Source organism: Acidobacteriota bacterium, assembly GCA_016195325.1.
Lineage (GTDB): Bacteria > Acidobacteriota > Polarisedimenticolia > JACPZX01 > JACPZX01 > JACPZX01.
This window is the reverse complement of record JACPZX010000080.1, coordinates 1-47,143: the sequence shown is the minus strand read 5'-3', so window position 1 is coordinate 47,143 and position 47,143 is coordinate 1. Positions and strand designations below refer to the sequence as shown.

The window sequence follows — 47,143 nt, the reverse complement described above, 5'->3', positions numbered from 1 at the left end:
GGTGCGGATCACGAGGGTGTCGCCGGCGATCTGCGCGTTGAAGAGGGCCTTCTCGTCCCTGGCGATGGGGAGGATCTTTCCGTCGGGGAGCTCCTGCGCGTACACGTCGCTCGTCGCCCATCCCTGTTGCACGCCGATGAGAAGATGCTTCCCGTCGTCCGAGACGCCGGCGCCGATCCAGTCGCCGGGTCCGTGCCCTTCGCCGAAGATCTCCCGGTCCGACTCGACGGGGGTGCCGAGCTTGTGGAACCGCACCCGCGCGCCGGTCGCGCGGCTGCGCCACGTGTAGTAGAAGCCCCCGCCATCGGGGGTCAGGGAGGCCTGGTCGTAGAGGGCGCGCGGGAAGACGTCCTTGAGATCGGTCCTCGTGTCCACGTCGAGGACGTGCAGCTCGACCTCGTCCTCGCCCCCTTTTCGCAGGCCATAGACGATCTTCCTCCCGTCGAGGGCGACGTCCATCAGGGTGACGTTCGTCGTGTGATCGTGGCTCAGCGCGTGCGGGTCGATCAGGACTTCGTCCTTCCCGTCGAGCCCTTCGCGCACGTAGAGGATGCTCAGGTCGTCCGCCGACCTCTTCTTCCAGACGAAATAGCGATTCCCCCCGTGCGTCGGCGAGAAGACGTGATCGACGCGCATCAGCTCGTCGAAGCGCTTCGCGATCGCCTGACGGGCGGGGCGGCCTTCGAGGAGCGATCGCGTGTAGGCGTTCTGCGCGTCGACCCAGGCGCGCGTCTCCGGGCTCTTCTGATCCTCGAGCCAGCGGTACGCGTCAGGAACCTCCACGCCGTGGAAGGTCTCCTTCAGGTCGACGCGGCGGGCGTCGGGGGGCTTCGGGGCGGACGGCTCGAGTACGGGCGAGGCGGGGGTGGCTGAGGCGAGCGCAACGAGGGCGGCGAGCGCGAGTTTTCGCATTTTGGAATCTCCCTGGAGGGGTAAGAGGTTAGCATGTGGGAGGGAGGTGGCGATGCCGGACGGATCCAGAGAATCCATCAAGAGGGCCGCTGTCACCCGACGCGACGGGCGCCTTCCCGACGCGCAGCGCGACTTCGCGGAGGCCGTCGCGCTTTGCCGCGTCGAGGGAAGCCCCCTCCGTCTCGCGCACACGATCCGTCACCTCGGCGACGTCCACCGAGAGGCCGGCCGCGCCGATCTCGCCGAGCCGTGCTACCGGGAGGCGCTCGAGATCTACCGGCGTCACCCCGAGGCGCCTCCCCTCGACCTCGCCAACGCGCTGAGACCCTTCGCCCTCCTCGAGGAGGCGCGTGGAGGAAACGATCCGGCCCGCGCGATGTGGGAGGAGGCGAGGGGGCTCTACGCGGCGGTCGGCGTCGCGGCCGGCGTGAAAGAGTGCGAGGAGCACCTCGCGAAGCTGGGAGGAAACCCGTGAGAGGAAGCATGAGCGTGCTCGTGGCTCTGGTGCTCGCGGGAGCCGCCCCCTTGCCCGCGGTCGACCTCCCACCTCCCCTGGCGCGCGTCCTCACCGACTACGAGCGCGCGTGGCAGGGGCACGACCCGGCCGCGCTCGCGGATCTATTCGCGGAGGACGGGCTCGTCCTCTCGAACGCGAGTCCGCCGGTGCGAGGCCGCGCGGAGATCCGGAAGCACTACGCCGCGGCCGGGGGTCCTCTCTCCCTTCGCGCGCTCGCGTTCGCAACGGACGGCTCTACCGGCTACATCATCGGAGGGTTTGCGGCGCACGCGGGCGAGCCCGACACCGGCAAGTTCACGCTCACGCTGCGGCAGGAAGCGGGCGGCCGCTGGGTCATCGTCTCCGACATGGACAACGGAAACAGCCGGCCGGAGCCGGTCGTCCTCGGGCAGGTCGAGAAGCTGCACTCCACGGTTCTCAACGAGGACCGGAAGTACCGCATCGCGCTTCCCGCGAACTACGCGGCGGCGATAGACCGGCGCTATCCAGTGCTCTACCTCCTCGACGGCGCCGAGGACTTCGTCCACACCGCGAGCTCCGCGGCCTTCCTCGCCGCCCACGGCGAGATACCGGAGATGATCGTCGTGGGCGTCGACAGCACGGTCCGCATCCGTGACTTCACTCAGACCGACTGGTCGAGCCATTGGATCGGCGGCGGCGGGGCGGCGAACTTCAAGCGGTTCCTCTCGGCCGAGCTGATGCCGGCGATCGAGGGTGCGTACCGCACCGACGGGTTCCGGATCCTCTCCGGGCACTCCGCAGGCGGGCAGTTCGTCCTCTACGGCCTCGCCTCGGACCCTTCGCTCTTCCGGGCCTACATCGCGCTCTCCCCGAGCCTCGACTGGGACGACCATCTGCCGCAGCGATCGCTTCAGCAGTCGTTCAAGTCCGCCCGCGAGCTGAAGGCCTTCCTGTACTTCGCGCGCTCCGACGACTCGGGGGCGGCGCTGGCCGACGACGAGAAGCTCGTGGACACGCTCCGGAACTTTGCCCCGCAGGGGTTCAGGTGGCACAGCGAGGCCTTCCCCCAGGAGACGCACGGCGGCATGCCCCTCCTCGCGCAAATCGACGCGCTCCGTCAGGTGTACCCGGGGTACCTCTTCCACAACGACATGCTGGAGAAGGGAATCGATTTCGCCGACGCGCACTTCCGGGAGGTCTCGAAGACGATCGGGTGGCCGCTGCCTGTACCGGAGCTGGTGATCAACGACCTCGGGTACGCGGCGCTGTCGAACGGAAAGACCGAGGAGGCCATCGCTCTGTTCAAGCGAAACGTCTCGGCCAATCCGAACTCGGCGAACGCGTGCGACAGCCTGGCGGACGGGTACGCGAAGGCGGAGCGGTGGAAGGAGGCGGCGGAGGCGGAGGAGAAGGCGGCGGCGCTGGCGGTGGAGTTCAAGCTGCCGAACCAGGCGTACTTCGCAGACCAGGCGAAGAAGTGGAGAGAGCGGCTCAGGCAAGCCTCGGCACCGACAACCCCTTGACCCACCCGTAGTACTCTGACCCCATGCGCATCCATCGCCGCCGCTTCCTGACCTGGTCCGCCGCCGCCGGGGCCGCCGGCGTCGCCGCCGCTTCGACCGCCCGATCGATCGCCGCCCCGGGGGCCGACAAGCCAGACCTCCCCCCCGTCCCAGCCGCCATCAAGTCCCTCAAGCCGATGAAGGACGGCATCGTCCCCATCACCGACGCCGAGCGAGCCGCCCGCCGCGAGAAGGCGAAGCGCCTCATGGCCGAGCACTATCTCTCCGCCGTGATCTTCGAGCCCGGCACCAGCCTCTACTACTACACCGGATTCAAAGGATGGTGGCCGAGCGAGCGCCCCTTCGTCGCCGTCCTCCCGGCGACGGGCGAGCTCGCGTACGTCTGCCCGGCGTTCGAGGAGGCGAGAGCAAGAGAACTCCTCGCCCCCGGAAGCGAAGTCCGCGTCTGGCAGGAGGACGAGAGCCCGTACAAAGTCGTCGCCGGCATCCTGAAGGATCGCGGCGTCACGACCGGCGCCGTCGGCGTCGAGGAGCGCTGCCGCTTCTTCGTGATGAATGGAATCCGCAAGGAGACGCCGAGCCTCGAGTACACCGACGCCACCGACGTCACCGCGGGCTGCCGCATGATCAAGTCGCCGGCCGAGATCGCGCTGATGCAGCGCGCGAACGACATCACCATCGCCGCCTACAAGGCGGCCCTGAGGACGCTGAGAGAGGGAATGACGCACGACGAGCTGGGGAGAAACATCAATGCGGCGTACGAGGCGCTCGGGTTCCAGGGGGATGCCTCGGTGAGCTTCGGCGTCTTCACCGCCTTCCCGCACGGGAGCATCCAGCCGCAGAGGCTGAAGGAAGGGGACGTCGTCCAGATCGACGACGGGTGCGCCGTCGAAGGGTACAGGTCCGACATCACGCGCACGACCGTCTTCGGCAAGGCGAGCCAGAGACAGAAAGACGTCTTTGACCTCGAGAAGGAGGCGCAGGCGGCCGCCTTCCGCACGGCGAAGCCGGGGATGCCGGCCGAAGCCGTGGACGCCGCGGCGCGGAAGGTCATCACCGACGCCGGCTTCGGGCCGGACTACAAGGTGCCCGGGCTCCCCCACCGCACGGGGCACGGCATCGGCCTCGACGGCCACGAGTGGACGAACTTCGTCCGCGGAAACAAGACGCCTCTCGCGCCGGGGATGTGCTTCAGCGACGAGCCGATGATCGCGATCTACGGCGAGTTCGGGATGCGCCTCGAGGACTGCCTTCACATCACCGAGAATGGCGCGAAGTTTTTCACCGAGCCGAGCCCGGCGATCGATCGGCCGTTCGCCTGAGGCCGGCGGCCGCGGGCGGCGGCGATCACGCGCCGTGCTTGAGCGACTTCACCATCGACTCGAAGGCGGCGCGCTGCGCCTGCACCGTGGCTTCGGGGCCCGTGAACTTGAAGTACCAGTTCGCATCGGGTCCCGGGGCGATGGCGCCGAGGAGGTGATATCCCGGCTTCGGCTGGCTCGGCGCCGCCCCCATCGTCATGCCGCCGTTGTACGTGCCGGCAACCTCGACGAGGGTGACCTTGAAACCGGCGACCTCGATCTCCGAGGTCTTCATGTTCTTTTCCGCGGGGCTTCCGTCCGGCATCGTGAACTGCGACGCCCATCGCTGGGCGTTCGCCATCGGGTCTCCCCCCTGTCCGGGGCCGAAGTAGAAGACGGCGCACTCGCCGTCGCCCCCCTTCCCCGGGACCTTGTACTGCGCGCGGCGCATCGAGGAGGCGGGAGGCTCTGCGATCCAGTCCGCGGGGGCGGTCCATGCGAGCGCCCTCTCGCCTTCGCCGGCTCCGGCGGGAATGGGAGGAAGACCCGGCGCCGAGGACGAGCCGGCCTGCCCGACGGCCGGATGCCCCGGGGGAAGAGGCGCGTTGGAATCGACGAGCGGCGGGGCCGCACGGTGCGCCGTCTGCGCCTGCAGCGGCGGGCTCGCGGAGGGGCTCTCGTAGGCGCTCTTCGAGGCCTCATGAGTGGAGCACGCCACGACGGCGATCGCGGTGGCGACAAGGACGACGGTCCGGCGAGTCCTGATCATCGGGATTCTCTCCTCAGTCTTGCGGCAACCCGCAGGATAGCGCGCCCGAGGGAGCCGTGCCTTTGCCGACAATCCAGAGCGCCGATTGACCGGGCGCGGCAGCGGACGATACTCTCCTTCTCGTGTTCGACCAGGAGGAATCTCTTTGAGACGCAGGCTCATCGGCATTGCCGCACTCATCTTTGCCCTGGGCGCCGCGCGTCTGGCGTCGGCGGGCGCCGCAAAGGCGGGCCCGGAATTCCTCGTCAACACCTACACGACGAGCTCCCAGTTCGAACCGTCGCTCGGCTTCGACGCCACGGGCCGTTTCGTCGTCGTCTGGGGAAGCTACTACCAGGACGGCTCGTACAGCGGCGTCTTCGCCCAGCGATTCGACAGCGCCGGCGCCAGGCTCGGAGTCGAATTCCAGGTCAATACCTACACGACGAACGGACAGAGGAGCGGCGCGGTCGGAGTCGACGCGGCGGGGAATTTCGTCGTGGTCTGGCAGAGCTATCCCCAGGACGGCTCGGGCACGGGTGTCTTCGCGCGGCGCTTCAACAGCTCCGGCGCCTCCCTCGGAGGGGAGTTCCAGGTCAACACCTACACGACCAACTTCCAGTTCTACCCGTCCGTCGCGATGAACGCCTCGGGCGCCTTCGTCGTCGTCTGGACGAGCAGCTACCAGGACGGCGACGGCGGTGGCGTCTTCGGACAGCGGTTCGACAGCTCGGGAGTCGCGGCCGGAGGGGAGTTCCAGGTCAACACCTACACGACCGGGTACCAGAGTCGCGCCTTGGTCGCCGTCGCCCCGGCTGGGAACTTCGTCGTGGCGTGGGACAGTTACCGACAGGACGGCTCGGGCCTGGGGATCTTCGCCCGCCGGTTCGACAGCGCGGGAACTCCGGGCGGAGGCGAGTTCCAGGTGAACACGTACACCACGTCCAGCCAGCTCTTCGCCACAGTGGCGATCGACGCCAACAGCCGCTTCGCGGTGGCCTGGACGGACTATGGCCACGAGGACGGCTCGTCGAGCGGCGTCTTCGCCCGCCGGTTCGACAGCGCGGGCTCGCCGCTCAGCGCCGAGTTCCAGGTGAACACGTTCACGACGAGCTACCAGTCGCGCCCGACGATCGGCATGAACGCGGCCGGCGCCTTCGTCGTCACCTGGCAGAGCTATCCTCAAGACGGCTCGGGGACCGCGGTCTTCGGCCAGCGGTACGACCCGACCGGGGCCGCGGCGGGCGCCGAGTTCCAGGTGAACACCTACACCACGAACAACCAGTACATGCCCGCCGTCGCCCTCCGAAGCTCCGGAGACTTCGTCATCGCGTGGACGAGCTACTTCCAGGACGGCGCGAACGCCGGCATCTTCGCGCAGCGCTTCGCCCCCACTTTCACGTTGACCTCGCCGAAGGCGAGCGCGACCTTGAGCTGCCATCCCCCCATTCTGGTGGGCCCGACCTTCGCGTGGGATGCCGCGGGGTACGACGTCTTCCGGGTGCTGATGTCCCCCGTCCCGGGTTTCCTCAAGGGGGCCGTCGTCACGAGCGGCACGAAGCTCCTCAAGAGCTCGACCTATCTGGTGCCGACCACCAAGTGGCAGAGTGCCTGCTCGAAGGCGCTGACCGCCGACCCGAACAACCCCATCCTCTTCATCGAGGTCTTCGGGGTCGACAAGAGCCTCCCGAAGAGCGACGTCAACAGGAAGAAGTTCACGCCGGCGATCCAGGTGACCGTCACGCCCTGATCATGGAAGGGTTCCCTTGAGACAGAAGCTCCTCGCGATCTCGATTCTCGCCGTCGCCCTCCTCGGCCCGCGATCCGCGTGGGCCGGCGCGGCGAAGTCCGGCCCGGAGTTCCAGGTCAACACGTACACGACGAGCTTCCAGTTCTCGCCGGCCGTCGGCGTCGATTCTTCCGGCCGGTTCGTCGTCGTCTGGATCAGCTACTACCAGGACGGATCGGGCGGGGGGATCTTCGCGCAGCGTTTCGACAGCGCGGGGGCGAAGCTCGGCAGCGAGTTCCAGGTCAACACGTACACGACGTTCGCACAGCGCAGCCACGCCGTCGCGGTTGACGGCGCGGGGAACTTCGTCGTGGTGTGGCAGAGCTACGGCCCGGACGCATCGGGCTCGGGGGTCATCGGGCGCCGATTCAGCAGCTCGGGCGCCGCGCTTGGCGGCGAGTTCGTCGTCAACACGTACACGACGAGCTACCAGTTCTACCCGAGCGTCTCGATGAACGCGTCGGGGGCCTTCGTCGTCGCCTGGTCGAGCTATCCTCAGGATGGATCTTCGTCCGGCATCTTCGGCCAGCGCTTCGACAGCGCGGGGGCCCCGGCGGGCGGCGAGTTCCAGGTCAACACCTACACCACCGGCTACCAGACGCGCGCCTCGGTCGCGCTCGCCCCAACGGGGAATTTCGTCGTGGTCTGGGACAGCTACGGGCAGGACGGCTCGTTCTCCGGGATGTTCGGCCAGCGGTTCGACAGCGCGGGGGTTGCGGCGGGAACGGAGTTTCAGGTCAACACCTTCACCACGTACAGCCAGTTCTCCGGCAAGGTCGCGATCGACGCCAACAGCCGCTTCACGGTCGCATGGACCGGCTACGGCCAGCAGGACGGCTCGGGAGGCGGCATCTTCGCCCGGCGGTTCGACAGCGCCGGAACCCCGTTCGGGTCGGACTTCCAGGTCAACACCTACACCGAGAACTACCAGAGCCGTGCGTCCATCAGCATGAGCCCGGCCGGCGCCTTCGTCGTGGCCTGGCAGAGTTACATGCAGGACGGCTCCAGCAACGGCGTCTTCGCCCAGCGCTTCGATGCGTCAGGCGTCCCCGCCGGGAGCGAGTTCCAGGTCAACACCTACACGACGAACTATCAGAGCTTCCCCGCGGTGGCGCTCCGTTCCACGGGGGATTTCGTGGTGACGTGGGGGAGCTACTTTCAGGACGGCGACTCGGGCGGCATCTTCGCCCAGCGCTTCGCCCCGACGTTCACCATCAGCTCTCCCCGGGCGAGCGCGACGATGAGCTGCCATCCCCCCATCCTGCAGGGACCGACGATCGCCTGGGACGCCGCAGGCTACGACGTCTTCCGCGTGCTGCTCTCGCCGGTTCCGGGGTTCCTCAAGGGCGCCGTCGTCACGAGCGGGACGAAGCTCCTCAAGTCGCCGTCGTACACATTGACGCCGACCAAGTGGTCGAGCGCCTGCTCGAAGGCGCTGACCGCCGACCCGAACAACCCGATCCTCTTCATCGAGGTCTTCGGCGTCGACAAGAACCTTCCCAAGAGCGACGTGAACCGGAAGAAGTTCTCCCCGGCGATCCAGGTGACCGTCTCGCCCTGACGGAGCCGCGCCCGCGGCCGCCTATCGGAAGTCGCGGATCAGGACGACGTCCTCGATCGCCTCGCCGTACGTGAAGAAGAGGTCCTTCGCGTCGGGTCCCCACGCGGCGTAGAAGATGACGCCGGTCTTGAAGTCGGTGACCTGGACCGGTTCACCACCTCCCGCCGGCGACGCCCAGAGGTTCCTGATTCCCTCCAGCTCCCTGAGGATCGCGAGCCTGGACGTGCGCCCGATGCCGGTGCCAGCGATGCGACCCTCCTTGAAATGCGTGATTGGCACGGGGTCGCCTCCCGCGATCGGCTGGCGGTAGACGTCTTCGGCAGCGCCAACCCCCCTGACGAAGGTCAGAGCCTTGCTGTCCGGCGCCCAGTCGACTTTGTTGGCCCCGGGAAGAAGATCGAGCCTCGCAACCGGTTGCCCCCCCGCCGCGGGGAGGATCACGCTGACGGCGCGATACAGGCCGCCGATCTTCCTCGACGCCCCATACCACACGAGCTTGCCGTCGGGTGAGTAGCTCACGGCGCCGTCGAGGTCCTCGGCCATCCGGATCGGCTCACCTCCCTCCGCCGGCATCGACCAGAGTTGGCCGGGCTGGCCGAACCGGCTGAACAGAATCGTCCGCCCGTCGGGCGAGACGCTCTTGAGATCTTCGCCGGCGCCGTCCGTGAGGCGCTTCGAGCGCTCGTCGCCCGATCCGGCTCGCCAGATGTGGGGGACACGATCGTCTCCGAATTGCATGTAGAAGACCGCGTCCGTCAGGAAGCGCGGCGCGAAGACGGCCCCCGACCCCGCGGAGAGCAACTGCCGGTTTCCCCCGTCGGCGCCAACCCTGAAGAGAGCCGGGGAATCGCCCCCCCTGGCGACGAAGACGATCGTGCCGTCCCGCCAGATGTCGAACAGGCCGATGGCGCCGTTGGCGCCTGCGTCCCGGGTGATCTGGCGAAGCTTTCCCGCTCCCGTGGCCGGAACCACCCAGACGTTCGCCGTGCTCGACCGCCGGATCGCGGCAAGGCTCTTCGCGTCCTTCGAGACGCTGAGGTTTGCGTACTCGCTCTGGTCGTTGGTGAGCCGCCGAACGCGTCCCTCCGGGTACGAGATCAACCAGAGCTGCGCGGCGGCGCCGAGCTGATTTCCGGGGAAGACGAGGCCGCTGCCGTCGGGAAGCCACGAGATCTCGGAGACGAACGGCACCCGGTCGTCGCCGAGGCGCTCCTGCTTTCCGCTGTCCGGGTCGAAGAGAAAGATGCCGGGCGTCGGATTCGGTTGAAGATTCACGGCGCCCACGGCGATGCGTCGGCCGTCCGGTGACCAGGAGGGCCGCCCCGAGAACTCGCCCGCCGCCTTCTGCGTCGCGAGGATCTTCTCCGCCCCCGACTCGAGATCGAGGACGACGAGATGATCCTCATGCTACTGCGGGGCGCCCCGACGGAAGCAGACTCTCCTGCCGTCCGGAGCGAACGACACGGCGGTGTCGACATCGAAGCCGCGCTTCTTCGATGGCCCGCCCAGGGAGGGAACCTGGAAGAGGGTGTGGTAGAGCGGATGCTCCGGATCACGGCCCTGGTAGTAGAGGTAGTCTCCGTCGAGGGAGAAAGTCAGCCCCTCGATGTCCGCGTCCTGAGGCTTCAGGATCTCGACGTCCCCACCGGTCGCTACTTGCCGGACCCTGAGGCTCCACCGCCCCTCGCGACCCACAGGCCGACAGCGCGTCGTATTCCTCGACGATCTCCCGCAGCTCGATCGCCAGATCCTTCATCGACTGAAGGCGCTGGTCGGCGCTCTTCGCGAGGCAGCGGCGGATGAGCCGCCTCACCTCCGCGGGCGCCGCCGGGTTCAGATCCTCCACCGGTGCCGGCTTCTCGTTCAGGATCTTGTGCATCGTCTCGACGTTCGACTCGGCGATGAACGGCCGCCGCCGCGTCGCGGCTTCGTACAGGACACAGCCGAACGAGAAGATGTCGGAGCGGTGATCGACCGCCTTCCCTCTCACCTGCTCCGGGGACATGTACCCCACGGTGCCGAGGACGACGCCGGCGCTCGTGCCGTCCTTCACCTCGGTCGGCGCCGAGCTCAGCTCCGGGTCCGCCTCGCGCTTCTCCGTGAGCTTCGCCAGGCCGAAGTCGAGGACCTTCGCGTAGCCGTCCCTGGTGACCATGATGTTGCCGGGCTTGAGATCCCGGTGGACGATGCCCGCCGCGTGCGCCTTCGCGAGCCCCTCGGCGGCCTGCGCGAGCCAGCCGAGGAGCGTGCGCAGGTCGGTCTTCTCCTGATGGATTTTCGCCGTCAGCGTGTCGCCGCTGACCAGCTCCATCGAGATGAAGTGGACCGCAGGCGAGCGATCGCCCGACTCTCCCTCCCCCTTCGGGCGCACCCGATCCTGGCCGATCTCGTAGATGGTGACGATGTGCGGATGGCTGAGGGACGAGGCCGACTTCGCCTCGAGGACGAAGCGCCTCAGGCGCTCCTCGTCCTTCACGAGCGAGGGCGGGAGGATCTTCAGCGCGACGTTTCGCTCGAGGGTCAGATCCTGCGCGAGGTAAACCTCACCCATCCCGCCGGCGCCGAGGGGCCCGATGATCTTGTAATGGGAGATGACGTCTTCCGGCTGGAGGGTTCGGCTCATGGCGTCATGTTACTCGAACTCCTCCAGCATCCAGACGTCGCCCCCGCGGGGGAGGAAGCGGTCGAAGGAGACGAGGGTTCCGTCCGGCGACCAGACCGGGTAATCGATCCGCACCTCGTGGTCGTCGAACTCGAAGACCGCCTCGGGCTTCGCGCCTCCGATCGGCGAGACGTGGAGCGTCTTGTGCCCTACGACGTCGAGGATCCTGGACGCATCCGGCGAGAGCGACATGTGCGCTCCCCCCGCGATCTCACCCATCGCCTCGGGCTCGCCCCCTTCCACCGGCACGCGCAGCGTCGCCGGGCGCGCGCCGGGACGGCGGAAGATCACGAAGCGCCCGTCGCGCGTGAAGCGAAGGAAGTGCCCCGTGACGCCGACGCTCGTGAGACACCTCGGCTCGCTCCCGTCCGCGCGCATCACCCAGACCTCGAACCGTCCCTCGCGATCCGACTGGTACGCGATGAGGCGGCCGTCGGGCGAGAAGAAGGGGTTGATCTCGATGCACGCCGGCGGGGAGAGCGATGTCAGCGCGCCGCTCGCGAGATCGACCGTCCAGATCCCCGGCGTCCTCGCGCGCGACGAGAAGAAAGCGAGCGCCCGGCCGTCGGGAGACCAGCTCGCCTGGTAATCCCCGCCCGGTCCCTCGGTGACCTGCCTCGAGGCGCCCGCCGCGAGATCGTGGACCCAGATGTTCATCGCGCCCGCCCGATCCGAATTGAACGCGATGCGGCGGCCGTCGGGGGACCAGGCGGCGCGGCTGTCCTCGCGCGACGTGGCGATGATCTTGCGCGGCGCCCCCGCCGGGCGCCCCGAAGCCGGTTCGACCGGCAGCGCCCAGATCGACGCGTTCTGCTTCAGAATGGAGAGGGCGAGCCGCGAGCCATCCGGTGACGGCGCGACCTCGAGATCCTGTCCCGCGCCCGTCGTCACCTGCTCGGGGGCCGAGGCGGCCGACCCGTCGTCGCCGACGCCGACCCGCCACACGTTCAGCCCGCCGCTGCGGTAGGACGAGAAGTAGACGTGGCGGCGGCGCGCCGACCAGCATGGGTTCAAGTCGTTCCACGGGGAATCGGTGACCGCGACCGAGCGCCGGCTCGCGAGATCCACCGCGCCGACGCTGAGGCGTGTTCGCTCGATCTTCTGGTAGACGAGTCGCCGGCCGTCGGGGGACCAGCGCGGCCTCACGTGCGCCACCGCCTCGGAGGCGTCCTCGCTGATCTGCGCCGGGTTGTGCCCTCGCCTGTCGATCACCCACAGGCGCCTCGGCCCGGCCCATGACGCGTCGACGGCGACGCGATCGCCGTGGGGGGACCACGCGGGGTTGAAGGCCCCCTCGAGCCAGCGCGACTCGCGCCCCGCGGCGACGTCGAGCGACCAGATGTCGCCGTCGTCGTAGGCGCCGAAGAGGTCGGCGGGCTCGAGGCGGCGCCCGGCCGGCCGGGCGCGGACGAAGAGGAGCGTTCCGCCGTCCGGAGACCACGACGGCTGGATGTCGTCGTGCGGGCCGGCCGTCGCCTGCAGGGCATCGGCGCCGATCCGCTGCCGGAAGATCTTCCGGACGCCCTCGGTCTCGCGCGTGAAGGCGATCTCGTCTCCCCGCGGCGACCAGGCGGGCATCCCCTCCAGCTCGTCGGCGAAGGTGATCTGCGTGAGGCGAGGATGGCGGACCGCGCGTCCTCCCGATTTCCCGGCGTCGAGCACCGCGGTGATCTCGCGGCGCGCGTCGGCCGCGGTGATGGTCCGCGGCGCCGCGTCCTTCTCGAGGCACCGATCCAGGACCGCGCGAACCGCGGGAGGGACATCGGCCGGGAGCGCGGCCCAGTCGGGAGATCCCCGCAGCGTCGCCGCGAGGGCATCGGCGGCCGTGGGCCCCGGGAAGGCGCGCCGTCCCGCAAGCATCTCGAAGAGAAGGCAGCCGAAGGCCCAGAGGTCCGCCGCCTCGCCCACGCGCAGCCCTCGAGCCTGCTCGGGGCTCATGTACCCGGGGGTCCCGAGAAGACGGCCGGCCGCGGTCATGCCGGCGGCGCGCGTCTCGGCCGTCTCGGCGTCCACCCCGGTCGTGTCGGGGCCGAGGGCCCGCGCGATCCCGAAGTCGAGGACCTTCACACGTCCCGCGGGGGTGACCTTGACGTTCGACGGCTTCAGGTCGCGGTGGATCACGCGCGCGGCGTGCGCCGCCTCGAGAGCCTCGGCGATCTGGATCGCGATCCCGAGCGCCGCGTCCAGGCTCGGGGACGTCTTCTCCACCCAGTCCCCGAGCGTGTCCCCGTCGACCAGCTCGAGGATGGCGAAGCGGATCCCCCCCGATTGCTCGAAGCCGTGGATGGTCGCGATGTGGGGGTGATTGAGGGAGGCGAGGAGGCGGGCCTCGCGCTCGAACCGGAGCGCCGCCTCCGGACCGGCGAGCCGGGGGTGGATGACCTTCAGCGCGACCTCGCGCCCGAGCTTCGTGTCGCGCGCGCGGTAGACCGCGCCCATGCCCCCCGCGCCGAGGAGGGAGACGATCTCGAAGTCTCCCAGCCTCGACCCGGGCTTCAGATCCGTTCCGGAGTCATGGGCCACGATCGCCCCGCCCCCGCGCGCCCGTCACTTCCCGCGCGCCAGCTCCTCGTCGATGATGGCCGTGAAGGACTCGAGCGGGGCGGCGCCGTTGAGGAATCGCCCGTTGATGAAGAAGGCGGGGGTGCCCGACACGCCGAGACCGCTTCCCTCGGCGACCGACTTCGCGACCGCCGCCTTCGACGCCCCCGTCTCGAGGCACGAGCCGAACTTCTCGGCGTCGAGCCCGACCTCCTTCGCGAAGTCCTTCAGCTTGTCCTTGACGAGATTCGTCTGGTTGGCGAAGAGCTTGTCGTGGTACTCCCAGAACTTCCCCTGCACGCGCGCGCACTCGGCCGCCTCGGCCGCGTTCTGCGCGTTGTTGTGGATGGTGAGGGGGAAGTTGCGGTACGCGAAGCGAATCTTGCCCTTGTACTTCTCCTGGAGCTGCGTGAGGGTCGCACCGACCCTCGAGCAGTACGGTCACTGGAAGTCGGAGTACTCGATCATCTGGATCGCCGCGTCCTTCGGCCCGACGACGGGGTCGTTGTCGGCGATCGCGAGCTGGACGCGGGGCGGATCGAGGAGGATGTGCACCGGCGTCTTCGCCTTGAGCGTGTCGAGGAGGTCCATCGTCGCCTTCTGCGTCTTCTGCGCGACGAGGAAGTCCTTGATCTGCCCCTTCACCTGGTCGAGCGTGGCGTTCCCCATGCGGTTCTTGTTCTGGTTGAAGAACGACTCCACGTCGGCGTCGGTGGTCGGCGTCACGCCGGCGGCGAGGTCGGCTCTGAGCTTCTCGAACGTGGTCCCGCGCGTCGTCGCCTCGGCCGTGAGCAGCCGATCGTTGATGAGCGATTGGAGCGCGTTGTGTCGCGCGTCGTAGAAATCCTGGAACGCCTTGGCGTTCGTCTTGCGGAGATAGTCGTCCATCTCCTGCAACGTGACCTTCTGCCCGCCGATCTCGGCCGCGACGCTCTTGTCGTCCGCCGCGCGCGCCGCAGGCTGGCACGCCAGCGCCGTCGCCGCCGCCATGGCGAGCAATCCCGCTCCCAGTCTCAAGCTCTCACCTCCCCGCGGCGCCGCACATCCGACATCCCCACGGTCCGCCGCGACCCCGCATGATACACGCCGTCAGAAGTAGAAGCCCGCCCCGAGCTGCCAGCTCCGGCCCGGCCGGCGGACCGAGGCGGCGAACCCGGGGGCGAGCGCGCCGCTCGGTGAGACGAGACCCGTCAGCTCCGTCCCGTGCTGATCGAGCAGGTTGCGCGCGGCGATCTCGGCCCCCAGCTGGACCTTCCCGACCTGGAAGCGCTTCGCGAGCCGAGCGTCGAGGTTCCAGGAGTTCCCGTTTCGCTGATCATTGCGCGCGCCTGTGGGGAAGACCGCCCTCTGGTTCAGGTTCCCCGCGTTGTCCTCGTCGAAAACCTGCGAGGCGATCGAGAATGGGATTCCGCTCTCCCACCTGAGATCGATCCCGGCGTCCACGCCGTGGGGGAGCGTGCCGGTCGCCGCGAGCACGACGCGATGCCGCTGATCCCAGTCCAGCACGGCGCGCTCGAGCGAGCGTTGGGCGGGATCATCCAGCGAAGGGGCGATTGTCGAGCCGGCCTGTCCGGTCGCGTGCGACAGGGTGTAGCTCCCCTGGAGCTGCCATCCCGCGGACAGGTGCTTCACGACCTCGAGGGTCGCGGCGCGGTACGCGGCGTCGTTGAAATTCCCGATCCGGAGGACCTGGTTGAAGTAGGGATTGACGACGTAGAGATCCGTGAGCCCGTTGGGGGCGCCGCCGAAGGTCGCCCCGAACAGATCGTCTCCGATAATGACGTTGCCGTTGGGATCGAGCCCCGCGGGACACACCTGGCGCGGGTCCGTGCCGTAAACGCCTCGGTACTGGCGGCACGTCACGTGGTTGCGATCCGCGTCCTGCAGCAACCCGTCCGCCTTCCGCCGGGTGTAGCTGACCCTCACCCTCCACGTCGTGGAGAGCTCCCGGGCGGCGCCGATCGTCAGATCGTCGGTCCTCGGCGTCCGGAGATCGCGATCGACCTGCTGGATCGTCGCCGCCGAGCCAGGGGCGGAGAGCTGCCCCGGCTGGAACTGCGCCGTGAGACGATCGGGGGTGAAGACGTATTGGACCAACGAAGGCGCCGATTCCTCCGTGAGAGGCCGAAGGTAGAGCCGGTCGAAGTAGCGCCCCCACGTCGCGGAGAAAACCGTCTTCCCTCCCTGCGAGGCGCTGGACGCCCACGGATCCCACGAGAGGCCCACCCGCGGCGACAGATCCGCGTTCCGCGTCACAACCGTCTCGCTCAGCCTCTGCGACGGCTGCGTGAGGGGTCGCAGATACACGCGGCCGTCCGACCCCTCGTCGAATCGCTTGTCCTTGTTCGTGTCGTAGCGGCGGATCGAAGCGGGCGTGGACCCGTCGAGCTGGAAGATGAGATTGGCCGGCGTGCCGCGTCCCGGGACGATTCCCGGACAGACGTTGAACGCGTTGCTGATCCCGCCCGCCTGGGCGATCCGGAGCCCTTCGGCGCAGAGCGCCTCGAGAATCCCGAACGAGCGGATCTGTTCGACGTGGGGATCGAATGACGTGAACCCGGCCGAGTCGACATCCTGCCGGTCCATGCGCAGCGCACCCTGGAGGACCAGACCTTCACCGACCTTCCATCTGTCGCTCAACCAGGCGCCCGCGGCGAGACCGTTTGCGCTCACGGACGGTGTGGAGGGGGTGGGCACCAGGAAGAGCTGACTCCCGGTGACCGCGTTCGGAAGGGGCTGCCCGAACGGATCCCGGCACGCCGGGCACGGCGTCGACTGGTTGACGAGCAGCGGGTTCTCCACGAGATCGTCGGAGTAGGCCTCGAGATCCGCCTCCAGCCCGACGAGGACTTCGTGGCGCCCCCTGCCTCCGTCCGGAACGAGGGTCACATCCGCCCTGAAGGACCTCCGCGTTCGCGCGTCATCGGTTCGCGACTCGATGGGTCCCGTGGTCTCGCCGGTGAAGGCGTCGAAGTATGAGATCGAGATCGGGCCGAGCGCCGGGTCGCAGTTGGAGATGAGCAGGCTCGGATTGCCGCCGAAGGAGCACTCTCGCGTCGGGTAGACCGCCATCGTCCGCGCGGGATCGAATCTCACAGGTCGCCGCGCGATGCGCACCGTGTGGAACAGGTCGCTCATCGGTCTCACGGCAAGGCCCGAGTCCAGCGACTCTCCCCGCAGCTCGAGGAGCACCCCCGCCGACAGCTCCTGCCGCCACGCGAGCTGCAGCGCGCGCGCGTGCTGGGCCAGCGTGCCGCCCGACTCCGGGTCGATCCCCGGTCCGGCGAAGACGCCGCCGAACTCCAGCGGCGAGGCGATGTAGCTCACGTCGAGAAGCCGCCCGGGGGAAGGAATCCACGAGAGCTTGACGAACTCGTCGGATCCGTGCACCGGCCGATCGAACGAACTCCCAGGCGATTCCTCGCGCAGCGCATTGTCGATCCACGCGTGATTCGCGAAGTACCAGAGACGCCCCCTGCGGATCGGCCCCCCCGCCGTCATCGAGGCCGTGAGATCGTGGAACTTCTGTGCCGGCGCCGTCGCCCCTTGAAACGTGTCGCCGAGGTCGTTCGTCCCGTCGCCGTCGAGCGCGTTCCCGCGCCAGAACATCTCCGCCGATCCGGCGAATGCGTCGTTCCCCGAGCGAGTCGCGATCGGCGCGAGCCCTCCGTCGAATCGTCCGTAGCGACCGTCGCCGTCGGTCGCCGTGACGCCCACGGCCCGGAGTGCGTCGAGATCGAGGCCCAGGGCCGCGCCACCGTCGACAGGATCGGTGATGTCGAAGCCGTCGAGACGGAACTGCACTCCCGTGTCCCGCGCGCCGGCGACGTTCAGGTAGCCGTCCCGGTCGACATCGGTGACACCCGGTGCGAGCGTGAGAATGTCCGTGAACCTCCGGCCGACGAGGGGAAGAGACTCGAGGAATTCTCTGTCGAACGTCGCGGAGCGCGGGGAATCGGTCCCGGCCGGGGTGTCCGCGTCAGGTGGACCGGCGATCGAGGAATCGATGGCGGGGCGCTTCGCGGGTGGCCGGCCCTCCGCGCGCCGAGCGGGCGGGCTCGAGCTGTCGTCACCGGATGATGCGGCGAGCGTCGATCTCGCGGCGGAGCACGCGAGGAGCACAACCCCCACGGCAAAGCCCTCGCGCCAACGAATCATCTTCCCCCCCCCCGGACTTTTCGGGTCGGCCCGCGAAAGCGCTGCGGCGGGCGCGCGCGCGGCTCCAGGGGCGAGATGGAAATCCCGACAATGAATTAATCGCAGAGTATCGCCCGTGCGACGAAGGGTCAACCGCGCCCGCGGCAGCCGCGCGCGAATCTCGGTTGCCCCACCGGGCGATCCGCCTAGATTGTCTCGCGGGGATTGGGAGAAAACGCAGAAGGCCGACGTGTCATCGAAGGACTCGACCGCGACCGGAACCGGCGCCATCACGCTCCTCCCCGACGCCGTGGGCCGCTATCTCCTCAGGACGCAGCTCGGGAAGGGCTCGATGGGCGAGGTGTGGCGGGCGGAAGACCCGCAGATCGGGCGGCCCGTCGCGATCAAGCTCCTGAACGTCCCCGAAGGGCTGAGCGCGGCCGATCGCGGCGAGTGGGAGGAGAGATTCCTGAGGGAGGCGCGCGCCGCAGGGCGCCTGTCGCACCCGGGGATCGTCGCGATCCACGACGTGGGGAAGAACGACGAAGGTCGCCCCTTCATCGTGATGGAGCTCGTCGAGGGACGCAGCCTCGATCGGATGATGAAGGAGCAGGCCGCCCGGAAGCCCTCGACCGTCCTCGCGTGGGGGGTGCAGCTCGCCGAGGCGCTCGACGCCGCCCACCGGCGGGGGGTCGTCCATCGCGACATCAAGCCCGCCAACATATTGATCGACGACGAGGGGCGCGCCCGCATCGCGGATTTCGGGATCGCGCGCGTCTCGGAGTCGGAGCTGACGAGGGAAGGGCTCTTCCTCGGCTCGCCCGCGTACGCCTCCCCCGAGCAGATCCGCGGCGCGGCGGTGGACGGAAGGTCCGACCTCTTCTCGCTCGGCGCGACGCTCTACACCCTTCTCGCGGGGGTCCGTCCCTTCCGCGGCGACGACATGACCGCCCTCGCCTACGCGATCTGCCACGTCGATCCCGATCCGCCGAGCCGGCACGCTCGCGGCCTCCCCGAGGGATGCGACGGGGTGATCCTGAAATCAATGGCCAAGGACCCCGCCGCGCGCCAGGCCACCGCCCGCGCTCTCGCCGACGACCTGGGCGCCGTCGCGGGGGGGCGCCGGATCGCCCCCGTCGAGGCCACGAGAACCTCCCGCGCTCCCGGCGCGGCGCCCCCCCCGTCCGGAACGCGCGAGAGTTTCGAGAAGCGCGCCGAGGTCGCCGGGTCCGCGGCAGGGCGTCTCGTGGCCCGATCGGCGGTCCTCGCGGCCCGCGCCGCGCAGGCCGCAGGGCGCGCCGCCGTCAGGTTCGCGAAGTTCGCGATCCCACTCGTCCGCCGCGGCGGGTCCGCCGTCCTCTCGTCGCTCGGGCGCGCCGCGCGGGCAGGCGCCCGTCTCTGGGCGCGCGGATGGAAGATCGGCCCCAGGGCTCGCGCGTCGATGGTCGCCGCCGCGCTCGTCGTCGCCGCGCTGCTCGGGCTGGGAGCGCGCGGGCTCCTCGCGCGCGGACGCGCATCGACCTCGAAGCTCCTCGAAATCGCCGGATGGCGGCATGACGACGAGGCCGGGGATCTCGTGATCGTCACGGGGGAAGGGGCGCCGGTCACGATCCGGATCGCGCACAGCGTCACGCGCGGGCGGCTCACCGTGTGGGCCGACGGCCGCCGCATCCTGGGGCAGGATCTCGCCGCCGACGCGAAGCAGGTGCACGCCTTCGGGGCCAAACTCCTCACGTACCGCAAGGCGACCGCCGAATGGCCGGTGCGCCTCGCGGGGGGGTCGCACGCCGTCCGCGTGCGCGTGACCGACGACGCGGCCGACGCGCCGCTCGAGGAGAGCCTTGCGGTCGACGTCGATCCCGGCGGGCGGTACGTGCTCGACGTCCACGTGCGATCGTGGCCGACGCGCGGACTCAGCCTCGACCTGTCGAGGGACTGAAGCCGCGAGCCGGAGCCCGTCAGGCCGAACGGCGGCGGAACCCCGACACCAGCATCGCGTCGTAGACAGCCAGCGTCCACGTGAGCCCGATCGCGAAGAGCGTTCCCATCCAGACGGCCGAGCCGTCGGGGGCCAGGAGATCCTCGCGCCCCGACTCCACGATGAGCCTCGGGAGGGGCGAGAGCGTCATCAGCACGATCGCGTAGGCCTCGACCAGACCGCAGAAGAGGAAGAACGCCGCCTTCTCCATCTGCCCGTTCAGCGCCTGGCCCCACCCGGGGACGATCATCGAGGCGAGCGCCGGCACCGCGGCGACTCTCACGCCGTCGAAGCGTCCCGACTGCCGCTCCGCCTCGTGATACGCCTGGGCCGCACCCGCCGCGAGCATGCCGATGAAGACGACGTCGACGGCCGCCGCCGCCGTGAAGATCTGGGTCTCGGTGATCGAGAAGATCTCGCCGATCTTGAGGGCGTACGGCCAGAGGGCCCGCGCCGACCAGTGCAGCGTGACGGCGAAGGCCTGGGTCAGGAAGAACATCGCGGCGAGGCGCGTCTGCCCGTTCGCGAGCTGCCCCGATCCGCTGATGAAGAGAGAAAGCGTGAAGGCGACCGGCGGTGAGCCGGCGCGAGCCCTCCGCGGCGCGGCGACGGCCGCGGGAGCGGCGACGGCCGCCGCGACCGGCCGAGGGCCCTTCCTGGCCACGGGATCCGGGCGCAGGGAGTCGAGGAAGTTCTCCTCGGGGAGCACGTAGACGTCGTCCTGTTGCGGCATCGGACCTCCATGGGATTCGGGGCGAGTGGTTCTGAAGGGCGGTGGCCCGAAGATAGGGCGGCTCCCGATCGGATGCGAAAGGCGACCCCTGGGACAATCGTCCGACTCCGGACGGTCAAGGCCGACAGTCCGGAGAATCCCGCGTTCGGGGGGCTCTCACGCCTTCGGTGAACCCCGGCCGGCGCCGCGGGCGAGGCTCCACTTCAGCGCGGAGGGGGTGATCATCGTCGTGACGATCACCATCACCACGATCGCGGAGAAGGTCGCCGCATCGATGACGCGCTCGCCGTGCAGCGTGAGCCCCAGCCCGACGTTTGCGAAGATCAGCCCGACCTCGCCCCGCGGGATCATGCCGATCCCGACGGTGAGGCGATCCACGCCTTTCCCGACGACCCCGAGGGCGCAGACCTGCTTCCCGAGGATGGCGGCCAGGGTGAGGGCTGCGGCGAGGCCGAGGACGCCGGGGGTCGCGAAGGCGCGGAGGTCGGTCCGCATCCCCATCAGGACGAAGAAGACCGGGACGAGGAAGGCCGAGATCGGCTCGACGAGCTGGTCGAGCGAGCGCTCGCCCCGCTTTTCGAAGTCGCGGGTGTGCGTCTCCTCGAGGATCAACCCCGCGGCGAAGGCGCCGACGATGGGCGCGAGGCCGATGCCGTCGGCGAGCCACGCGAGAATGAAGCAGAACGACAGCCCGGTCGCGAGAAGGACGCCGCGCGCGCGGAGCTTCGACGCGACGTGAAAGAGCCTCGGCGACAGATACGCGCCGAGGAGGATCGCCCCCCCGAGGAAGAGGGCCGCCTTCACGAGCGGGGCCAGGACCTGCATCCACGACACCGCCTCCCCCGCATTGGCCGAGGCGATGAGACTCGTCACGGCGGCGAGGACGACGAGACCCTGCACGTCGTCGATGACCGCCGCGCCGAGCACGATCCGCGCCTCCGGCGTCGCGAGCCGGCCCAGATCCTTGAAGACGCGCGCCGTGATGCCGACGCTGGTGGCGCAGAGGACCGCGCCGAGGAAGAGGTGGAGATGCCAGCTCTCGTGCGGCAGGAGCCACGCCCCCACTCCCCACCCCAGGGCCATGGGCGCGATGACGCCCAGTGTCGCCACGATCAGCGACGAGAGGCCGACCTTCATCATCTGGGAGACCGTCGACTCGAGACCCACCTCGAAGAGAAGGATCACGACTCCAAGCCGGCTGAGGACGTCGAGCGTGGGATCGCCTCTCAGGCCCGCGAGCCAGGGAAAGACGCCGGCGGGGATGTTTCCGATCGCGATTCCCGCCATCAGCTCGCCGAGCACCGCGGGCTGCCCCGCCCGCACGGCGAGATCACCCCCGAGCTTCGCGGCCAGGAGAACGACGGCGAGCACGAGGAGCAGCGGGGCAATGACGTCGTGGGTCATGGGGTGCGTGAGAATCCTAAAGTGCCACTTTAAACTTCTCAAAGCCGGCCGCACTCCGATTCACTACGATCGCGCCTCCGGCCGCCGGATAGTTTACCCTCGCGCCTTCGAAGGCCGCGTCCCCGTCCCGTGGAGGCGACGATGAACGACGATGCGACGAAGCCCGGCGACCACCCCTCGACCGCAACCGCCCCGAGGCGGCGCGAGATGCTCAAGGCGCTCGCGGCGGCGGGCGCCGTCTCGGCCGTCTTCGGGCGGGCGCTCGTCGCCCTCGCCGACGAGAAGGCCGCCGTCACCGACGAGATGATCCGGCAGGCGGAGTGGGTGTCGGGGATCGCGCTCGACGACGCGCAGCGGAAGCTGATGCTCGACGACGTGAACGAGACGCTCCAGGGGTACGCGAAGTCGCGCGCGGTCGCGATCGACAACGGCGTCGCGCCGGCGCTGATGTTCGACCCGGCGCCCTTCACGGCGCCCGGCGTCGATCGGGGGCGCGTGACCTCCCCCGGCCGTCCCGCGCCGCGCGTCGGCGGCGATGACGACATGGCCTTCGCCTCCGTCGCGGATCTCGGGGCGCTCCTGCGCGCGCGAAAGATCTCCTCGGTCGACCTCACGAAGCTCTACCTGAAACGCCTCGACCGTTACGACCCGATCCTCAAGGTCTCGATCACGCGCACCACCGACCTCGCCCTCGAGCAGGCGGCGAAGGCCGATCGCGAGATGGCGGGGGGCCACGATCGCGGGGCGCTCCACGGCATCCCGTGGGGGGTCAAGGACCTCTTCGCGGTCCCCGGATTCCCCACGACCTGGGGGGCGGAGCCCTACCGCGATCAGGTGCGGAAGGAGCGGGCGACGGTCGTCTCGCGGATCGACGAGGCGGGAGGCGTTCTCCTCGCGAAGACGGCCGTCGGCGCGCTGGCGTGGGGAGACGTCTGGTTCGGCGGGATGACGAGGAATCCGTGGAAGACCGAGCAGGGGTCGAGCGGCTCGTCGGCCGGCTCGGCCTCGGGAACCGCCGCCGGGCTCTTCGGCTTCGCCATCGGCACCGAGACGCTCGGAAGCGTCGTCTCCCCGAGCACGCGCTGCGGGACCACGGGGCTGCGCCCCACCTTCGGGCGCGTCAGCCGGTTCGGCGCGATGGCGCTGTCGTGGTCGATGGACAAGGTGGGGGTCCTTGCGCGCTCCGCCGAGGATTGCGCCCTCGTCTTCGGCGCGATCCACGGCGCCGACCCGCTCGACGCCTCCGCCGTGACGCAGCCTTTCTCGTGGCCGTCGCCGCGGGCCCCGCGATCGCTCCGCGTCGGGTACGTGAAGAGCCTCTTCGACGAGGACCGCGGCGCGGAGATCAAGGACGAGGCCCAGAAGGCGCGCGCCCGCGAGTGGCAGGAGATCGACGACCGCGCGCTCGAGGCGCTGAGGACGCTCGGCATCGAGCTCGTCCCGATCGCGCTGCCGAAGAGCTACCCGCTCGACGGCCTCGGGGTGATCCTGCGCGCCGAGGCGGCCACCGCCTTCGACGAGCTGACGCGCACCGGCCGCGTCGCAGAGCTGAAGCGGCAGACCGCCGACGCCTGGCCGAACGTCTTCCGGCAGGCCCAGCTCATCCCCGCGGTCGAGTACCTGCGCGCGAACCGGATCCGCCGGCTCGTCATGACCGAGATGGAGCAGATCATGAGCGGCATCGATCTGTACGTCTCGCCGACGTACTCGGGGAGCAATCTCCTCCTGACCAACCTCACCGGCCACCCCCAGGTGGTCTTCCCCGACGGCTTCCGCGCGAGCGACGGGACGCCGGTGAGCCTGACGCTGACGGGGCGCCTCTTCGGCGAAGCGGAGATCCTGTCGGTGGCCCGCTCCTTCCAGCAGGCCACCGACCATCACCTGAGGCGCCCCGACATCAAGCCGCCCGTGGAGCCCGCTACCTGACGTTCACCACGTCCACCTCGCTCAGCTCGACGGCGGTGGTGTTGACGATCTTCCCCATCACGCGGAAATAGAGGCTCGGCGTGCCGCGCTTGCAGAGGTTGGCCCACGACTTCCGCGAGGGGATCCACGACGTCGTCTTCAGCATGGTGTTCCCGCTCGAGACCATGTTCGCGAAGCTCGGGTCCGAGCCGATCATGATCTTGAAGCGGTTGTAGACCTCCGGCGACCACGTCACCGTCGGCGCCGGATCGGCGCAGGTGATCTCCCCGTTCAGCGGGAAGGTGACGGTGATGTCGCACGCGTCCCCGCCCTCGGCGTCGCCGTCGGAGTTCTCCTGCCCCGGGTTGTAGACGAGCGGGCAGTTGTCGGCGGCGTCGCAGACCCCGTCGAGATCGGCGTCGCCGCCGGCGCAGGTGTCGCACGCGTCGCCAATCCCATCGCGGTCGGAGTCGACCTGCGACGGGTTGTAGACGCTGACGCAGTTGTCCGAGGCGTCGCAGACGCCGTCCTCGTCGACATCGGCGCCTCCGGGACAGGCGTCGCACGCGTCGCCGATCCCGTCGCCGTCGCCGTCGGCCTGCCCCTCGTTGAAGACGGCCGGGCAGTTGTCGCAGGCGTCGCCGACCCTGTCCCCGTCGAGGTCCTCCTGGAGCGGGTTGACCACCGCCGGGCAGTTGTCGAGCGTGTCGATCACCCCGTCCCCGTCGGTGTCGGTTCCGGTCGGCGGCGGGGGAGGCGGCGGCGCGGTGCAGGCGCCGCCGACGCAGCACAGCGAGCCGAAGTCCGACGACGGCACGAAGGCGCCGCCTGCGCAGACATCGCCGGCCGAGCAGCCGGCTCCCGACAGGGCGGCGCACGTCTGGATCACGCCGCCGAGCGCGAGGGCCAGCCGCTGGACGACGCCGGTGTCGTAGGGATCGCGGGGGAGGGCGCCCGCCCCGGTGGTGACGCCGTCACCGAAAAGGACCGCCGGGAGATCGGCGACGGGGGTCTCGGTGATCGGAGGCATCGGGATCGGCGTCGCCACGGTCCCCATCGCGTTGATGTCCACGCGGGCGCTTCCCTGCGGCGGGGCGACGTTGCCGCTCGTGTAGACCGGCCCGGCCGCATCGAGGACGAGGGCGTTGTTCGGGAAGACGCTCGAGAGGTAGATGTTCTTCACCACGTTGGCGCTCCCGTTGAAGCGGATGCGCGTCCCGTAGTTCGTCCATTCGGTCATGATGTTGTTCCGGAGGTCGACGTTCGGCGCGATCACCCCCGACGCGACGCTCCCCGAGACCTGTGGATTTCGCTGGTCGTTGTGCGTCAGGATGTTGTGGTGGACCGTCACGCGGTCCGCGAACTCCCCCACCACAGCGCCGAGGTCGCCGCTGCTCCCGGTCCCCGAGATCAGGATCCCCTTCCCGGAGTTCAAATAGGCCGGCGTGTTCGCCTCGGCGATCAGGTTCCACGAGAGCGTCACGTTCGTCGGGCGCCCCGCCCCCGCCGTGCCGCCGTACACGCCGATCGACTCGTCGCTCGCCCGCGTGACGGAGCAGTGGTCGATCCAGATCCGGTCGTTCCGCTCGTAGATCATGATCCCCGGGATGTTCGCCGCACGGTCGTACTGATCGCGGCTCCGGATGCTCCGCACGATGACGTTGCTGGTGTCGCGGATCTCGATCTGGTCGAGCCGGATCGTGATCCCGGGCGCCGGGGCGGTCGATCCGTCGACGGTCACGTTGCTCACGTTCCGGATCATCAGCTTCGACACGAGGTCGATCGTGCCGCCCACGGCGAAGCGGACCTGCCGGTTGCTCCCCGACACGGCCCACCTGAGGCTGCCGACGATGGGCGTCTGCGTCGTCCAGTCGTAGTCGGCGAGGGTGGTGACGGTGACGACCGGGTAGCCGGCGCCGCCGGTGGTCGCCGAGCCGAACCCCTCGGGGCTCTGCGCGCGCGCCGCGGAGAGCGAGGCGCACGCGACGAACGCGGCGGTGGCGACGGATTGCGTGACGGCGCGCGCGAGGCGCCGCTTGGATCCGGACATGGCTGTGGCGTGGTGCATGGGTGGACCTCCCATCGCATAGGGAGCGCGGGCGTCGTCGAGCGTCGGGGGCAGGGGCTCCGCCTCGGGCGCGTCGCACGCTCGTCGGGTTATCGCGGGGCCTGGGGGCTGTGGGCGAACGGACGAGTTTTACTTCGTCGTCCGTGCAGGGCGTGCGGGGTGTGAGAGTGGCTCACTGCGGGGAACGCCTGCTTCAACAGCAAGGCCCGTTCCACGGGCGCAAGTCGTTGGGGAAACACGGAGGCGATCGGAAAGCGTCACGCCTGTGACGGGGCGTGTGACACGGAAATCAGGACGCCGATCCGGAGATCACCGACTCGTCGAAGGACGGGGACGATCGCGGCTTCGGGATCTACTCCGACGCCGACCGGAAGCAGCGCCTCCCCTCGCGGCACGCGTGCGCGTGCGCGAGGGCGTCGTCGGGCCCCGACGTGAGCATCGTCGCGAGGCACCAGTACGCGGCGGTCGACGAGGTCCCCGACTGCCAGTCGTGCCCGGCGTCGAAGGTGCCGAAGGCGGTCTTGGTCCGGAGCATCGCGCAGACCGCGGCGCGCGCGGGGGCCGCGCCGCCTTCCGGGAGGTTGGCCATCACGCCCCTCCGTTGAGGCCGGCGGCGGCGAGGATCGCCCGCTTCACGGCCGTCTCGAAGATCGGGATCTTGTAGGCGTTGTCCCGGAGCGGCGTCGCGCCGGCCACCGCGGCGCGCCCGGCGGCCGCCGCGATCTCCTCCGTCACCGTCTTCCCCGCGAGCGCCGCCTCGGCCCCTTTCGCGCGCAACGGAGTGTGCGCCGCCGCCCCGAGCACGATCGAGGCGCGCCGGGCGACGGTCCCCTGCCGGTCGAGGACCACCGCGACCTCGGCGAGCGGCCAGTCCTGGGACTCCTTCTGGGCGATCTTCACGTAGGCCGAGGCCGTCCCGGACGAGGTCCGGGGGACGCGGATGGCGGTGAGGATCTCCCCGGGCGCGAGGGAGTTCTCACGGGAGACGTCGACGGCCGCCGGGGTGAAGAACCCCTCGAGAGGGATGGTGCGCGTCCTCTTCGGCCCGGCGAGCTCGATGGCCGTGTTGAAGGCGACGAGGGCGACGGCGAGCGACGAGGCGTGCACCGCGGCGCACGTGTCGTTCGCGAAGATGGCGTGGTACTCGTTCTCCCCTTCCTGCGCGAAGCACTCGGCCCCCCCCTTCTTGAGGCAGGGGAACTGCTCGCTTCGGAAGTACCAGCAGCGCGGCCGCTGGAGGAGATTCCCGCCGGCCGTCGCGACGTTCCGGATCTGCGGCGTCGCCGCGTGCGTCGCCGCGTCGGCGAGGGCCCGGTAGCGGTCGCGCACCACCTTCTGGTCGGCGAGGCGCGCGAGGGTCACGAGCGGGCCGACGACGAGCCCGGTGTCGTCGTCATGAAGCCCGTCGAGGCCCGCGACGTTGCGGATGTTGAGGAGACGCCCCGGCCGATCGAGCCCTTCCTTCAGCCGATCGATGACGTCGACGCCCCCCGCCTTGATCATCGTCGAGCCGTCGAGGGCGGCGTGCGCCTCGGCGAGCGTGGTCGCCTCGATCCACTCGAGCTTCGGGATCACGCGGCACCTCCCTTCGCGGCGGGGATCTTCCCGAGCGCGGCGAGGATCCGCGCGGGGGTCATCGGGATCTCGCGGACCCTGACGCCGATGGCGTTGTGCACCGCGTTCGCGAGCGCGGCGGCCGTCGGAATCGTGGAGGGCTCGCCGATCCCCGAGGCGTCGGTCGAGCTCCGCGCGATGTACTCCTCGATGAAGTGGACCTGGATCTCGGGGACGTCGCGCGAGCCGAGGATCTTGTACTGCTCGAGGTTGGGGTTGACCATGATCCCGGTGTTGCGGTCGAGCTTCCGGTTCTCGTAGAGGGCGTACGAGAGCCCCTGGATGACGCCTCCGTTCACCTGGTTCCGGAGCGTGAGGAGGTTCATCGGCCGTCCGCAGTCGTGGACCGCCACGACGCGCACCGGCCGCACGATCCCCGTCTCGGTGTCGACCAGCGTCTCGACGAACTGCACGCCGCCGAGCGTGAGCCCCGCCCGCTCGCCGTACTCGGGCTTGCGCTTCGCCTGCGCGGAGATCTGCTCGGTCGCGAGGGTCGCCGCGGCCTGCTTGAAGCTCACGTCCTTCTGCCCCGGCCGGCGCCCCTTGAAGCGCCCCGACTCGAGGACGGCGTCGGCCGCAGGGATGCCGAGGGCGGCCCCGGCCTGCCTCACCAGCTCGACTCTCGCCTTGAAGGCGGCCTCGCGCACAGCGGGGGTGATGGAGCCGGTCGTGAGGCTCCCGCCGCTTGCCGGGCCGGGCGGGCTGTTCGTGTCGCCGATCTTCACGTCGATCTGCCGGGGCTCGAGCCCCAGCTCCTCGGCGACGATCTGCGCGATGACGGTCTTGATCCCGCCGCCGATGTCCTGCACCGCCGACAGGGCCTCGACCGATCCGTCGCGCGCGATGCGCACCTCGCAGGCCGAGTCGAAGTTCGCGAACCGGTACCAGACCGCCTGCGCGACGCCGAGGCCGCGCTTCACCGGCCCCTTGTCGGACCCTGCGGGCTTGCGGCGCGACCACTCGAAGAGGCGCGCCCCGATCTTCCTTTCCTCGCGGCGGGCGGCGTGGCTGTCGTTCCGGTCCATCAGCGCGAGGACGTCGACGCCGAGCTTCTCCGCCAGCTCGTCCATGAGCTGCTCGATGGCGAAGCACCCCTGCGGGTGCCCCGGGGCGCGCATCGCCGCCCCCGGGCCGGCGTTGGTGAAGACGTCGTGCTCCTCGCTGAGCACGTTCTCACAGTCGTAGAGGCTGTGGATCGGCCCGCCGACCCCGGCCCCCGTGCCGACCCCCGCGGTGCCATGGCTCACGAGGTGGATCGCCTGGAGCTTCCCGTCCTTCGTCGCCCCCACGCGGAGGCGCATCTTCGCGTCGGGGCGGTTCCCGGTCGCCCACTGCTCTTCCTTTCGAGAGCAGAAGAGGCGCACGGGAGCCCCCGCCTTCTTCGAGAGGTGCGTCGCGATCACGCCGGCGTTTCCCGCGCCGAACTTCGAGCCGAAGCCGCCCCCCATGTGCTCGGTGAGGACGCGCACGCGCGACTTCGGGATACCGAAGATCGCCGACAGCTCGTCGCGGACGCCCAGGGTCCCCTGCGTCGAGGCGTAGACGGTGAGCCCGTCCTCCCTGAAGTCGGCGAGAGCGCCGTGCGTCTCCAGGCAGCTGTGCGTCTGGACGCGCGTGCGGAACTCCCCCTCGACGACGACGTCGCACGCCGCGAACGCCTTCTCGATCCCCCCTTCGGAGTCGGGGCTCTTCGAGCGCTTCATCGGCCCCCGCACGTTGCCGGTCTGGGGGACGCCCGCGGGGCCTCCCCCTCCGCCGGCCGACCCTTACTGATCCGCCGCCGCGGGGAAGACGAGCGGCGCCCCCGGCGCCATCGCCGACTCGACGTCGACGACGAACGGTCGCTTCTCGTACACGACCTTGACGAGGCGGGCCGCCTCGTCCGCGGCCGCCTGCGTCGCCGCCGCCACGGCCGCGATCGGCTGCCCGGCGTAGCGGACGATCGGGTACTTCGAGGGGATCTCCTGGCTCGGGTCGCGCAGCTCGGCGCTCTCGAGGATCTTCTCGACGACATGGACCGCGCGCACGCCGGGATACCTCTCGGCGGCGCTTGTGTCGATCGACGCGATGCGCGCGTGGGGCTCCGTCGCGGAGACGAGGCTGGCGTAGAGCATCCCCGCGAGCTGGATGTCCGACGGGTAGCGCGCGGCCCCGGTGACCTTCTGGCGGCCGTCCCAGCGCGTGACCTCCTTGCCGATCAACCTGAGCTTCTCGTTCACCGCGAGCGGCGGCGGCTCGTCGTCGGCAACCTCACGCTCGATCTGCGTCAGCGACGCCCCGGGGATGCCGAAGTTGAACGTGTCCTTGCGGGTCATCACGCCCCCTTTTCGCCGCCCGACTCGGCCGTGTGGACGAGAGCGTCGACGACGTGCGGGTAGGTGCCGCACCGGCACAGGTTGCCGCTGATCGCCTCGGTGACCTCCTCGCGCGTGGGGTAAGGCTTCCTGTGAACGAGCGCCGCGCACGACATCACCATCCCCGACGTGCAGAAACCGCACTGCATCGCGTCGGCGGCGATGAACCCCGCCTGCACGGCGTGGAGCACGTCCCCCTTCGCGAGCCCTTCGATGGTCGTGATCTCGCGCGCGCCCACGTCGAGGGCGAAGGTCATGCACGAGTTCACGGGAAGGCCGTCGACGAGGACGGTGCACGAGGAGCACGCCCCGCGATCGCAGACGATCTTGGTGCCGGTGAGCGCGAGGTTCGTCCGGAGCGCGTCGGCGAGCGTCGTGCGCGGCTCCACCTCGATCCGCCGCTCGGCGCCGTTGACCTTCAAGACGATCGGCACCGCCCCGGGACCGAGCGTCTTCGGCCCCCCTGCCGCGAGCCCCGCACCGAGGAGCGCCGCCTCCGCGGCGGCCGCCCCGGCGGCGGTGAGCCCCGCCCCTTTCAGGAAGGTGCGGCGCGAGACCCCGTCGCCGCCCGGATCTTTCTCGTGGGGATCCGTCTGGTCCGGCATCTTCGCCTCCGGCGTGGATGGGAAGGCTCGACTCGCGACGCGGTGTCGGAGCCGATTCTACGGGAACGGGGCGAGGGTCACAAGCGGATTCTCGGCGCCGACCGGGCGACCAGGTAACGTGTCAAATATCGTGCCGAATTCGTTGTTGAATGTCAGCTAAGTTTTTTATATACTATACTTAAGCTCGTCACGCAGCGTGTCAACTTCATTGCCTCGGTGGACTGGGGGAGACCGGGAACGTGAATTGGAAGACCTTTCGATTCGAGTTTCGGCTCCTTCCGCAGCCGGACGAGGCCGCGCGGCGTCTCATCACGATCGAAGCCTTGCGGGAAGCCGCGGCCAACCTGATCCTGCCCCCCGACTGGCGCGAGCAACTCGACCGACTCAACCGGATTCGCGCGATTCGTGGGACGACGGCGCTTGAGGGAAATACGATGTCCGAGCGGGAGATCTCCCTCGAGCTCGTCGCCCCGGCTCAAGGTGACTCGGAAGGTGCGGGCTCAATCGGCAAGGAGCAGCTCCAGGTTCGAAACGCGGGCATCGCGCAGGAATGGGCCAGGAACCGGTTCCGGCCTGGTGTGTCCCCCACGACCCTCGACGACATACTCAGGCTCCATGAGCTGATCACGAAAGCGTCCGACGTTGCGAACAACACGCCCGGAAGATTTCGGCGCCATGAAGTGACCGTCGGCACCGACGACATGGGAGGCGTGCACCGAGGGGCGCCTCACGAGCAGCTCCGCACCTTGATGCCGGAGTTGGTGGAGTTCGTCAACTCGACGAAGGTGCGCGATCTCCACCCGGTCATCCAGGCGCTTCTCGCCCATTTCTTCCTCGTCACCATCCATCCCTTCGGCGACGGCAACGGGCGCGTGTCCAGGCTTCTCGAGGCGGGGATCCTCTTCCAGGGTGGATACAACGTGCACGGGTTCTACGGGCTCTCCAATTTTTTCTACCGGCACGAACGGGAGTACAAGACTCTCCTTCAGGCCTCGAGGCAGGCGAACCCGTTCGACGTCACGCCGTTCGTCTCTTTCGGAATCGATGGATTCGCCGCCGAGCTGCAGGGAATCAACAACTTCATCAAGACCAAGCTGAACCGCCTCGTCTACGGAGCGATGCTCGTTCGATCGCACGACAAGCGCGTCGGAGCCCGGCGGCGTCTTCTGAACCAGAGGGAGTACCGACTGCTCGATTTCCTGTTGAAGGAGACCGAGCCTGTCGATCCCTTCTCGATCCCACCCTCCCGAAGCATTTCATGGCCCGAGCTCGTGGATCACCACTTCATCCGCGCGGCATACGGCGAGGTCACGCGGAGGACACTCGTCCGGGAGCTATCCCGGTTGCGGGACATCGGGTTCATCAGATTCTCCCAAGGCAATCCCGAATCGGAGCCGACCGTGGAGCTCGACTTCGACGCGGTCTCGAAGTACTGACCCGCCTCGCTATACTCGAGCGCATGAGCGACCTTCGCGCGTATGACAGGATCTCCGACGCCGTCGGCTGGACTCCGCTCGTGCGTCTCCGGAAATCGGTGGCCGGGTTCGCCGGCGAGGTCTTCGCCAAGATCGAGTTCATGAACCCGATGGGGAGCGTGAAGGATCGGATCGCGCGCTACATCGTCGAGAAAGCACTGGCGGAGGGGAAGCTCAGGGAAGGCGACGTCATCGTCGAGAACTCGTCGGGGAACACGGCGATGGGGCTCGCGATGATGGCGACGCTCCACGGGCTCAAGTGCAAGATGGTCGTCCGACGCCAGACGAGCCGCGAGAAGCTCGACTCGCTCCGCGCGATGGGGGTCGATCTGGTCCTCGTGGACGGATCGCTCCCTCCCGATCACCCCGAGAGCTACAACCGGATGGCCCGTCGCGTGGCCGAGACGACGCCCCGCGCCTTCTTCACCGACCAGCACAACAACCGCGCGAACAACGAGGCCCACTACCGCACCACCGGCCCCGAGATCTGGCGGCAGATGGACGGGCGCATCGACGCCGTTGTCGCGGGAATGGGGACCGGGGGGACCTTGTGCGGCGTCGCCCGGTATCTGAAGGAGCAGGATCCGCGCGTGAAGATCGTCGCGGTGGATCCGATCGGCTCCGTCTTCTACGAGCACTTCAAATCGGGGCGCGTGGGAACTCCGGCGCCGTCGTTCCTCGAGGGGCTCGGCGACGAGGAGATCATCGGCTGCCCGGAGTTCGAGCTCCTCGACGACATGCTCCAGGTCGGCGACCGCGACGCCTTCCTCGCCGCGCGCGATCTCGCCCGCACCGAGGCCATTTTCGCCGGCGGCTCGAGCGGCGCGGCGCTCTGCGGCGTGCGAGAGTGGATCCGCCGGCTCGATCGGCCGGCGCGCGTCGTCACGATCTTCCCCGACTCCGGATCGCGGTACCTGAGCACGATCTACAACGACGGGTGGATGAGGGAGCGGGGGTTCCTTGCGGAGTAGTGGGATACCCGAGGGCTGACTTGATCGGCGCCGGCGTCACTTACAGAAGTTGCTGAAACTCTACCGGGGTCATTTCGCAGTCGCTGAGAATCTTGGCCAACAAGCCGGGTCCCAAGGACTCGCCGACGTGAACCGGCACGACCGTCGTCAGCCCATCGGGATGGCGCAGGAAATGGTGGCTTCCCTTGGTCCGAACAACCACGAATCCCGCGCGCCTGAGAGCTGCCACAACCCGCTTACCCGTCAGCCGCGGGAGCCTCGTCATCTCGCGACGGTCACCTTTTGGACACCCACGAAGTCGAGGTCTTCGGCTCCACCGCCCTCGACCTCGAGACACAATTCAATGGCCTCCTGGATGCGGGCCATCAGCTTGTCGAGGGATTTGGCCTGCGTATGACACCCACGGAGGGCCGGAACGGTCGCGACGTAGTACCCCTTCGCGTCTCGTTCGATGAGCACGTTGAATTGCTTCACCGTTCGCTGTTTCTTCACCGGCGATTCCCTCGAGGACCACCCGAACGTCGCGCTCGATTCACGATGGGAGAATACCCCCCGCCTGCCTTCCCGGCAAACCCCGCGACCTGTTAGACTCCCCTCAGCCCGCTCCACGCGATCCCGCCCGGGATCGGCCCGCTGGAGAACCCTGCCATGGACAGCGCGAGCCGGAAGAACGTCCTCGAAGTGTTGAAGTCCGCGATCATCACGGAGCTGCGCGGCTACGAGATCTACAAGGCCGCCGCCGAGAAGGCGACCGACGCGAACTGCCGCCTCATGTTCCAGAAGCTCGCCGAGGACGAGCTGGCGCACAAGGTCTTCCTCGAGCAGAATTTCAAGAGCATCCTCAAGGACGGCGCCTGGAGCGTTCCCGCCACGCCGCAGAACCTCTCCCCTCTCGACCACTCGGAGATCATCACCCCCGACTTCCTGAAGCGGGTGAAGGGGGGCGCCTTCGAGATGGCGGCGGTCGCGACGGGGTGCACCCTCGAGCGCGCGGCGATCGACTTCTACGCGAAGGCGGCCAACGACTGCGAGGACGAGGAGTCGGCGAAGACCTTCCGCTTCCTCGCCACGTGGGAGATGGATCACATGAGATCCCTCTCGGAGCTCGAGTTCCGGATGAGGGACGAGTACTTCGCCGAGCAGGGGTTCTCGCGGCTCTGAGGTTGTATTCTCGGCCTCGTGAACTTCGACAACGGCTGGTGCGCGCTCACGAGCCCGGGACGGGCGCGCGTCTACTTCGACAGGCCGGGCGCGCCGCCCTTCGACGCCGGCGCCACGGCCTACTCCCCCATCAACGCCTGGTGGCTCGCCGAGATCTCGCGGCTCATGTACCGCGCGGGGGGGCGCGGTCACCATCTGAGGCAGGCCGGCCTCCGCGAGGTGGGGTTCTTCAGCCGCGGCGGAACGCAGGGAGGGGTCGTCGCCACGATGGACGGGGCCGCCACCCCGTTCACCGTCCTCGCCTTCCGCGGCACCGACGGCGTGCGGGACTGGATCACCGACCTCGACTGCCTGCGCTTCAGGTGGTCGACGGGGGGAAACGTCCACCGTGGGTTCGCGAAGGCGGTCCTGCGGGTCTGGGAGGAGATCGAGACGCTGCTCGGCCCCCTCGACGCGCCGCTCTTCATCACCGGCCACAGCCTCGGGGCGGCGCTCGCCACGCTGGCCGCGACGCTCCGGCCGCCGCGCGCCGTCTACAACTTCGGATCGCCGCTCACGGGCGACGAGAGGTTCACGGAGCTCCTCAGCGCGGTGAGGCTCTACCGCGTCGTCAACAACCTGGACATCGTGACGACCATTCCGCCGTGGATCGGACTGCGGCACGGCGGTGAGCTCCACTACATCGGCGCCTCGAGCCGCGTGATGACGAACCCCGATCGCCGCGCGATCGCCGCCGATCGCGAGGCAAGGGTGCGTGCGAGCGGGGAGGAGACTCGACGCCGACTCTGGAGTCCCCCCCAGCTTGCGTGCGATCACGCGCCGGTGAACTACGTCGCGCATCTCGAGCGCGCAGCGCTCGCTTCCCACGAGAAGACCGCTTGGACCCCGTAACGCACACCCTCACGGGGATCACGGCGGCGAACGGGTGGTTCCGGAATCGGATCGGGCGGGAAGCGGTGCCGATCCTCGCCGTCGCCGCGAACCTCCCCGACCTCGACGGCGCGAGCTACCTCGGCGGCGGGCCGTACGCCCTTCTCCTCCGGCGCACCTTCGGCCACTCGATCTTCCTGATCCCCCTGTGGTGCGCCCTCCTCGCGCTCGCGACCGGCTGGATCTACCCGCGCCTGAAGTTTCGGACGCGCTGCACCCTCGCCCTCTTCGGCTGCGCGATGCACCTCCTCTTCGATCTGATCAACTCCTTCGGCGTCGTCGTCCTCTGGCCCTTCAGCGACTGGCGGCCGGAGCTGGCCATCGTCTTCATCGTCGACTTCATCCTGACCGGCCTCCTCGCGGCGCCGTTGCTCTTCGCGATCCCGAAGAGGATGCGGCCGCATCTCGCCTCGCTCTCGCGCGCGGCGTGCGCCGCCGTCGTCCTCTACCTGGCGCTGTGCGGCCTCTCGAGACAGCGCGCGGTGCAGCTCCTCGAGACGAGGGTCGAGTCCGCTCCGGCCTTCGCCTACGTCTTCCCCGAGCCTCTCGGGCCGCACCGCTGGCGCGGCGTCGTGCGCGACGGCGATCTCTACCGCCTCTACCTGATCGATTCGCTCGGCGGCCGCGTCGATCGCGCCGGCGACGTGCGGACGGCGGACGGCGATGCGCGCGTCGAGGCGGCGAAGCGGAGCCCCCTGGGAGTGAAGCTGGACGGATTCTTCAAGGCGCCGGTCTGGACGGTGACGGAAGGCGCGGGGGGCGCGGCGACCGTGAGCGTGTACGACCTGCGCTTCCGGACGCTCGTGCTGAACCGGAGCGCGATCTTCGAGTACGTCTTCCGGGTGCAGGCGGGCAGGGCCGTCGTCGTCGACTGGTGACGCGGCGCCGTCAGTCGCGCGGCGGGGGCGCGTCGGAGAGCGGGCCGTCCGGGGGCGGGGCGTGCATGAAGCCGTGCGGGTGCTCGCCGAGAAAGAAGCGATCCGAGTGGCGCTGCATCTCGCGCGTCAACTCCACGAACTTCGGGCGCTGCTCGGGGGTGAGGATCTCGACGATCCGCCGGTGCGTCTCCTCGATCTGCGCCTCGAGGCGCGGGCGGATCTCGCGGCGGATCTCGTCGCTCCGCGTCTCGCTCTCCCCGAGGATGGCCTCGATCTTGAGGCGCTGATCCGGCGTCAGACCGAGCTGGTGGTCGAGATGGTCGACGAGAACGTCCGGGGGTGGCATCGGAGAGCGCATCATCATCCCCGGCCCCATCCCCGAGGCCGCCCGGTGGTGGCCGACGAGGATCACGGCGAGCGCCCCGATGGAGATCCCCGACAGGAAGAGGGCCGCCACGGCGGCGATGGCGACCCAGCGGTTCATCGCCCCGCCTCCCGGCCTTCGAGGACCCACGCGATCACGTCGTCGTCTCCCGCGCGCACCGTCGGCGCGTCCCCGCTCCCGGTCGTCCGCACGGAGACGTAGCCGAGCACCAGGGCGAGGAGGAGCGACGCGGGCAGGAGCCTCATCGCCGCCCAGCCGAGCGTCCCGGCCGGATCGGGCGTCAGTCGCGCCGTCACGCGCGCGACGAAGCCGGCGTCGGGAACGGCGTTCGCGTGGTGCCGCTGAAAGTACAGCCGCGCCTCCCGCGTCCGCTCGTCCAATCTCTCGCGCCCCGCGGTCGTCATGATCTCTCCAGCAGCTTGCGCACTCTTCGGCGCGCGCGGAAGGCCCGCACCTTCACGTTCGTCCGCGTCCATCCCGCGCGCTCCGCGATCTCCGCGACATCCCACCCCTCGCCGTCGAGAAGGAGGAGGATGAAGCGATCCCTCGGGTCGAGCGTGCGAAGCGCCTGTTCGACCTCCAGGGAGACGAGAGGATGGGCCGACGCGCCCGCCGCCTCCGCGTGAACCTCCATCACCTCCATTGGCCGCGGCGCCGCCTTCAGCTTCGCGTAGCAGCAGTTGAGGCAGACGCGCGTCAGCCAGTGCTCGAAGGGAGCGCGGCCCTGGTAGCTCGCGAGCTTGCGCCACGCCCTCAGGAAGGTCTCCTGCGCGGCATCCTCCACGTCCTCGCGGCTCCGGAAGAAGCGCCCCGCGAGCTTGAAGACCCGGTGCTGGTGGAGCTGCACGAGATCGGCGAAGGCCCCTTCGTCGCCGCGAAGGCTCGCCGCGACCAGCGCGGCCTCCCCCGCGGGGATGGCAGCCCCTGGGTCGGCCGTCATCGGCAGGAATCCAAGCACTGCCGTCCACATTCTCTCCAAAGAGGCGCCTCCACCAATGTCAGACAGCCCTCGGCGGGCTCGCGGTTACACTGCGGTGCGTGAAAAACCGTGTAACCTTGGGGGCCGGGCGGCTGTCTACCCGGATGAAGACGGCAACCGTCAGGAACGGAACGATCACCATCCCACGGATCATCGCATAGGAGACCTCATGCCGCATCGAAGAATGATAGCCCGCACGCTCGCCCTCGCCCTTCCACTCGCCCTCGCCGTGCCCGTCTTTGCCGGCGGCCCGGGTCATGGCCCCGGACCCGGACCCGAAGGCGGGATGATGCACCCGATGGGTGGGATGATGGGCTCGCCCGTCGCCCACAAGCTGATGATGGCCCTCCACACCCTGGACCTGACGGAAGAGGAGAAGACCGCGATCCACGGCAAGTTCGAGCAGTTCCACGCGACGAACCAGACGAAGCTCGCGCAGCTCGGCACGGCGCACAAGGCGCTCGTGGATCAGATCCTCGCGGATCCGGTCGACGAGTCCGCGATCCGGAGCGACGTGGCCACGATGGCGAACGTCCACGCCGACGTCGCGGTCGCGGAGGCCTACCTGGTCAAGGACATCCGCTCCGTCCTGACCAGCGATCAGCTCGTTCAGCTCGAGAAGGCGCTCGCGAACATCGGCGACGACGACATGCCCGGCCCGGGCGGTCCCCACGACGGCTCGAGGCCCCGTCACCACGGCGGCTAGCTCCCCACCTACGATCGGCCGGCGAGCGCGTCGAGGCGCTTCCTGAACTCCTCGGCCTTCGCCGGCCGACCGAGCTTCGCTTCGGTCTTCACGAGATACTCGAGCGTCTCAATCCTCTTCTGCGGGCTCGAGTTCGCGCGCAGCTCAAGCTTCTCGAGGGCCTTCAGAAGGTCGGGCTCACTTTCCGCGTAGCGCCCGACGTCGGCGCGGCACGACCCCCGGACGAAGTAGGCCCCCGCCCCCGCCAGGAACTCCCCGAAATCGTGCGACTCGATCGCGCGGATCGCCTCGTCCGCCTCGGGCTCCCCCTTCGCGCAGTCCCCCACCGTCCGATGGAAGCCGGCGAGGTTGATGATCCCGACCACCGTCTCGGGGTGCTGCGCGCCGAGCGTTCGCTTGCCGCTCTCGACGTTCTCGATGTAGAGGGGCTCCGCCTCCTTGTACTTCTTCTCGGCCTTGTAGATGACCGCCAGGTTGTTCACCCCGATCTGCGTCATCGGGTGCTCGTTGCCGAGGACCCGTCGCATCGTCGCGAGCGCGCCGGCGGTCATCGCGTCGGCCTCCCTGAGCCTCTCCTCGTGCCGGTAGAGCCAGCCGAGATTTATCTGGATCTCGAGCGTCCCCGGATGCTCGGGACCCAGATCCGAAAGCGTCGCCTCGAGGATCTCCTTGTAGAGCGCCTCCGCCTCGGGAAGACGACTCGCGTCGGTGTAGGCCTGCGCGAGATTGTTCATCGCCTCGCGCGTCGTCTGCCCCGAAGGGCCGAAGGCCTTCTTGAGCCCGGGGAGAATCCTCTTCACGAGCTTCTCCGCCTCATCGAGCTTCGACCCGTAGACCAGGACCATCGAGAGGTCGGACTGGGTCCTGAGCGCGTCCGGGTCGTCCGCGCCGAAGATCTCGGTCTGCGCCCGCGCCGTCGCGGTGAGCGACGCTTCCGCCCCCTTGAGATCGCCGAGCTGGTACATCGTCGTGCCGAGCCGCGACGCCGCGCGCAGCGTCGCCGCGTCCCGCTCCCCTTTCTCGCCCTTGAGGATCGCGAGCGCCTTCTCGAACTGCGTCTTCGCCGGCGCAAGCTCCCCCAGGTCGAAGTACGTCCGCCCGAGCGTCATCCGAAGCTCCGCCTCGACGAGAGGCTGCGCCTTCAGCTCCTTGTCGACGCGCGCCGCCGTCCTGTCGAGGATCTCGCGCATCAGCTTCGTGTCGCGGCCGAGCGCCACCGATGGACCGACCCCCTCGAGCATCTCCTCCATGAACTTCGCGACCTGCGCCGACTTCCCCGCCTCGATCGCCGCCGCGGCGGCCGCCTTCTGCGCCTGAAAGTACAGGGCCGTGCTCACGACGCTGGCGACGACGAGGATCGCGGCGACGAGCCCTCCCGCGGCGAAGGCCACCCGGTGGCGCCGCGCGAGCTTCCCGAGGCGATACATCGTGCTCGGCGGGCTCGCGAGGACCGGCTCGTGCCTCAGGTGTCTCTCGAGGTCGCGCGCCAGATCGTTCGCCGTCTCGTACCGCCGCGCGCGGTCCTTCTCCATCGCCCGCGCCGTGATCCACTCGAGGTCCCCGCGCACGTGATCCGGGAACCGCTCCGGCCGCACCTGCCGGTTCGACGCCGCGGCGGCGAGGCGCGCGCCGAGGCGCGCGGCGCGCGTGCTCAGGCGCGGAGGGTCCTCGTCGCGGATTCGCCGCCGCATCTCCTCCGGCGGGAGCGACCTCAGGTCGTCTGACTCGAACGGGAGCGCCCCGGTGACGAGCTCGTACAAGATCACGCCGAGCGCGTAGATGTCGGCGCGCGTGTCCACGTCCTGCGCCGTGAGCCCGGCCTGCTCGGGGCTCATGTACTCCGGCGTCCCGACGAGCTGCCCCAGCTCGGTGATCCGCGTCACCTCCCCCGTCCCCCGCGTCATCGCCTTCGCGATCCCGAAGTCGATGATCTTCGGCTGCGGGGACGCGGCGTCCCCGGCGACGAGGATGTTGGTGGGCTTGAGGTCGCGGTGGATGATCCCCTTCTGGTGCGCGTGCTGGACGCCGTCGCACACCTTCACGAACAGCTCGAGCCGTTCCCGGATGCTCAGACGATGCCGGTCGCACCAGCGGGTGATCGGCTCCCCCTGCACGTACTCCATCGCGAAGTAGGGCCTTCCGCTCTCGGTGCTCCCGGCGTCGAGCACCGTCGCGATCGCGGCGTGATCCATCAGCGCGAGGGTCTGCCTCTCGACGTCGAACCGGGCGAGGACCTCGCGCGTGTCGAGGCCGCGCTTGACGATCTTGAGCGCGACCTTCCTCTTGATCGGCTCGAGCTGGTCGGCGAGGTAGACGTCGCCCATGCCCCCTTCGCCGATCCGCTGGATCAGGCGGTACCGCGGGACGCGCTCTTCGGGGGCGTCGCCCTGCGGACGCCCGGCGAGGGTGGGCTGGTCGTCGGGGTGGAGTGGGGGGTGGTGCGGCGCGTCGGGCATGGGGGGGGAGGGTACATCACGGGTTCAGGCGCTTCAGATTCTCACGGGCCTCCTTCTGCGCGGGGTCGATGCGCATCGCCTCCTCGAAATCGCGGCGAGCGGCGGCGTTGTCGCCGAGCTTGAGGTCGGCGAGGCCCCGATTGTTGAAGGCCTGCGCGTCGAGGGGGTGGAGCTCGATCGCCGTCGTCAGGTCGGCTCTCGCCGCCTCGAACTCGCCGGCCTTCAGGTGCTCGAGACCTCGGTTGTAGTAAGCGGCTTCGAGGTCGGGGTAGAGCTCGATCGCGGCGTCGAAGTCCTCGAGGGCGTCCTCCTTTTGGCCCGCTCTTGAGGCGATGGCTCCCCGGTTGCTGAGGAAGTGCGCGATGACGGCTCGCTTGGTCAGCGGCCGCATGAAGAGGCCGCGGTCGATGGAGGAATCTGCCATCCGGTGCTGCCGGCGGTACTCGGCGTCCTCGACCGCTCGTCCCTGTTCGAGCGTCTCGATGTTGATGACGCCGTCGGGTCCTTCGTACCTAATAAAGAGGTGAACCGGCGTCGCGGCCGCGTAGACGTCGAGGCCGAGGCGCTCGGCGATGGCCAGGTAGAGGATCACGAGGCTGACACAGGTGCCTCGTTTGGCCTTCAAGAGCTTCGGGATGGAGAGATTGTTGGGGTCCGAGAGGGCGGTGGTGCCGTGGTATCCCTCCTTGGCGAAGAGGAGGTCGTTGATGGCGTCGATCGTCTGCTTGGCGGAGGCGGCGGGCGGCAGGGCGGTCTTCACTCGCTCGGCGAGGCCGTCGATCTGGCGGAGGGCGTTCTTTCTCTCTCTTCGATGGATTGCCTCGGGGTTGAGGCGGAGGGTGGCCTCGACGATGCCGAAGAGATCACCTTGCCGCTCGACCCGCGAAATTGTGGATCGCGACGAGCGTCGCTGACGAAGCTCAGCGGCGGGGACGAACGACCCGAGTAAAACCGCCAGTCCGAGCGCTCCCAGCCAACAAAGTGACCGGTTCCGAACAGTCAGGTCTTTCGCAAGCGGGGACTTCTCGTCTCTCATAAATAATTCTTGACAGTCGTGACGAGATGGCAGTATAAAGGCCGCGACATCACATCAAGGGGCGCTGCCGCCCACCCCACCTCGTGCAAAGACAGAATAGTAGCCGAAGAAGTGCTTCCGTTGGAGGACTTCACGATGCTCTCCCTGCCCCGCAGGCTCACGCAGCCCCTTTGCCCCTCAATCGCCGTTCCCGCACTTATTCTGGCCTGGGCGTGTTCGACGGCATCCGCCGTTCTGAACGACAACACCGTCCGCGGGGCAGCGACAAATCACGTCTTCTCCAGTGCGCTGGGAGACTCCGTCGACGCGCTCTCCGGCCAACTGACATTTCAAATTCCCATCGGACCCGCGGAAGTCGTCTCGCCCAGCCTGAGCTACCAACTCTCGCTGAACTATTCCTCGAAGGTCTGGCGATACCTTGGATCTCCTTGGTACCACTCGACGCTCGAGTCCCGGGGTCAGGCAGGTGTTGGATTCACGCTGGAGCTGGGACATGTCCTCTGGCAGTGGTCTGTCCCGGTTTGCGACTCGATCGGAGACGATACCCGTGTGCTGGTCCTCCATCTGGGTGATGGAACGGAACGTGAACTCACGAAAAACATGACCCAGACCACTGGTAGCACGGATGACATGAGTTTCATCCGCTTCCTCCGCCTGGGCGCCAATTCCTCGAACGATCCCAATCATCCCGTGCTCGGATACCGACTGACCATGCCCGATGGAACAACGTACCTGATGGACCATTGGGTCCCCGACCGGACTATTGACCCAAATAATTCATCGTGTACTTCCGGCGGACGACCGCACAACCCAGCCGACAACGATTCCCGCGGATGGTACGTCACTCGGATCGAAGACACGTCCGGTCACTTTGTCACCGTTTCCTATGACACGCAGGCTGGAATGGAGCACCTAATTCGCCAGATTGTAGACAGTACGGGCAGAACCATCGTGTTCGACAACGTGCCTCCAGCTCCGGATCCGGGCATCGATCCGAACACCGGCCTCGCTGCCCCGAATTCTAGGAATCTCGGCTTCGTCGCGGCCATAAGAACCCCGTCGTTCGGCCAACCGACGGGCGCAGTGGGCGACGCAGTGTACCGCTTCACATACGAGGTGGCCACGACGGTCGACGATCTCGTCAGATACTCCGGCGGCACACATCCCCACACGACAACGATGCCAGGTGAGGTCTTCCTGAAGCGACTCGACTTGCCCGGCGGTCTCGCATTCCAGTTTGACTACTCGGCGTATGACGCACCCCACAATCATACCGGCGCCATTTCGACGAAGACTTTGCCGACGGGTGCACAGGTGCGTTATCAGTATGCTCGATACTCCCATTCGATCTCTGTGCCATTCTACAACCCGACAATTGGCTGTAATGTGATTTGCAGCGAAGTGACAAACGTCCTGAGATTCATCGATGGCAGCTATGTGCCGCAGATCTCATGCGTTGGCCCGGATCCTAACTGCGCCAATAGACGAAACCAATCCGACGACCTTCCAGGAACGTTCGGTGTTGCCCTCAAGATGATTCGATCAAACCCTGACTCAAGCGTTCCGTTCAGCGAGAGTCTCCAGGTCCAGGAGGCGGTGTGGCTTTGGGATCGATCCGACGATAGCGATGATAATGGAATGGTCCTCAGCAATCCGAAGAAGGTCATCCAAACTGATCCGGATGGGAATTGGACCATCACGTACTTCAGAGCATCCGGTGGGCCGATTACCGACCCAGTACTTCTCAACACAGATCCCACCCAACGATTCAACTGGCCCGACGGACTCCCGACTCGAACGGAGTATTGGAGTGGTTCAAAGAATGTCCTTCTCCGCGCGATCACCAAGGAGTACGAGGACGACGCAGATGACGTACATCTGGTCTACGGACCAATTCATTCGCAGAAGAATCGAAGGGTGAAGATCACCGCAATCACTGACTTTGAAGGAGGCGTTGACTCGCGCCGTGTCGTGAATTCGGACTGGGATGGGCTGGGTCATTACCGGAGGCAGGACGAGTACAATCTCGACGGCAGCAAGTATCGGACGAAGTTGGCCGGGTACAACTGCGACACGACCGACGCGAACGGTCTGTGCCCGCGATTCGATGAAACCGTGGAGACCTGGCCACCGACTTTGAATAGATACGCATTCCAAGAACTCCTCGATGGAGTTGGCACGCTGGTCAGCCAGAGCGAGTTCACCTTCGGGTCAGACGGCAAGATGAGGTCTCAGGTGGATAGAGGTGCGCCCGTATCGCCGCGACGTGGAGCTGCGCTAGGCACCGTCGATCCGATCGATGTCGTCACGCAACTCTACTACTACGGCGATGCGGGGTGTACTGGTGTGTGCCCCGCGGAGCCCGACCCAAGTCATCCTTCGACGGGGAACTTGGCGTTCAAACGCGTGGAAGGTGGGGACCCCAACGCTCAACGGTTTGAAGAGTCTTACACGTATTCGGCCGGAGCTTTTCTTTCGAAGAGGCAAATCGTCGGTCTTCCATGGAAGGCGCTCGACCAGGACGTTGACACCGTCACGGGTTTGGTTGCGACGAGTCGCGACACCGCCAGCGTACCGACGTCGTACATCTACGATTCGTTGGGGAGGCTTGTGCGTGTGACCCACGCCACATCGGGTGAGGCGCCGATCGGGCTGACCTACAACAACATCTTTACTACGACGGTTGTGCAGCAGAGCGCAGTCGATCCGTCGAACCAGCTCCGACAGGTCAGCCATTTCGATCAGCTCTTTCGAGTCGTCGCCGAGGACCGGGCAATGGATGACGGTCGCGTCGTAACGAAGCATCATGCGTACGACACTCTGGGTCGGAAGACATTTGAATCGGAATGGGGATCGTCCGTCCTCGGCACGCAGCTTGAGTACTCGTTGCCCACGCCGCCGGGGGCGACTCCAATAACGGATCCCTTGGGGCGTGTGCACAAGAAAACGTCTGCGGATGGGAGTGTCGTAGAGACCGAGTATCACGGGTTGTCGACGATCGTGACGACGCGGGGCCTGGGAGAAGATCCAAACGCGCGCTTTGACTCAACGACGACATACGAGCGGGACGCGTTCGGGCGGCTCATCGGCGTTGTACCGCCACGACGCCAGAATCCTCTCGCCACCGAGCCGAGTGCTCTCGGCGCGCAGGCGCAGTATGATTACGATGTCAGGGACAACCTGGTTGGTGTCCAACTTGTCGACACCGCAGATCCCAACGCTACTCCTCAAAGAAGGTTCTTCGAGCACGACTCGTTGAACAGACTTGTGCGGTCCACCACGCCCGAGCTGGGGACAGTTGCAGTCCTAGGATTCAATTCCGTGGGGGATGCGACAACGACCGAGGATTCTTCTGGAAAGCGGTTTCAGTACGTCTACGACCCAGCGCGCCGGCTGCTGTCGAAGACCCTTGTGCAGGCCCAACCTCTCACGCTGGCACAGTACATCTACGACGAGTACCCCGGGCAGCCTCGGGGTGCTTCCGGCGGAAAGCTCGTACATGTGGTGAGCCGCTCGACAAGCGGTATGACGTTCCAGAAAGGCATGTACTACTACGGGGTGGGTGGACGCCTATCCCGAGTGGACTCGCTCTTCTCGGATCTTGGAGCCATGGTCTCCGTCGGATACGAGTACAACGATGTTGGCTTGGTTCAATCGACAAGCTACCCGGCGAATCCGTACGAATCTCACGCAGCGACGGTGGTGCAATCCACGTATCGGGGTGGATACCTCGTCGAGGAAACGGCCGGCCCGGGAGCGCCTTTCGGTGAGACATTCACATACAACGATGCTGGAGGATTAAGACGCTATGTCACTCAGCGCGGCGTTGTCACGGAGATAACGCCGGACGCGATGCATCGCCCCGGGCAGATACGCGTCATCGGAATAGCCGATCCGAACGGTGGCGGCGGTCCCGGAGGCGGTGGACACGATTGCGGGGAGAACTGCATGCCAGGCAAGGAGGAGTACTCGGAGCTGTTTCCGCTGACTCCGTCCGACCAGCGACTGATCGGCCAGAGCAACGCTCCTCCGGTCTTGTACGACTCGGGAATCTACCGGTACGATTCCATGGGAAACGTCGTGGGCGTCGGCCCAGACCTGTACAGATATGACCCCATCGGGCGTCTGATCTACGCCCGCCAAAACGGTGATCTCGCATACCATGAGAGCGTGTTCAGTTACGACGCCTACGGCAACCTGAAGAAACTGGTTCACGATCTTACCTCGACGAGTGGAACGACGACGATCGAGAGGGACTTGTCTCTGGACGGCGTGACGAACCGTGTTAAGGCAGAAGTTACGACGGGCTTAGCAGCTCCGTCCGTGGATCCGAATTGGCATTACGACGATAACGGCAACGTCATTGGTGACGGTCAGAATCAGTATTTCTATGACCCATTGAACCGGCTAATGAGAGTCGAGAGCGGGGGCCGGACCATTTCCGACTATGAATACGACGACGGCGGCTTTCGAATCTTAAAGAAGGATCGCCTTGGCGACCTCCAGATATTCTATGTCCGGGACGAGAATGGCCGCCTGATGAGCGAATTCCAGCGACGCCTGAGCGTGCCCAGCGATGCGGCGATTTGGGAGAGGGATCATCTCTACGCCGGTGAGCGACTCGTGGGCATGATTCAAAACCAAGCACCCCCACCTCCGAGAGACGTCGACATCGACGTCCGCCCGAATACAAGTGCCCCGACGGCGGCGCCGGGGATTGATCTGACGGTCCGCCAACCCGCGGATTTCGACGTCACCGCCTACCTGGTTGAAAAGACCTACTCGACTGGCACTACGGAGACCCTGACGCTCAATGTCAGCGGCCCCTATCCTCTCATCCTACACGATTCGACCGTGAGCTCGGGCCAGACCTACTCGTATAGAGTGCGTGCACTGGACTCCGCCGCCAATGAAGGCCTAGCGACTCCGCCGTTGGTTGCGACACCTGGTGACACTACTCGTCCTGGCCCGCCCAAGAGGCCAAACCTCGCACCGGGTGATGGGATGGTGGACGTGCGACTGGTGCTTTCCTCAACATCGCATCCGGCGGACTACCGAGGGTGGCAAGTCTACAGAAGGAGAAGTGATGAGCCGGCGTTTACGCGGGTCACCTCAAAACCGCTCGTGGCTCCGAATTACACGGACTCCGGTCTCACGAATCGGATGGTGTACGAGTACTTTACGACCGCTGTTGATACCTCCGGGCTTGAGTCCTGGAGTTCAGGGATGACGGTGGACCCGAATTGGATTCGGCAAGCCATCCCGGCCGACCTGGTGCCGCCGGGGGCCCCTCGAGGAGTCGTCGCGAATGTCTCGAGCAACTCGGTGAACTTGTGGTGGGCTCCTTCACCCGAACCCGATCTGGCATTCTACCGTGTCTACTCATGCGCGTGCGAGATTGAAGACGATCCGAACGCGGCGATACATTCCCCCGTCGAGGTGGGCGGCGCGACCCAACCGAATGCGGCGTATCTCGGGCTTGTGCCCAACACGGATCACGCGTATCGGATTGCGGCGGTCGATCTGGATGGCAATGTCTCCTGGTTGTCGGAGGAGGTCCGGGTCAAGACACTGAGCGGACTGGGCCAGGTCCCAACGCTGCGTGAAATGCACGTCTCAAGCTGTACTGACGCGGGGGACGAGTCCACCCAAGATCCTGATGTGTGCCCGTCGCCCGGAGATTTCTACTTTCAAACCGGATTCCTGAATCCGGTGACCGTTCTGTGAAGCCCACTCTATCGCCGCGTCTGAGGATCGGGCAATCTCGCTCGGATGCGACATCGACAGGACCCCGGGCGGATGAGGGAGCTTCTCGCCGGACGCGAGCGTCGCGGCTGGAGCTGGTCGGAGTTG

At 67.9% G+C, this 47,143-nt stretch carries 34 protein-coding genes and 3 pseudogenes; 14 read left to right on the top strand and 23 right to left on the bottom strand.

The annotated features are described in order from the left end of the window. Positions 1-912, bottom strand: a 912-nt coding sequence (locus tag HY049_15160) for a S9 family peptidase (protein ID MBI3450239.1), incomplete at its 3' end; no start/stop codon positions are given. A 52-nt stretch (positions 913-964) separates the two neighbouring features. On the opposite strand from HY049_15160, the gene HY049_15155 reads away from it, so the two are divergent. The 3 genes from HY049_15155 to HY049_15145 are packed head-to-tail and all read left to right on the top strand — an operon-like array spanning position 965 to position 4,235. Next, complete coding sequence (locus HY049_15155) at positions 965-1,387, top strand: tetratricopeptide repeat protein (protein ID MBI3450238.1); 423 nt, start codon at positions 965-967, stop codon at positions 1,385-1,387. 8 nt (positions 1,388-1,395) lie between these two features. After that, on the top strand, positions 1,396-2,913 hold the full coding sequence (locus HY049_15150; GenBank protein MBI3450237.1) for an SgcJ/EcaC family oxidoreductase: 1,518 nt from the start codon (positions 1,396-1,398) through the stop codon (positions 2,911-2,913). 23 nt (positions 2,914-2,936) lie between these two features. Continuing rightward, positions 2,937-4,235, top strand: a complete 1,299-nt coding sequence (locus tag HY049_15145; protein MBI3450236.1) for an aminopeptidase P family protein — start codon at positions 2,937-2,939, stop codon at positions 4,233-4,235. Between the two features lie 25 nt (positions 4,236-4,260). On the opposite strand, the gene HY049_15140 is transcribed toward HY049_15145, so the two are convergent. Then, positions 4,261-4,983, bottom strand: a complete 723-nt coding sequence (locus HY049_15140) for a hypothetical protein (protein ID MBI3450235.1) — start codon at positions 4,981-4,983, stop codon at positions 4,261-4,263. A gap of 145 nt (positions 4,984-5,128) precedes the next feature. Between HY049_15140 and HY049_15135 the strand changes: the two genes are divergently transcribed. Together HY049_15135 and HY049_15130 are read left to right on the top strand one after the other, a co-directional pair. Then, positions 5,129-6,712, top strand: coding sequence for a hypothetical protein (locus tag HY049_15135; protein MBI3450234.1), 1,584 nt, complete (start codon positions 5,129-5,131; stop codon positions 6,710-6,712). A gap of 16 nt (positions 6,713-6,728) precedes the next feature. Continuing rightward, the gene (locus HY049_15130) at positions 6,729-8,312 is read left to right on the top strand and encodes a hypothetical protein (GenBank protein MBI3450233.1); all 1,584 of its coding nucleotides are present in this window, start codon (positions 6,729-6,731) and stop codon (positions 8,310-8,312) included. Between the two features lie 21 nt (positions 8,313-8,333). Here the strand turns inward: HY049_15130 and HY049_15125 are convergent, their stop codons facing one another. The 7 genes and pseudogenes from HY049_15125 to HY049_15095 form a co-directional block, all read right to left on the bottom strand. After that, positions 8,334-9,587, bottom strand: a complete 1,254-nt coding sequence (locus HY049_15125) for a PD40 domain-containing protein (protein ID MBI3450232.1) — start codon at positions 9,585-9,587, stop codon at positions 8,334-8,336. Between the two features lie 9 nt (positions 9,588-9,596). After that, a pseudogene (locus tag HY049_15120) lies at positions 9,597-9,671 on the bottom strand (PD40 domain-containing protein). Positions 9,672-9,864: 193 nt separating this feature from the next. Continuing rightward, positions 9,865-10,935 carry a serine/threonine protein kinase gene (locus tag HY049_15115; protein ID MBI3450231.1) on the bottom strand — a complete coding sequence of 357 codons (1,071 nt, stop codon included), beginning with the start codon at positions 10,933-10,935 and terminating at the stop codon, positions 9,865-9,867. A gap of 9 nt (positions 10,936-10,944) precedes the next feature. After that, the gene (locus HY049_15110) at positions 10,945-13,497 is read right to left on the bottom strand and encodes a serine/threonine-protein kinase (GenBank protein MBI3450230.1); all 2,553 of its coding nucleotides are present in this window, start codon (positions 13,495-13,497) and stop codon (positions 10,945-10,947) included. A 24-nt stretch (positions 13,498-13,521) separates the two neighbouring features. Continuing rightward, positions 13,522-13,953 (bottom strand): annotated as a pseudogene (locus HY049_15105) (thioredoxin domain-containing protein). A 3-nt stretch (positions 13,954-13,956) separates the two neighbouring features. Then, entirely contained in the window at positions 13,957-14,532 is a 576-nt protein-coding gene (locus HY049_15100) for a hypothetical protein (GenBank protein ID MBI3450229.1), read from the bottom strand. A 72-nt stretch (positions 14,533-14,604) separates the two neighbouring features. Beyond that, a complete protein-coding gene (locus HY049_15095; protein MBI3450228.1) occupies positions 14,605-17,646 on the bottom strand; it encodes a hypothetical protein in 3,042 nt (1,013 codons plus the stop codon). Positions 17,647-17,902: 256 nt separating this feature from the next. Here HY049_15095 and HY049_15090 point away from each other — a divergent pair, with 256 nt between their 5' ends. Further along, a complete protein-coding gene (locus tag HY049_15090) occupies positions 17,903-19,591 on the top strand; it encodes a serine/threonine protein kinase (GenBank protein ID MBI3450227.1) in 1,689 nt (562 codons plus the stop codon). Between the two features lie 19 nt (positions 19,592-19,610). Here HY049_15090 and HY049_15085 read toward each other — a convergent pair whose 3' ends face one another. Together HY049_15085 and HY049_15080 are read right to left on the bottom strand one after the other, a co-directional pair. Continuing rightward, a complete protein-coding gene (locus HY049_15085) occupies positions 19,611-20,363 on the bottom strand; it encodes a hypothetical protein (protein MBI3450226.1) in 753 nt (250 codons plus the stop codon). A 156-nt stretch (positions 20,364-20,519) separates the two neighbouring features. Beyond that, positions 20,520-21,767: a cation:proton antiporter gene (locus HY049_15080; GenBank protein ID MBI3450225.1), complete on the bottom strand. Its 1,248-nt coding sequence runs from the start codon at positions 21,765-21,767 to the stop codon at positions 20,520-20,522. Positions 21,768-21,908: 141 nt separating this feature from the next. Between HY049_15080 and HY049_15075 the strand changes: the two genes are divergently transcribed. Continuing rightward, positions 21,909-23,693: an amidase gene (locus tag HY049_15075; GenBank protein MBI3450224.1), complete on the top strand. Its 1,785-nt coding sequence runs from the start codon at positions 21,909-21,911 to the stop codon at positions 23,691-23,693. On the opposite strand, the gene HY049_15070 is transcribed toward HY049_15075, so the two are convergent. The 5 genes and pseudogenes from HY049_15070 to HY049_15050 form a co-directional block, all read right to left on the bottom strand. Then, entirely contained in the window at positions 23,686-25,755 is a 2,070-nt protein-coding gene (locus HY049_15070; GenBank protein MBI3450223.1) for a thrombospondin type 3 repeat-containing protein, read from the bottom strand. The genes HY049_15075 and HY049_15070 overlap by 8 nt on opposite strands. 337 nt (positions 25,756-26,092) lie before the next feature. Beyond that, complete coding sequence (locus tag HY049_15065) at positions 26,093-26,329, bottom strand: hypothetical protein (GenBank protein ID MBI3450222.1); 237 nt, start codon at positions 26,327-26,329, stop codon at positions 26,093-26,095. Further along, complete coding sequence (locus HY049_15060; protein MBI3450221.1) at positions 26,329-27,312, bottom strand: FAD binding domain-containing protein; 984 nt, start codon at positions 27,310-27,312, stop codon at positions 26,329-26,331. The genes HY049_15065 and HY049_15060 overlap by 1 nt, the downstream gene beginning before the upstream one ends. Continuing rightward, positions 27,312-29,669, bottom strand: a pseudogene (locus HY049_15055) (xanthine dehydrogenase family protein molybdopterin-binding subunit). The gene HY049_15060 and the pseudogene HY049_15055 overlap by 1 nt, the downstream one beginning before the upstream one ends. Then, positions 29,669-30,313 carry a (2Fe-2S)-binding protein gene (locus HY049_15050; protein MBI3450220.1) on the bottom strand — a complete coding sequence of 215 codons (645 nt, stop codon included), beginning with the start codon at positions 30,311-30,313 and terminating at the stop codon, positions 29,669-29,671. The pseudogene HY049_15055 and the gene HY049_15050 overlap by 1 nt, the downstream one beginning before the upstream one ends. A gap of 239 nt (positions 30,314-30,552) precedes the next feature. On the opposite strand from HY049_15050, the gene HY049_15045 reads away from it, so the two are divergent. Both HY049_15045 and HY049_15040 read left to right on the top strand, forming a co-directional pair. Then, positions 30,553-31,749, top strand: a complete 1,197-nt coding sequence (locus tag HY049_15045; GenBank protein MBI3450219.1) for a Fic family protein — start codon at positions 30,553-30,555, stop codon at positions 31,747-31,749. Positions 31,750-31,772: 23 nt separating this feature from the next. Further along, entirely contained in the window at positions 31,773-32,759 is a 987-nt protein-coding gene (locus HY049_15040; GenBank protein ID MBI3450218.1) for a cysteine synthase family protein, read from the top strand. Between the two features lie 40 nt (positions 32,760-32,799). Here HY049_15040 and HY049_15035 read toward each other — a convergent pair whose 3' ends face one another. Together HY049_15035 and HY049_15030 are read right to left on the bottom strand one after the other, a co-directional pair. Continuing rightward, positions 32,800-33,024, bottom strand: coding sequence for a type II toxin-antitoxin system HicA family toxin (locus tag HY049_15035; protein MBI3450217.1), 225 nt, complete (start codon positions 33,022-33,024; stop codon positions 32,800-32,802). After that, complete coding sequence (locus HY049_15030) at positions 33,021-33,233, bottom strand: type II toxin-antitoxin system HicB family antitoxin (protein MBI3450216.1); 213 nt, start codon at positions 33,231-33,233, stop codon at positions 33,021-33,023. Before HY049_15030 ends, HY049_15035 begins: the two co-directional genes overlap by 4 nt. Before the next feature lie 174 nt (positions 33,234-33,407). Here HY049_15030 and HY049_15025 point away from each other — a divergent pair, with 174 nt between their 5' ends. Genes HY049_15025 through HY049_15015 form a run of 3 tightly spaced genes read left to right on the top strand, consistent with a single transcriptional unit; the run spans position 33,408 to position 35,728 of the window. Further along, positions 33,408-33,920, top strand: coding sequence for a ferritin family protein (locus tag HY049_15025; protein ID MBI3450215.1), 513 nt, complete (start codon positions 33,408-33,410; stop codon positions 33,918-33,920). An 18-nt stretch (positions 33,921-33,938) separates the two neighbouring features. After that, a complete protein-coding gene (locus HY049_15020; protein MBI3450214.1) occupies positions 33,939-34,811 on the top strand; it encodes a lipase family protein in 873 nt (290 codons plus the stop codon). After that, positions 34,799-35,728 (top strand): metal-dependent hydrolase, encoded by a 930-nt coding sequence (locus tag HY049_15015; GenBank protein MBI3450213.1) that lies wholly within the window; start codon positions 34,799-34,801, stop codon positions 35,726-35,728. Before HY049_15020 ends, HY049_15015 begins: the two co-directional genes overlap by 13 nt. 10 nt (positions 35,729-35,738) lie before the next feature. Here the strand turns inward: HY049_15015 and HY049_15010 are convergent, their stop codons facing one another. From HY049_15010 to HY049_15000, 3 genes are read right to left on the bottom strand one after another with little or no spacing between them, the layout of a single operon-like run. Beyond that, positions 35,739-36,212 carry a hypothetical protein gene (locus tag HY049_15010; GenBank protein ID MBI3450212.1) on the bottom strand — a complete coding sequence of 158 codons (474 nt, stop codon included), beginning with the start codon at positions 36,210-36,212 and terminating at the stop codon, positions 35,739-35,741. Beyond that, positions 36,209-36,517 (bottom strand): hypothetical protein, encoded by a 309-nt coding sequence (locus HY049_15005; GenBank protein MBI3450211.1) that lies wholly within the window; start codon positions 36,515-36,517, stop codon positions 36,209-36,211. Before HY049_15005 ends, HY049_15010 begins: the two co-directional genes overlap by 4 nt. After that, entirely contained in the window at positions 36,514-37,053 is a 540-nt protein-coding gene (locus HY049_15000; GenBank protein ID MBI3450210.1) for a sigma-70 family RNA polymerase sigma factor, read from the bottom strand. The genes HY049_15005 and HY049_15000 overlap by 4 nt, the downstream gene beginning before the upstream one ends. Positions 37,054-37,261: 208 nt before the next feature. On the opposite strand from HY049_15000, the gene HY049_14995 reads away from it, so the two are divergent. Next, entirely contained in the window at positions 37,262-37,798 is a 537-nt protein-coding gene (locus HY049_14995; protein MBI3450209.1) for a periplasmic heavy metal sensor, read from the top strand. Between the two features lie 8 nt (positions 37,799-37,806). Here the strand turns inward: HY049_14995 and HY049_14990 are convergent, their stop codons facing one another. After that, positions 37,807-40,254: a tetratricopeptide repeat protein gene (locus HY049_14990; GenBank protein ID MBI3450208.1), complete on the bottom strand. Its 2,448-nt coding sequence runs from the start codon at positions 40,252-40,254 to the stop codon at positions 37,807-37,809. 16 nt (positions 40,255-40,270) lie between these two features. Continuing rightward, a complete protein-coding gene (locus tag HY049_14985; protein MBI3450207.1) occupies positions 40,271-41,014 on the bottom strand; it encodes a tetratricopeptide repeat protein in 744 nt (247 codons plus the stop codon). 285 nt (positions 41,015-41,299) lie between these two features. Between HY049_14985 and HY049_14980 the strand changes: the two genes are divergently transcribed. Further along, complete coding sequence (locus HY049_14980) at positions 41,300-47,017, top strand: hypothetical protein (protein ID MBI3450206.1); 5,718 nt, start codon at positions 41,300-41,302, stop codon at positions 47,015-47,017. Positions 47,018-47,143: the final 126 nt, after the last annotated feature.

Coding starts and splice junctions, on each gene's coding strand:
- HY049_15155 (MBI3450238.1), top strand. CDS start 965: ATGCCGGACGGATCCAGAGAATCCATCAAGAGGGCCGCTGTCACCCGA.
- HY049_15150 (MBI3450237.1), top strand. CDS start 1,396: ATGAGCGTGCTCGTGGCTCTGGTGCTCGCGGGAGCCGCCCCCTTGCCC.
- HY049_15145 (MBI3450236.1), top strand. CDS start 2,937: ATGCGCATCCATCGCCGCCGCTTCCTGACCTGGTCCGCCGCCGCCGGG.
- HY049_15140 (MBI3450235.1), bottom strand. CDS start 4,983: ATGATCAGGACTCGCCGGACCGTCGTCCTTGTCGCCACCGCGATCGCC.
- HY049_15115 (MBI3450231.1), bottom strand. CDS start 10,935: ATGAGCCGAACCCTCCAGCCGGAAGACGTCATCTCCCATTACAAGATC.
- HY049_15085 (MBI3450226.1), bottom strand. CDS start 20,363: ATGCCGCAACAGGACGACGTCTACGTGCTCCCCGAGGAGAACTTCCTC.
- HY049_15080 (MBI3450225.1), bottom strand. CDS start 21,767: ATGACCCACGACGTCATTGCCCCGCTGCTCCTCGTGCTCGCCGTCGTT.
- HY049_15075 (MBI3450224.1), top strand. CDS start 21,909: ATGAACGACGATGCGACGAAGCCCGGCGACCACCCCTCGACCGCAACC.
- HY049_15070 (MBI3450223.1), bottom strand. CDS start 25,755: ATGGGAGGTCCACCCATGCACCACGCCACAGCCATGTCCGGATCCAAG.
- HY049_15065 (MBI3450222.1), bottom strand. CDS start 26,329: ATGGCCAACCTCCCGGAAGGCGGCGCGGCCCCCGCGCGCGCCGCGGTC.
- HY049_15050 (MBI3450220.1), bottom strand. CDS start 30,313: ATGCCGGACCAGACGGATCCCCACGAGAAAGATCCGGGCGGCGACGGG.
- HY049_15040 (MBI3450218.1), top strand. CDS start 31,773: ATGAGCGACCTTCGCGCGTATGACAGGATCTCCGACGCCGTCGGCTGG.
- HY049_15035 (MBI3450217.1), bottom strand. CDS start 33,024: ATGACGAGGCTCCCGCGGCTGACGGGTAAGCGGGTTGTGGCAGCTCTC.
- HY049_15025 (MBI3450215.1), top strand. CDS start 33,408: ATGGACAGCGCGAGCCGGAAGAACGTCCTCGAAGTGTTGAAGTCCGCG.
- HY049_15010 (MBI3450212.1), bottom strand. CDS start 36,212: ATGAACCGCTGGGTCGCCATCGCCGCCGTGGCGGCCCTCTTCCTGTCG.
- HY049_15005 (MBI3450211.1), bottom strand. CDS start 36,517: ATGACGACCGCGGGGCGCGAGAGATTGGACGAGCGGACGCGGGAGGCG.
- HY049_15000 (MBI3450210.1), bottom strand. CDS start 37,053: ATGACGGCCGACCCAGGGGCTGCCATCCCCGCGGGGGAGGCCGCGCTG.
- HY049_14995 (MBI3450209.1), top strand. CDS start 37,262: ATGCCGCATCGAAGAATGATAGCCCGCACGCTCGCCCTCGCCCTTCCA.
- HY049_14990 (MBI3450208.1), bottom strand. CDS start 40,254: ATGCCCGACGCGCCGCACCACCCCCCACTCCACCCCGACGACCAGCCC.